At 65.0% G+C, this 56,798-nt stretch carries 51 protein-coding genes (2 of these 51 running past the window's edge); 33 read left to right on the forward strand and 18 right to left on the reverse strand.

Going from position 1 to position 56,798, the window contains the following annotated elements:
- From AC24YW_RS27215 to AC24YW_RS27250, 8 genes are all read left to right on the forward strand, one after another.
- Positions 1-351, forward strand: the 3' end of a protein-coding gene (locus AC24YW_RS27215; protein ID WP_487485608.1) for a TetR family transcriptional regulator. 357 nt of this gene lie to the left of the window's left edge; 351 of the gene's 708 nt are visible here — the last part of the coding sequence; its start codon lies off the left edge, out of view; the stop codon is at positions 349-351.
- 400 nt (positions 352-751) lie between these two features.
- The gene (locus AC24YW_RS27220; protein WP_487485609.1) at positions 752-1,561 is read left to right on the forward strand and encodes an ABC transporter permease; all 810 of its coding nucleotides are present in this window, start codon (positions 752-754) and stop codon (positions 1,559-1,561) included.
- Positions 1,562-1,618: 57 nt separating this feature from the next.
- A complete protein-coding gene (locus AC24YW_RS27225; protein WP_487485610.1) occupies positions 1,619-2,611 on the forward strand; it encodes an ABC transporter substrate-binding protein in 993 nt (330 codons plus the stop codon).
- Between the two features lie 127 nt (positions 2,612-2,738).
- Positions 2,739-3,581 carry an ABC transporter ATP-binding protein gene (locus AC24YW_RS27230; RefSeq protein ID WP_487485611.1) on the forward strand — a complete coding sequence of 281 codons (843 nt, stop codon included), beginning with the start codon at positions 2,739-2,741 and terminating at the stop codon, positions 3,579-3,581.
- Positions 3,582-3,800: 219 nt separating this feature from the next.
- Positions 3,801-5,198, forward strand: a complete 1,398-nt coding sequence (locus AC24YW_RS27235; protein WP_487485612.1) for an enolase-like domain-containing protein — start codon at positions 3,801-3,803, stop codon at positions 5,196-5,198.
- Entirely contained in the window at positions 5,195-6,346 is a 1,152-nt protein-coding gene (locus AC24YW_RS27240) for a Gfo/Idh/MocA family protein (RefSeq protein WP_487485613.1), read from the forward strand. Before AC24YW_RS27235 ends, AC24YW_RS27240 begins: the two co-directional genes overlap by 4 nt.
- A gap of 132 nt (positions 6,347-6,478) precedes the next feature.
- Positions 6,479-7,669, forward strand: coding sequence for a dihydrodipicolinate synthase family protein (locus AC24YW_RS27245; protein ID WP_487485614.1), 1,191 nt, complete (start codon positions 6,479-6,481; stop codon positions 7,667-7,669).
- Positions 7,669-8,532 carry a sugar phosphate isomerase/epimerase family protein gene (locus AC24YW_RS27250; protein WP_487485615.1) on the forward strand — a complete coding sequence of 288 codons (864 nt, stop codon included), beginning with the start codon at positions 7,669-7,671 and terminating at the stop codon, positions 8,530-8,532. Before AC24YW_RS27245 ends, AC24YW_RS27250 begins: the two co-directional genes overlap by 1 nt.
- A 17-nt stretch (positions 8,533-8,549) precedes the next feature.
- Here the strand turns inward: AC24YW_RS27250 and AC24YW_RS27255 are convergent, their stop codons facing one another.
- From AC24YW_RS27255 to AC24YW_RS27270, 4 genes are all read right to left on the reverse strand, one after another.
- Positions 8,550-9,026 carry a Spy/CpxP family protein refolding chaperone gene (locus tag AC24YW_RS27255; protein WP_487485616.1) on the reverse strand — a complete coding sequence of 159 codons (477 nt, stop codon included), beginning with the start codon at positions 9,024-9,026 and terminating at the stop codon, positions 8,550-8,552.
- Positions 9,001-10,122, reverse strand: coding sequence for a hypothetical protein (locus AC24YW_RS27260; protein ID WP_487485617.1), 1,122 nt, complete (start codon positions 10,120-10,122; stop codon positions 9,001-9,003). The genes AC24YW_RS27255 and AC24YW_RS27260 overlap by 26 nt, the downstream gene beginning before the upstream one ends.
- A gap of 493 nt (positions 10,123-10,615) precedes the next feature.
- A complete protein-coding gene (gene rocD, locus AC24YW_RS27265) occupies positions 10,616-11,830 on the reverse strand; it encodes an ornithine--oxo-acid transaminase (RefSeq protein WP_487485618.1) in 1,215 nt (404 codons plus the stop codon).
- A 228-nt stretch (positions 11,831-12,058) separates the two neighbouring features.
- Positions 12,059-13,279 (reverse strand): cytochrome P450, encoded by a 1,221-nt coding sequence (locus AC24YW_RS27270; protein WP_487485619.1) that lies wholly within the window; start codon positions 13,277-13,279, stop codon positions 12,059-12,061.
- A gap of 105 nt (positions 13,280-13,384) precedes the next feature.
- Between AC24YW_RS27270 and AC24YW_RS27275 the strand changes: the two genes are divergently transcribed.
- From AC24YW_RS27275 to cnbZ, 9 genes are all read left to right on the forward strand, one after another.
- The gene (locus AC24YW_RS27275; RefSeq protein WP_487485620.1) at positions 13,385-13,924 is read left to right on the forward strand and encodes a phosphonopyruvate decarboxylase; all 540 of its coding nucleotides are present in this window, start codon (positions 13,385-13,387) and stop codon (positions 13,922-13,924) included.
- On the forward strand, positions 13,921-14,511 hold the full coding sequence (locus tag AC24YW_RS27280) for a thiamine pyrophosphate-dependent enzyme (RefSeq protein ID WP_487485621.1): 591 nt from the start codon (positions 13,921-13,923) through the stop codon (positions 14,509-14,511). Before AC24YW_RS27275 ends, AC24YW_RS27280 begins: the two co-directional genes overlap by 4 nt.
- Before the next feature lie 139 nt (positions 14,512-14,650).
- Positions 14,651-15,352 (forward strand): TetR/AcrR family transcriptional regulator, encoded by a 702-nt coding sequence (locus AC24YW_RS27285; RefSeq protein ID WP_487485693.1) that lies wholly within the window; start codon positions 14,651-14,653, stop codon positions 15,350-15,352.
- Position 15,353: 1 nt separating this feature from the next.
- Positions 15,354-16,547, forward strand: a complete 1,194-nt coding sequence (locus AC24YW_RS27290; RefSeq protein ID WP_275515024.1) for an efflux RND transporter periplasmic adaptor subunit — start codon at positions 15,354-15,356, stop codon at positions 16,545-16,547.
- Between the two features lie 72 nt (positions 16,548-16,619).
- Positions 16,620-19,715, forward strand: coding sequence for a MexW/MexI family multidrug efflux RND transporter permease subunit (locus AC24YW_RS27295; protein WP_487485622.1), 3,096 nt, complete (start codon positions 16,620-16,622; stop codon positions 19,713-19,715).
- A gap of 130 nt (positions 19,716-19,845) precedes the next feature.
- Positions 19,846-22,428 carry a sensor histidine kinase gene (locus AC24YW_RS27300; protein ID WP_487485623.1) on the forward strand — a complete coding sequence of 861 codons (2,583 nt, stop codon included), beginning with the start codon at positions 19,846-19,848 and terminating at the stop codon, positions 22,426-22,428.
- Positions 22,425-22,814 carry a response regulator gene (locus AC24YW_RS27305; protein WP_487485624.1) on the forward strand — a complete coding sequence of 130 codons (390 nt, stop codon included), beginning with the start codon at positions 22,425-22,427 and terminating at the stop codon, positions 22,812-22,814. Before AC24YW_RS27300 ends, AC24YW_RS27305 begins: the two co-directional genes overlap by 4 nt.
- Positions 22,811-24,061 carry an adenylate/guanylate cyclase domain-containing protein gene (locus tag AC24YW_RS27310; RefSeq protein ID WP_487485625.1) on the forward strand — a complete coding sequence of 417 codons (1,251 nt, stop codon included), beginning with the start codon at positions 22,811-22,813 and terminating at the stop codon, positions 24,059-24,061. Before AC24YW_RS27305 ends, AC24YW_RS27310 begins: the two co-directional genes overlap by 4 nt.
- A gap of 9 nt (positions 24,062-24,070) precedes the next feature.
- Positions 24,071-24,817: a 2-amino-5-chloromuconate deaminase CnbZ gene (gene cnbZ / locus AC24YW_RS27315; protein WP_487485626.1), complete on the forward strand. Its 747-nt coding sequence runs from the start codon at positions 24,071-24,073 to the stop codon at positions 24,815-24,817.
- A 78-nt stretch (positions 24,818-24,895) separates the two neighbouring features.
- Here the strand turns inward: cnbZ and AC24YW_RS27320 are convergent, their stop codons facing one another.
- From AC24YW_RS27320 to AC24YW_RS27375, 12 genes are all read right to left on the reverse strand, one after another.
- Complete coding sequence (locus tag AC24YW_RS27320) at positions 24,896-25,780, reverse strand: ABC transporter permease (RefSeq protein ID WP_487485627.1); 885 nt, start codon at positions 25,778-25,780, stop codon at positions 24,896-24,898.
- A gap of 3 nt (positions 25,781-25,783) precedes the next feature.
- Complete coding sequence (locus tag AC24YW_RS27325) at positions 25,784-26,725, reverse strand: ABC transporter permease (protein WP_487485628.1); 942 nt, start codon at positions 26,723-26,725, stop codon at positions 25,784-25,786.
- 10 nt (positions 26,726-26,735) lie between these two features.
- Positions 26,736-28,244: an ABC transporter substrate-binding protein gene (locus tag AC24YW_RS27330; protein ID WP_487485629.1), complete on the reverse strand. Its 1,509-nt coding sequence runs from the start codon at positions 28,242-28,244 to the stop codon at positions 26,736-26,738.
- A 22-nt stretch (positions 28,245-28,266) separates the two neighbouring features.
- Complete coding sequence (locus AC24YW_RS27335) at positions 28,267-29,373, reverse strand: ABC transporter ATP-binding protein (protein WP_487485630.1); 1,107 nt, start codon at positions 29,371-29,373, stop codon at positions 28,267-28,269.
- Positions 29,373-30,362, reverse strand: a complete 990-nt coding sequence (locus AC24YW_RS27340; protein WP_487485631.1) for an ABC transporter ATP-binding protein — start codon at positions 30,360-30,362, stop codon at positions 29,373-29,375. Before AC24YW_RS27340 ends, AC24YW_RS27335 begins: the two co-directional genes overlap by 1 nt.
- On the reverse strand, positions 30,359-31,069 hold the full coding sequence (locus AC24YW_RS27345) for a DUF1028 domain-containing protein (protein WP_487485632.1): 711 nt from the start codon (positions 31,067-31,069) through the stop codon (positions 30,359-30,361). Before AC24YW_RS27345 ends, AC24YW_RS27340 begins: the two co-directional genes overlap by 4 nt.
- Before the next feature lie 9 nt (positions 31,070-31,078).
- On the reverse strand, positions 31,079-32,884 hold the full coding sequence (locus AC24YW_RS27350) for a gamma-glutamyltransferase family protein (RefSeq protein ID WP_487485633.1): 1,806 nt from the start codon (positions 32,882-32,884) through the stop codon (positions 31,079-31,081).
- A gap of 87 nt (positions 32,885-32,971) precedes the next feature.
- Positions 32,972-33,961, reverse strand: a complete 990-nt coding sequence (locus AC24YW_RS27355; protein WP_487485634.1) for an ABC transporter ATP-binding protein — start codon at positions 33,959-33,961, stop codon at positions 32,972-32,974.
- Positions 33,958-34,944, reverse strand: coding sequence for an ABC transporter ATP-binding protein (locus AC24YW_RS27360; RefSeq protein ID WP_487485635.1), 987 nt, complete (start codon positions 34,942-34,944; stop codon positions 33,958-33,960). The genes AC24YW_RS27355 and AC24YW_RS27360 overlap by 4 nt, the downstream gene beginning before the upstream one ends.
- 13 nt (positions 34,945-34,957) lie before the next feature.
- The gene (locus AC24YW_RS27365; protein ID WP_487485636.1) at positions 34,958-35,929 is read right to left on the reverse strand and encodes an ABC transporter permease; all 972 of its coding nucleotides are present in this window, start codon (positions 35,927-35,929) and stop codon (positions 34,958-34,960) included.
- 10 nt (positions 35,930-35,939) lie between these two features.
- Entirely contained in the window at positions 35,940-36,920 is a 981-nt protein-coding gene (locus AC24YW_RS27370; RefSeq protein ID WP_487485637.1) for an ABC transporter permease, read from the reverse strand.
- Positions 36,921-37,024: 104 nt separating this feature from the next.
- Positions 37,025-38,620 (reverse strand): ABC transporter substrate-binding protein, encoded by a 1,596-nt coding sequence (locus AC24YW_RS27375; protein WP_487485638.1) that lies wholly within the window; start codon positions 38,618-38,620, stop codon positions 37,025-37,027.
- 322 nt (positions 38,621-38,942) lie between these two features.
- Between AC24YW_RS27375 and AC24YW_RS27380 the strand changes: the two genes are divergently transcribed.
- The 6 genes from AC24YW_RS27380 to AC24YW_RS27405 all read left to right on the forward strand — a co-directional run bounded on the left by AC24YW_RS27380 (position 38,943) and on the right by AC24YW_RS27405 (position 46,675).
- A complete protein-coding gene (locus AC24YW_RS27380) occupies positions 38,943-39,200 on the forward strand; it encodes a DUF6489 family protein (protein WP_172784021.1) in 258 nt (85 codons plus the stop codon).
- Positions 39,200-40,000: an esterase/lipase family protein gene (locus tag AC24YW_RS27385; RefSeq protein ID WP_487485639.1), complete on the forward strand. Its 801-nt coding sequence runs from the start codon at positions 39,200-39,202 to the stop codon at positions 39,998-40,000. The genes AC24YW_RS27380 and AC24YW_RS27385 overlap by 1 nt, the downstream gene beginning before the upstream one ends.
- Positions 40,001-40,045: 45 nt before the next feature.
- Positions 40,046-41,596, forward strand: coding sequence for a WS/DGAT/MGAT family O-acyltransferase (locus AC24YW_RS27390; protein WP_487485640.1), 1,551 nt, complete (start codon positions 40,046-40,048; stop codon positions 41,594-41,596).
- Between the two features lie 10 nt (positions 41,597-41,606).
- Positions 41,607-42,602 (forward strand): alpha/beta fold hydrolase, encoded by a 996-nt coding sequence (locus tag AC24YW_RS27395; protein WP_487485641.1) that lies wholly within the window; start codon positions 41,607-41,609, stop codon positions 42,600-42,602.
- 131 nt (positions 42,603-42,733) lie between these two features.
- Positions 42,734-45,970: a bifunctional cytochrome P450/NADPH--P450 reductase gene (locus AC24YW_RS27400; RefSeq protein WP_487485642.1), complete on the forward strand. Its 3,237-nt coding sequence runs from the start codon at positions 42,734-42,736 to the stop codon at positions 45,968-45,970.
- 30 nt (positions 45,971-46,000) lie between these two features.
- Positions 46,001-46,675, forward strand: coding sequence for a spermine/spermidine synthase domain-containing protein (locus AC24YW_RS27405; RefSeq protein WP_487485643.1), 675 nt, complete (start codon positions 46,001-46,003; stop codon positions 46,673-46,675).
- Between the two features lie 105 nt (positions 46,676-46,780).
- Here AC24YW_RS27405 and AC24YW_RS27410 read toward each other — a convergent pair whose 3' ends face one another.
- Positions 46,781-47,242: a nuclear transport factor 2 family protein gene (locus tag AC24YW_RS27410; RefSeq protein ID WP_487485644.1), complete on the reverse strand. Its 462-nt coding sequence runs from the start codon at positions 47,240-47,242 to the stop codon at positions 46,781-46,783.
- A gap of 122 nt (positions 47,243-47,364) precedes the next feature.
- Positions 47,365-48,279 (reverse strand): alpha/beta fold hydrolase, encoded by a 915-nt coding sequence (locus AC24YW_RS27415; protein WP_487485645.1) that lies wholly within the window; start codon positions 48,277-48,279, stop codon positions 47,365-47,367.
- A 162-nt stretch (positions 48,280-48,441) separates the two neighbouring features.
- Between AC24YW_RS27415 and AC24YW_RS27420 the strand changes: the two genes are divergently transcribed.
- From AC24YW_RS27420 to paaC, 10 genes are all read left to right on the forward strand, one after another.
- The gene (locus AC24YW_RS27420) at positions 48,442-48,822 is read left to right on the forward strand and encodes a hypothetical protein (RefSeq protein ID WP_487485646.1); all 381 of its coding nucleotides are present in this window, start codon (positions 48,442-48,444) and stop codon (positions 48,820-48,822) included.
- Positions 48,819-49,901: an alpha/beta fold hydrolase gene (locus AC24YW_RS27425; RefSeq protein WP_487485647.1), complete on the forward strand. Its 1,083-nt coding sequence runs from the start codon at positions 48,819-48,821 to the stop codon at positions 49,899-49,901. Before AC24YW_RS27420 ends, AC24YW_RS27425 begins: the two co-directional genes overlap by 4 nt.
- Positions 49,898-50,491 (forward strand): N-acetyltransferase family protein, encoded by a 594-nt coding sequence (locus tag AC24YW_RS27430; RefSeq protein ID WP_487485648.1) that lies wholly within the window; start codon positions 49,898-49,900, stop codon positions 50,489-50,491. Before AC24YW_RS27425 ends, AC24YW_RS27430 begins: the two co-directional genes overlap by 4 nt.
- A gap of 267 nt (positions 50,492-50,758) precedes the next feature.
- Positions 50,759-51,214: a phasin gene (locus AC24YW_RS27435; RefSeq protein ID WP_036004804.1), complete on the forward strand. Its 456-nt coding sequence runs from the start codon at positions 50,759-50,761 to the stop codon at positions 51,212-51,214.
- A 160-nt stretch (positions 51,215-51,374) separates the two neighbouring features.
- Entirely contained in the window at positions 51,375-52,661 is a 1,287-nt protein-coding gene (locus AC24YW_RS27440) for a DUF445 domain-containing protein (protein ID WP_487485649.1), read from the forward strand.
- Positions 52,662-52,850: 189 nt separating this feature from the next.
- Positions 52,851-53,621, forward strand: coding sequence for an esterase/lipase family protein (locus AC24YW_RS27445; protein WP_487485650.1), 771 nt, complete (start codon positions 52,851-52,853; stop codon positions 53,619-53,621).
- Between the two features lie 212 nt (positions 53,622-53,833).
- Positions 53,834-54,700: a phenylacetic acid degradation operon negative regulatory protein PaaX gene (paaX, locus tag AC24YW_RS27450; RefSeq protein WP_487485651.1), complete on the forward strand. Its 867-nt coding sequence runs from the start codon at positions 53,834-53,836 to the stop codon at positions 54,698-54,700.
- 75 nt (positions 54,701-54,775) lie between these two features.
- Positions 54,776-55,768, forward strand: coding sequence for a 1,2-phenylacetyl-CoA epoxidase subunit PaaA (gene paaA, locus AC24YW_RS27455; protein ID WP_487485652.1), 993 nt, complete (start codon positions 54,776-54,778; stop codon positions 55,766-55,768).
- A 9-nt stretch (positions 55,769-55,777) separates the two neighbouring features.
- Positions 55,778-56,065 carry a 1,2-phenylacetyl-CoA epoxidase subunit PaaB gene (gene paaB / locus AC24YW_RS27460; protein ID WP_015687593.1) on the forward strand — a complete coding sequence of 96 codons (288 nt, stop codon included), beginning with the start codon at positions 55,778-55,780 and terminating at the stop codon, positions 56,063-56,065.
- On the forward strand, positions 56,065-56,798 hold the 5' portion of the coding sequence (gene paaC, locus AC24YW_RS27465) for a 1,2-phenylacetyl-CoA epoxidase subunit PaaC (RefSeq protein ID WP_487485653.1). 43 nt of this gene lie beyond the right edge of the window; the window shows 734 of its 777 coding nt (coding positions 1-734); the start codon lies at positions 56,065-56,067; its stop codon lies off the right edge, out of view. The genes paaB and paaC overlap by 1 nt, the downstream gene beginning before the upstream one ends.

Raw genomic sequence — 56,798 nt, forward strand, 5'->3', positions numbered from 1 at the left:
GCGCGCGCCAAGCACCTGAAGAAATCGACCAAGGTCAAGTCGATGCACTCGCCCTTCGTCGAGATGATCCGCACCGTGGTGCGCCGCGGCGTCGACAGCGGCGATTTCCAGGTCGCGGTCGATCCGGTGCAGCTCTACATCTCGATCGCGGCGCTGAGCTTCTTCTATCTCTCCAACTCGGCAACGCTCAGCGTGATCTTCGGCCGTGATCTCCTGGACAAGAAGGCCAAGGACGAGCGGCTCGCGCACATGTCCGGGCTCGTTCTGGCGGCATTGACGGGCAAGTCCGCCGCACTGTTCGAGGTCGCGAAGCCGCCGAAGTCACGCGCCGCGGTCGTGCAGACGGTGTAGCCCGTAGCCATGATGGGGCGCCTTGCTCCGTCATTGCGAGCGCAGCGAAGCAATCCAGACTGTCTCCGCGGAAAGATTCTGGATTGCTTCGCTGCGCTCGCAATGACGACGTGGAGTCGGGCGTGCACCTCACTCCGCTCTCGTGCCCCGGACGCAGCGCAGCGCGTCTTCGCGGTGCGCTGCAGAGCCGGGGCCCATGCGACCGCCGGCCACGACGAGCTTGGGTCCCGGCTCTGCGCAGCAACGCTTCGCGCTGCAGCGCGTCCGGGACACGAGGCGACAGTCCCGTCCCCAAATCTCCCGGAACCCCGGCACAAAACGTCACAGGGAAAGCGCTGGACAGTATTTATCCAACGGGTTAATTTCTCCGCATAACGAAGAAGACTGCCGGGAGTGAAAATTGGCCGAGCCCAAGCCGCAAAACGCTGTTTCCAAGCTGCTGAATGCGGCCTGGGTTCGGCCGTTCTTGTTCCTGGTCTTCATCGTCGTCGCCTGGGATCTTGCGATCCGGCTGTTCAGGATTCCCGCCTACCAGATCCCGTCGCCGCTGGATGTCGTCGCCGTGCTGCGCACCGAATGGCCGGAGCTGCTGCGCCAGTCCTGGCCGACCACCTATGCCACCGTCTGCGGCTTCCTGCTGTCGGCGCTGTTCGGCATTCCCGTCGCGATGCTGATCGCGGGCTCGAAGACGGTGGAGAGCTACGTCTATCCGCTGCTGGTGTTCTCGCAATCGGTGCCGAAGATCGCGATCGCGCCGCTGTTCGTGGTCTGGTTCGGCTTCGGCATCATTCCGAAGGTGATCTCGGCGTTCCTGCTCGGCTTCTTCCCGGTCGTGGTCTCCGCGGTGCAGGGCTTCAAGTCGGTGGACCCCGACATGGTCGATCTCGCCCGCGCCATGCAGGGCAGCCGCCTGCAGGTGTTCCGCGCGGTGAACCTGCCGCATGCGTTGCCGGCGATCTTCTCCGGCCTCAAAGTGTCGGTGACGCTCGCCGTTGTCGGCGCGGTGGTCGGAGAATTCGTCGGCTCCAATTCCGGCATCGGCTACGTGATGCAGCGCTCGATCGGCACCTTCGACCTGCCGACGATGTTCGCGGCGCTGGTGATCCTGGCGCTGCTCGGCGTGGTCCTGTTCTGGATCGTCGACCGGATCGAGAAGCTGGTCATTCCCTGGCATGTCAGCCAGCGCGAGGACGTGATCTTTGCATCCTGACTCAAGCAACGAGCGGCCGCCAACGGCCGACGCAACCAACGGCAAGGGAGAGTGACGATGAGGAAGTGGATTGGAGCTGCATCCGTGGCACTGATGGCGTTCGCAGCCGTGCCGGCGCAGGCAGCCGACAAGGTCGTGCTGATGCTGAACTGGTACGTCTATGGCGAGCACGCGCCGTTCTATTACGGCAAGGCCAAGGGCATCTACGCAGCCGAAGGCATCGAGCTCGAGATCCAGGAAGGCCGCGGCTCGGCAGCAACCACGCAAGCGGTTGCCGCCAAGACCGCCGATTTCGGCTACGTCGACGTCCCCACCATGATGCGCGCCGCGATCAAGGGCGCGCCCGTGGTTGCGACCGGCGTGCTGCTTCAGACCTCGCCGATGTCCGCCATGGGCTTCGCCGACAAGAACATCAGGAAGCCCGAGGAGATCAAGGGCAAGACGGTGGCGATCACGCCGGCCGACTCGATGACGCAGATCTGGCCGTTGTTCCTGAAGAAGACCGGCCTGAAGGAGAGCGACTTCAAGACCGTCGCGGGCGACGGCCAGACCAAGCTCAACGCCGTCATCAACGGCCAGGCCGATCTGTTGCTCGGCTACGTCATGGACCAGTCGATGAAGATCAAGGACGCGACCGGCAAGGAGGTCTACCCGATCAAGTTCGCGGACTACGGCATCAACATGGTGTCGTCGGGCATCATCGCCAACACCGACTATGTGAAGGCCAATGCCGATCTCGTTCGCCGCTTCATGTCGGCGACGACGAAAGCAGTCGAGGCCGCCGAGAAGGAGCCCAAGGCGGCGGCGCAATCGATCCTCGATGCCAACCCCAAGGGCGGCAAGATCGACACGCTGACGCAGGGTTTTGAGCTGACCATCCCGCTCTACCGGACCGCAGAGACCAAGGGCAAGCGTCCCTTCCAGGTCACCGACCAGAACATGACCGAGACCGTCAACCTGCTGGTCGAATATGGCGGCCTCGATGCCAAGGCCAAGGAGAACCCGAAGGCTTTCTACACCAGCGATTACCTGCCGAAGAGCGGCTCGTGACCGCCTTCGTCATTGCGAGCGAAGCGAAGCAATCCAGACTGTCTCTGCGAAGGACTCTGGATTGCTTCGTCGCTTCGCTCCTCGCAATGACGGGGCTGACCAGCGGCGTTCGATGGGATATGACTGAATGATACCGAAAAAGGCCAATCAAGCGGACCAGCCTTCCGCTCACCTCCGCCTGGTGTCAGACCGGGCGGGCGACGGGTCGGGCATCAAATTGTCGGGCGTGTCGAAGACCTACCGGACGCGCGACGGCGACGTGCCGTCGTTGCGGCCGCTCGACTTCCACATCAACGACGGCGAGTTCTTCGTCGTGGTCGGACCAAGCGGCTGCGGCAAGTCCACGCTGCTCAAATTGATCTCGGGCCTGCTGGCGCCGACCACGGGCGAGATCCTGGTCGAGGGCCAGAAGGTGACGACGCCGCACGGTAATGTCGGCATCGTCTTCCAGAACGCGCTGCTGCTGCCCTGGCGCAACATTCTGGGCAACGTGATGCTGCCGATCGACATGAAGCGCCTGCCGCGGCAGGAATATCTCGACCGCGCCAAACAGCTGCTGAAGCTGGTCGGCCTCGAGGGTTTCGAGAAGAAGCTGCCTTGGCAGCTCTCCGGCGGCATGCAGCAGCGCGCCTCGATCTGCCGCGCGCTGGTGCACGACCCCAGGATCATGCTGATGGACGAGCCGTTCGGCGCGCTCGATGCGCTGACGCGCGAGCGCATGAACGTCGAACTGATGCGGATCCAGCGCGAGACCAGGAAGACGGTGCTCTTGATCACGCATTCGATACCCGAGGCCGTGTTCCTCGCCGATCGCGTGCTGGTCATGACCGAGCGCCCCGGCGCGATCGCCGCGATCTACGACGTGCCGCTGCCGCGCCCGCGCTCGCTCGACGCGATGGCCGACCCGGTGTTCACCGAGCTCGTGCAGCGCATCCGCAGGCATTTCTTCTCGCAGGGGGCCTTGGATTAGCGCGATGGAAGTCCCCATGACAGCGACACGAACGGTGCGCTCCCTCCCCCGCCTGCGGGGGAGGGTTGGGGAGAGGGTGTCTCTGCTGGAAAGACTCCCCAAGAGGATAGAACCCTCACCCGCCACGCGTCGCGCGTCGGCCTCTCCCGCAAGCGGGAGAGGCGAGTCGCCCGCGGCCATGCCGGTCGCATCAAATCCAATTTGCGTCGTTGCAACACCATGTCCCCCCGCCTGAAGCTGCGAGACATCGCCTTCTTCGAACGTCCCGTGCATTTCGCGCGGCCGTTCCGCTTCGGCGCTGTTACGATCAACGCGACGCCGCAGCTGTTCGTGCGGGCCGAGATCGAGGTGGAGGGCAGGGGGGCCGCCGTCGGCGCCAGTGCCGAGCTGCTGGTGCCAAAGTGGTTCGACAAGCGGCCGGAGCTGTCGCCGGCGCAGACAGTGGACGGTCTGCGACGCTCGCTGGAGATCGCACGTGGGCTCTATCTGTCGCGGAGCGGCTTCCAGACGGCGTTCGATCTGCATGCAGCTTGTATTGGCGACCAAGTCGCTGCTTGTGCAAAAGAGAACATTCCGCCGCTCGCCGCCGCTTATGGCGCCGCGGAAATCGACAAGGCGATCCTCGATGCGCTGCTGCGCGCCGTCGAGACCAGTTTCTCTGACGGAATGGCCGCGAACATCGCCGGTATCGACGCGCGGCGTTCTCCTGATTTGAGCGAGAAAGACATCAGGACGTTTCTCGCCGGCCGGGTGCCGCTGCAGCGTGTTGCGATCAGGCATACGGTTGGCCTTGATGATGTCGTCGAAGGTGAGGGTGGCGTTGCCGATCCGCGCCAGAATGCCGGCTCGTGGTACTTCAAGCTCAAGCTGTCCGGCGATCCGGCGAGCGATGCGGCGCGACTGGCGCGGATTGGCAAGGAGCTCGACACGCTCGGACGCGACACCAAGGTGACGCTCGATGCCAACGAGCAATATGCGGACCTCGCCGCGTTGCAGGCGCTGATGGACAGGCTCGATCGTGACGCCGCGCTGCGCCCGATCGCCGCGCGCCTGCTGTATGTCGAGCAGCCAATGCCGCGCGACATCACACGGCAATCGCCGCTCGGCGCGCTGGCCGCGCGCGGCTTCATCATCGACGAAGCCGACGATTCCTACGACGCGTTCCCGGCCGCGCGGGCGCTCGGCTATCGCGGCATCTCCTCGAAATCCTGTAAAGGCCTCTACAAGTCCATCGTCAATGCCACGCGCGCGGCGAAATGGAGCGCGGAAGGCGAGACCTTCTTCGTCACCGGCGAGGACCTGACCTGCCAAGCCGGCCTTGCTGTGCAGCAGGATCTCGCGCTCGGTGCCTTCATCGGCGTCACCCACGCCGAGCGTAATGGCCACCACTATGTCGACGGTTTTGGCGACACGCCTCTCGCAGAAGCGCAGGCCTTCGCGGCCGCGCATCCCGATCTCTATGTCGATGCCGGGCAGGGCATCCGCCTCAACATTCACAACGGCGATCTCCTGACGGGGTCGCTCAACACAGCGGGCTTTGCGACGTCGGTCCATCCGGACTGGTCGTCGCTTCGTCCGCTCGAACGGCCGAAATCACTTCAGGAGTATCCGGCATGACCACCCAACGCCTCGGCCTCATCATGAACGGCGTCACCGGCCGCATGGGGCTCAACCAGCATCTGATCCGCTCGATCGTCGCCATCCGCGACCAGGGCGGCGTGCGCCTGAAGAACGGCGACCGCGTCATGCCGGATCCGATCCTGGTCGGCCGAAATGCCGAAAAGGTCGAGGCGCTGGCCAAGCGCTACAACATCACGCGCTGGACCACCGATCTCGATGCCGCGCTCGCCGACAAGACCGACACCATGTTCTTCGACGCCGCAACCACGCAGGCGCGCCCTGGCCTGCTGACTCAGGCCATCAACGCCGGCAAGCACGTCTATTGCGAGAAGCCGATCGCGACCAATTTCGAGGAAGCCATCGAGGTCGTGAAGCTTGCCAATGCCAAGGGCGTCAAGCACGGCACGGTGCAGGACAAGCTGTTCCTGCCGGGATTGAAGAAGATCGCCTTCCTGCGCGATTCCGGCTTTTTCGGCCGCATTCTCTCGGTGCGCGGCGAGTTCGGCTATTGGGTGTTCGAAGGCGGCTGGCAGGAGGCGCAGCGGCCGTCCTGGAACTACCGCAGCGAGGATGGCGGCGGCATCATCCTCGACATGGTCTGCCACTGGCGCTACGTGCTCGACAACCTCTTCGGCAACGTCCAGAGCGTCAGCTGCATCGGCAACACCGACATTGCCGAGCGCTATGACGAGCAGGGCAAGAAATACAAGGCGACGGCAGACGATTCCGCCTATGCGACGTTCCAGCTCGAAGGCGGCGTCATCGCCCACATCAACATGTCCTGGGTGACGCGCGTCTATCGCGACGACCTCGTCACCTTCCAGGTCGACGGCACGCTCGGCTCGGCGGTCGCGGGGCTCTCCGACTGCATGATCCAGGCGCGGCAGGCGACGCCTCGGCCGGTGTGGAATCCCGACGAGAAGCGGCTGCACGATTTCTACGGCGACTGGCAGAAGCTGCCCGACAACGTCACCTACGACAACGGCTTTAAGGAGCAGTGGGAGATGTTCATCCGCCACGTCTACGAGGATGCTCCCTACAAGTTTACCCTGCTTGAAGGCGCCAAGGGCGTGCAGCTCGCCGAATGCGCGCTGAAGAGCTGGAAGGAGCGGCGCTGGATCGACGTCGCCCCGATCAAGGTCTGAGATCGAGAGAGTCCAAATGTCAGTTGAGCCGTCATTGCGAGGAGCGAAGCGACGAAGCAATCCAGACTGTTGCCGCGGAGGTAGTCGGGATTGCTTCGCCTCGCTCGCAATGACGGGGAAAGGTCTGAAATCATGAACAAGCCTGTCCTGCCGATGTCGTCGCTATCGCTCAAGCTGCCGAAGGCCGATCGCTCGATCGAGACCTACCGGTTAGCTGCCTCGCGCACGTTCCCCGCAAAGCTCGAAGGTCCCTTGAACCGCATCGCGTTCTCGGCCGTGCACACGGTCGCCGATCCCTTCGCCGACAACGATCCCTGGCTGTCGGCCGCCGTCGACTGGGACAAGACCATCGCCTTCCGCGAGCACGTCTGGGATCTTGGCCTCGGCGTTGCCGAAGCCATGGACACCGCGCAGCGCGGCATGGGGCTGGACTGGCCGACCTCGCTGGAGCTGATCACGCGCTCGGTCGCCGCCGCCAAGCGCCGTAACGCGCTGGTGTTCTCCGGTGCAGGCACCGATCATCTCGCGGTCGAGGACGCCAGAAGCCTCGAAGACGTGATCCGTGCCTATGAGGAGCAGGTCTCGGCGGTCGAGAAGGTCGGCGGTCGCATCATCCTGATGGCCTCGCGCGCCCTGGCAAAACTCGGCCGCAACGCCGACGATTACGCCAAGGTCTACAATCGTGTGCTGTCGCAGGTCCGTGAACCCGTCATCATCCACTGGCTCGGCGACATGTTCGACCCGGCGCTGACAGGCTATTGGGGCACGAGGGATCTCGACAAGGCGATGGATACGGCCGTCGCCATCATCAATGGCAATGCCGGCAAGGTCGACGGCGTCAAGGTATCGCTGCTGGACAAGCAGCGCGAGATCGACATGCGCCGCCGCCTCGACAAGCGCATCAAGATGTATACCGGCGACGATTTCAACTACGCGGAGCTGATCGCCGGCGACAGCGAAGGCTTTTCGCACGCGCTGCTCGGCATCTTCGATGCCATCGCGCCGGCGGCGTCCTACGCGCTGTCGCGGCTCGCGGCAGGCGACGAGGCGGGCTTCCACGACGTGCTGGGCCCGACGGTGCCGCTGTCGCGCCACATCTTCAAGGCGCCGACGCGGTTCTACAAGACCGGCGTCGTGTTCATGGCCTATCTCAACGGCCACCAGGATCACTTCACCATGGTCGGGGGTCAGGAGAGCGCGCGCTCGATGCTGCATCTCGCCGAGCTGTTCCGTCTCGCCGACCAGGCCGGCCTGCTCGCAAACCCCGAACTCGCGACGCAGCGGATGAAAACCGTGCTGGCCTCGCATGGACTTGAATCCTGATGCGCGATTTTTCGTCCGACCACCGCTGGCTGTCGCTGAACACGGCGACCGTCCGCAAGCAGGGTGACCTCGTCGAGATCGTCGAGGCCTGCGCGAAGCACGGCATCCGCGCCATCGATCCCTGGCGCGACCAGGTCGCCGCCGTTGGGCTCGACCGCGCCGCACGCGCGGTGCGCCAGGTCGGCCTCGAGCTCTCAGGCTATTGCCGCGGCGGCATGTTCACCTCGGATGCCCCGCGCCGGGGCGAGGTGCGCGACGACAACCGCCGCTGCGTCGATGAAGCCAAGGCGCTGGGCGCGCCCTGCATCGTGCTCGTCGTCGGCGGCCTGCCGCAATATTCGCGGCCGGGCAGCGAGGCGTCGAAGGATCTTGTGGCAGCGCGCGGGCAGGTCGAGGAAGCGCTCGCCGACATGCTCGACTACGCGAGGCAAGCCAAGCTGCCGCTGGCGATCGAGCCATTGCATCCGGCCTATGCGGCCGACCGCGCCTGCGTGAACACGACCAAGCAGGCGCTCGACATTTGCGACCGGCTCGATCCCGGCCGCACCGGCATGCTCGGCGTCGCGCTCGACGTCTATCACATCTGGTGGGACCCGGAGCTGATGGGCCAGATCGCCCGTGCCGGCCGGGACCGCCTGCTCGCCTTCCACGTCTGCGACTGGCTGGTGCCGACCAGGGACATCCTCAACGACCGCGGCATGATGGGCGACGGTGTCATCGACATCAAATCAGCGCGTGCGGCCGTCGAAGCGCAGGGCTTTGCCGGCTATTCCGAGATCGAGATCTTCTCCAACGATTGGTGGAGCAAGCCGATGGACGAGGTGCTGCGCACCTGCATCGCGCGGCATAGGACCGTGGTGTAGACTCCCGCCTCACGTCCTCACGGGCCTGCGACCTGTTGCAGCCTGTTGAAGCGCGCCTTCTGCTCGCTGCTCAGCGTGGCATAAAATTCGTCTAGCGCGGGTTCGACCAGCTTGGCGGCCGTCAACATGGCTTCGAGCCGGTGCTGCATCGTCTCAAGCCGTCCAATAGGCGTCAGCGGCTCATCGTTCGGACAGGCTGCCTGGAGGCCGTCAACGCCCTTCGCCGTCGCTTCACTGAGGCGGTCGAGCGCCTCCTTCTGCTTGCCGGCCGGGTGGAGCACGGCTTCGATCCTCTGGATCGGCAACTGCGTCAGCCCAGACTTCGGATCGCCACAGCCCTCGCTACTTGCCTGCTGCTGCGGCGAGCGCTCGCCGACATTGGGGCCAAGCGCGTTGAAGCGGGCCTGCTGCTCGTCACTGAGCGAGTTGTAGAAATTCTCCAGTGCCGGACGAACGATCTTGACGGCTTCAAGCGTCGCGCTGATGCGGTTCATCATCGCGCGCAAGCGGCCGGGGGGAGTCAGTGCATAAGTCTCCGTGCAGGCCGGCGGCGTTGGCCGCCGCCGCCTTCAGCTCATCCAACAATGCGCGTTGCTCCGGCGTCGGCCGCACCGCCCGTGCGATATCGGCAAGCGGCCAGGCGGTCACGCCCTTGTCCGGCGTGGCACACAATTGCTGAAGCGTCTGCGGGCTCACGCTGGCACGCTGGCGCGCGCGGTAGTTGCCGCCGGCTTGCGGGGTGTCATACGGGCTGGTGCTGGCATAAGCGGAGTAAGGGCCGTCACCGCCCCAGAACACGGTGTCGACGAAGTCATCATAGGCGTAGGCCCAATATCCGGGCTCGTAGGCATAGGACCAGAACGTGTAGTTGAAGATGTCGGAATAGGCGTAAGGCCAGAACACGGGCCCAAGCCAAGCCACGAACACCGCGGGATGACGGTGACGCCAGGCCTGTCGGGGAGCCCAGCCGCTCTGGCGCGTGAGGATAGCAGCTTGGGTCTGCGCAGCGGACTGCTCGCGGAAGCGCGCCGCAAACCGTCCGCGCTCGGCGGCCTGCGCGGCGGCTGCAAGTGCCGGAGCACGCTCCGACGGAGCCTGCAATCCAAGCCGCTGCTGGCGCGCCAGGTCAATTTGCTGCGCGCGCTGCTCGCGGCCAAGCAAGCGGTTCTGCGCCTGGAGCATCCGCTCCTGCGCGCGTTGCGCTTGCACGCCTTCCGGCTTTTGCGACTGCAATTGCTGCACCCGCTGCTGCAGGCGTTCGATGCGGGCCTGGCGCTCCGCCGTCTGGCGCGACAGCATCTCGCGCTGCCGCTGCTCGACGTGCTGCGAGCGCTGTTGGACTCGTTGCTCGCGCTCAAGAAGACGGCTCTGTGACTGCAGCAGCCGTTGCTGCTGTTGCTGTGCCCTTGCGTCTTCCGGCTTCTGCGATTGCAATTGCTGCACGCGCTGCTGCAAGCGGTCGATGCGGTCTTGGCGTTCCGCGGATTGGCGCGAAAGCATCTGGCGCGGCGATGCCGATCGCTCGCTCACGGCCGGGTGCGCACTTGGGCGCGATGGGGCGGCGATCTGCGGCGTCGGCCGCGGCGCCATGGCTGGACGTTGCGGCGCTTCCGGCGGGCGATGGAATTCGCGCCGTGGCGCCGCCACCTGCGGGGCGGCTCGCGGGGCACTGAATTGTGGGGTCGGGCGCGGTGGCGGTGATGCGATGTGCGGCGCCGGGCGTGGCGCCATCGCCGGTCGCTGCGGCATCGCTGGCGGCGCGGCGGGACGCGCCATGGCTGGCGGAGCCGCCGGACGCGCCATGGCTGGCGGTGCTGCTGGGCGGGCCACGGCCGGTGGTGCTGATGGCGGCGCTGCGCCTGGTCCTGGTGGTCCTCCACCCCGTCCGTGTCCGAGGGGTCCCTGGGCCGGCGCGCTCGTCGTCAGCATCGAGACGCCAACCAAAACAGCCGTCAGGCAAACGCCACGCGGAAGCATGATCTTCGCTCCCAACTCGTAACTGCCCACGACTTTCAACGCAGAGACCGTGGAATCGTTCGTCCTTGGCCGCGGCCGGCATTGCGATCTTCCGACGCAGGCAGTCTCAAGAGAAATCCTGCGTCAGGATCGCGGCGAACCGCTCCAGCGCCCAGTCGACCTGGTCGCTTGTGATCACGAGCGGCGGGGCGATGCGGATGGTATGCTCATGGGTATCCTTGGCGAGGATGCCCTTGCCCTGGAGCGCCTCGCAATAGCGGCGTGCCCGCCCAGCCGCGGGATGCAGCTCGACCGCCAGCATCAGGCCGCGCCCGCGCACCTCGCGGATCGTATTGGCGCGAATGTCCTTCAAGCCGCTCAGAAAGCGTTCGCCTTGCCTCGCCGCGTTCTCGATCATGCCTTCCTCGACCAGCACGCGCATCGCCGCGCGGGCCACGGCGCAGGCAAGCGGGTTGCCGCCGAAGGTCGAGCCATGCTGCCCCGGCCTCAAGGTCCCGAGCACGTCGTTGTTCGAGAGCACGGCCGAGACCGGATAGAAGCCGCCGGACAAGGCTTTGCCGAGCAGCGTCACGTCCGCCTCAATTCCCTCGTGCTGTTCGGCGAGCAGCTTACCGGTGCGGCCGAGCCCGGTCTGGATCTCGTCGAGCACCAGCATCACGTTGTTGGCGGTGCAGAGCTCGCGGATTTCAGTGAAATAGCCGGCCGGAGGAATGACGACACCGGCTTCGCCCTGGATCGGCTCGACCAGAAAGGCGACCGTATTTGGGGTGATTGCTTCCTCAAGCGCCGGGGCGTCGCCGAACGGGATGACCTTGAAGCCTGGCGCGAACGGCCCAAAGTGTCCGCGGGTCTCGGGATCGGTTGAAAAACCGACGACGCCCAGCGTGCGTCCGTGGAAATTGTTGGCACAGACGATGATCTCGGCCGCACCGTCCGGCACGCCTTTCACCTCGTAGCCCCATTTGCGCACCGACTTGATCGCGCTTTCGACCGCCTCGGCGCCGCTGTTCATCGGCAGCACCTTGTGGGAACCGGTGAGCGCGGCGATCTCCTCGTAGAACAAGGCGAGCTGGTCGTTGTGGAAGGCGCGCGAGGTGAGCGTCAGCCTGTGCGCCTGTTCGACCATCGCCGCCAGGATCTTGGGGTGGCAGTGGCCCTGGCTGACCGCCGAATAGGCGGACAGGCAATCGAGGTACCGGTTGCCTTCGGTATCCCAGACCCAGACACCTTCGCCGCGCGAGAGGACGACGCCGATCGGCTCGTAATTACGGGCGCCAAAGCGTGCCTCTGTTGCGATGAAATCAATGACCGACGCGCTCATCTGCCGTCACTCCATTGCTGCGCGCGGCGCCAACCGACGGCATCGGCGGTCGCGCTCAAAAGAATGTGGGTACCGGTCTGCCAGCTCGGAAGCCTCGATGCGCCCGATTGCGCGGCGCGGCCTGATAGGCCTGAAATGTCAGGTGGTTCTGCCGGGCCACAGGGCACCGTTCCGCGACCCAGGCTCTACTGTGCATGGGGTTGTTTTCGCAGTTTTGTTATCGAGCCCTCAGCCAAGCGCGCAGGGCACGCTCAAGAACCCTCGGAACCGGACCCGTCCGCCGCGCACCGGCGTCCCGCTCACGGCATAGTTCGGAAAGCGCGCCAGGAAGCGCGAGATCGCAATCGCCCCTTCCAGCCGCGCCAGGGCCATGCCTGCGCATTGATGCGCGCCGGTGGCGAAGGCGAGGTGCCGGTTCGGCGTGCGCGTGATATCGAAACGTTCGGGGTCGGGAAACTGCGCGGGGTCGCGATTGGCAGCCCCGATGCACAGCGTCACCGACGTGCCCGCCTCGAGCATGACGCCGCCGAGCTCGACCTTCTCGGTAGTCATGCGGTTGCCGAGCTGGTTCGAGCTCTCGTAGCGCAGCACCTCCTCGACCGCGGTCTTGATCAGGTCCGGGTTCTCGATCAGGCGCTGTTTCTGATCGGGATGCCGGTCGAGCGCCACGAGGCCGTTGCCGATCAGGTTGGTGGTGGTCTCGTGGCCGGCATTGAGCAGGAAGATGCAATTGTGCAGCAGTTCCTTCTCCGTCAGCCGCTCGCCGTTCTCTTCCCCCTGGATCAAACGCGTCAGCACGTCGCGCTCGGGATTGCCCGGCTTTGCGCGCCGGCGCGCGACCAGAGTCTCCAGATAGACCAGGAAGTCCGTCACCGCCTTGTTGCCGCGCGCAGCAGCCTCCGTCGATACCACCGGTTCGAGAGCACCCAGGATCGCCAGCGACCAGTCGCGCAGCGGCCCGCGCTCCTCGTGAGGCACGTCGAGCAGATTGCCGATCACCTCGATGGGAATCGAAGCGGCAAAATCCTCGATCAGTTCGCAAGCGCCCTTGGTTTCGATGGCATCGAGCAGGCCGTCGACCAGCTTGATGAGGTCCCCCTCCATGCTCGCGATCGCGCGCGGCGACAGCGCACCCATGATCAGGCGGCGCACGCGGGTGTGCGACGGCGGGTCGTTGAAGACGAGGCTGGTGGTGTGATGCTCGTAGAGCGGGGTGTCGCCGTATTTCGGCGCGAACTCGCGCTTCTTGTCTGAGCTGAACGACTTCGTGTTCTTGTAGGTGGTGACGAGATCGTCGTAGCGGGTCAGGAACGCGGTGCCGCTGCGTAGGCGCTTGACCGGCTCGTTCTCCCGCAGTGCACGGTAGGTCGGATAGGGGTCGTCGTAGAACTCCGGCGTCAGCTTCTCGAGGTCGAAGCTTGCCGCCAGCGCCTTCGCATCTGCGTTCATCCCGTTATACTCGCCGGTTAAAGCCGATATGCCGTTTTTGTTGTTCTGGTCGGCGTATGCATGCGTCTACAGTCTTTTTACCTTGCTAGCCGACCGGACAGGAAAATGCACGCACGCGCTGACGCCGACACGGCGCCGAACTGGCCCGACGATATCTTTACGACCTTGCAGCGCTTCGACGTCCGGCAGGTGCCTTACGTGCCGGACGCCGGTCATTCCAAGCTGATCCAGCGCGTGCTGGCCTCCTCCACCATGCGCGGCATTGCGCTGACGACGGAGGAGGAGGGCGTGGCGCTGCTCGCCGGCGCCTGGGCGGGCGGACAGCGCGGCGTGCTGCTGATGCAGTCGAGCGGCGTCGGCAATTGCATCAACATGCTGTCGCTGATCCCGATCCTGCGCTTTCCGTTCCTCACGCTCGTGACCATGCGCGGCGAGTGGGGCGAGTTCAATCCGTGGCAGGTGCCGATGGGCTCGACCACGCAAGGCGTGTTCGAGCTCTCCGGCGTGAAGGTGCTGCGCGCCTCGCACGCAGCCGAGGTGCCGGCGGTGCTGGAGGCCGCCGCAGCCCAGGCCTACAACGCGCTGACGCCGACCGCCGTTCTTCTCTCCCAGCGCCTGATCGGCGCGAAGGTTTTCACCAAATGAGCAAGGCCAATCTCCTCGACCGCCGTCAGGTGGTCTCCACGCTGCTTGCGAACCGCAAGGACGTCGTCGCGATCGGCGGCCTTGGCGCGTCCACCAACGACATGTGCGCCGCCGGCGACCACGCCCGCAACTTCTACCTCTGGGGCGGCATGGGCGGCGCCGCGATGATCGGGCTGGGTCTGGCGCTGGCGCAGCCGAAGCTGCCGGTATTGGTCATCACCGGCGACGGCGAGATGCTGATGGGCATAGGCAGCCTCGCCACCATCGGCCTGCAGAAGCCGGCCAACCTCTCGATCGCCGTGCTCGACAACGAGGCCTATGGCGAGACCGGCGGCCAGATCAGCCACACCTCCACCGCCGCCGACCTCGTCGGCATCGCCAAGGCTTGCGGCATTAACGACAGCCGGGCTGCCACGACGATGGCCGAGGTCGAGGCCTTCGCCCAAGCCGTCCATAACGTCTCCGCCGGGCCGCGCTTTGCCAACGTGAAGATCGACAGCGCCAGCCTGGAGCGGATTCTGCCGACGCGGGACGGGACCTACATCGTCAACCGGATCCGAGCTGACCTCGGCTTCCAGCCGATCTAGGCGGTCCGTCGGTCCCTTGCCGAACGCCTGCACGCGGGCCGTGCAGGCTCAATCAATTTCCATTGATTCTACGTCGCATGCAGGTTGCGATGCAACATAGTGCTTGACTCCTGCGTGGGTGAGTGCTTACTCACCCAGCATGAGCTCATTGCGTATGACGAGCGACCTGAGGCGTCAATTGATCCTCGGTGCCGCAAAGCGCTGCTTTGCCCGACACGGCTATAACGGCACCACGACCAAGAGCGTGGCGGCCGCAGCTGCCATTTCCGAGGCGCTGCTGTTCAAGCATTTCCCGTCCAAGGCGGCCCTCTACGCCGAGATCCTCAGCGACGAATGCGAGGCGGACCCGGCGTTCATGGAGCTCATGGAGCGGCAGCCTTCGACAGCCACCCTGGTCGAGCTGATCCGCGGCATGGTCGAACATTTCCTTCAGATCGCCGACGGTCCCGATCAGGAAGAGGCCCAGCGCCTGCGGCTGATGGCTACGAGCCATTTGGATGACGGCGAATTCGCCCGCTTGCTCTATGCCAAGATCGAGACGCTGATCGGCGCTGTCTTCGTCGCCTCGCTCGAGCGCGCGGTTGAGAGCGGTGACGCGCAGCCCTGCACTGGCGATCCGCTCAACCTGTTCTGGTTCGCGCATCATGCGGTGATGACCGCGGCGCTGACCAGGCTGCCGGCCACGCCCTGTCTTGCCTACGGCGGGGCGACCGACCTGGAGCGGCAGCTCTGTGAGTTTCTCCTGAGGGGTATCGGACTTAACGACGCCGCAATTGATTCGCATCTGGGCCGCAATCAGGCCGCGGAAACGAACCAGGCGGCGATTGCAGAAAGTGCATGACATGAACATCGTGGCCGAAAACAAGATTTCGGGGCAACCGATCGACAACAAGGCTCCCAAGCGTCCGGTCCGGCCGGTGCGCTGGTTCATCATCGTCGGCACGCTCCTGGCCGTGCTCGTCGGCGGGCTGGTCTGGTTCAATTCTTTCCGCGGCCAGATGATCAAGCAGTTCTTCGCCAACAACAAGCCGCCGCCGACCCCGGTCAGCGCAGCCGAGGCGAAGTCCGAGGTGGTGCCGAACCTGCTCACCGCGGTCGGCAGCCTCGTTGCCGTGCACCAGGTCGACGTCAGCGCCGACGTCAATGGCCGCGTCACCGCGATCAAGTTCGAGCCGGGCACGCGCGTCGAGGCCGGCACGCCGCTGGTGCAGCTGTTCGACGCGCCCGAGCAGGGCGACCTCGCCAATTACAAGGCGCAGGCGACCGTCGCGCAGCTGTCGCTTGAACGCGCCAAGCAGCTGGCCTCGCGCCAGTTCGGTCCGCAGGCGACCGTCGATACCGCGCAGGCTGCCTACGACCAGGCGCAGGCGGGCATCGCCAAGACGGAAGCGTTGATCTCGCAGAAGCTGGTGCGTGCGCCGTTCGCCGGAGATCTCGGCATGCGCAAGGTCGAGGTCGGTCAGTATCTTACGGCCGGCACCGCGATCGTGTCGCTGACCGATCTGTCGGAGCTGTGGGCCAACTTCACGGTGACGGAAAAGGATTCCGGCAGCCTCAAGGTCGGCCAGACCGTCCGGCTGAAGGTCGATGCCTATCCCGGCCGCACCTTCGAGGGCAAGATCACCACGATCGAGCCGCAGATCGCCACCGACACCCGCAACATCCGCGTGCAGGCGACGATCGCCAATCCGGAGAAGATCCTCAAGCCCGGCATGTTCGTGACCACGACGGTGGTGCTGCCGGAAAAGCCGGCCGTGATCACGGTGCCTGAAACGGCGGTCGATTACACGCTGTACGGCGACTCCGTGTTCGTGATCACCGAAAAGAAGGAAGAGGACGGCAAGACCAGCCTGTCGGCGGTGCGCACCTTCGTGCAGACCGGCACTCGCGTCGAGGGGCGTGTCGAAATCGTCAAGGGCTTGAAGCCAGGCGACAAGGTCGTCGCTGTCGGCCAGCTCAAGCTGCAATCGGGTGCGCCGGTATCGATCTCGACCGACCCGGCCCCGCAGATCCCGGCGCAGCCGCCGCGCTACTGACAACATCCTCGCGTGACCCGGCTCTTGGCCGGATCACGCATCTTGAGACAAAAGAAATCGAGATCGCCCGCGATGGCCTTTACCGACATTTTCATCAAACGACCGGTCCTGTCGGTCGTCGTCAGCCTGCTGATCCTGCTGATCGGCCTGCGCGCGGCGATGGTGCTGCCGATCCGGCAATATCCGAAGCTGTCGAACACGGTCATCAACATCACGACCGTCTATCCCGGCGCGTCCGCAGATCTGATCCAGGGCTTCATCACCACGCCGATCGAGCAGGCGGTCGCCTCCGCCGAGGGCGTCGACTACATCACCTCGTCCTCGGTGCTCGGCACCTCGACGATCCAGGTCTACATCAAGCTGAATTTCGATCCGAACCAGGCGCTCACCGAGGTGCTGGCGAAGACCAACTCGGTGAAGTACCTGATCCCGAAGGAATCCAACGACCCGATCGTCACCAAGACCACGGGCCAGACCACGGCCGTGATGTATCTCGGCTTCTCCTCGGAGGAGCTGTCGGGCTCGGCCATCTCCGACTATCTGACGCGCGTGGTGCAGCCGGTGCTGTCGACCGTCGATGGCGTGGCCTCGGCCGACATTCTGGGCGGCCAGACCTTTGCGATGCGGCTGTGGCTCGATCCTGTGAAGATGGCGGGCCGCAACGTATCGCCGGCGGACGTTGCGGCGGCGATCCAGGCCAACAACTTCCAGTCCGCCGCGGGCCAGACCAAGGGTTATCTGATCGTCTCGAACGTCTCGACCAACACGGGTCTGACCAACGTCGATCAGTTCAAGAAGATGATCGTCAAGGCCAAGGACGGCGGCTTCGTGCGGATGGAGGACATCGCCACGGTCGAGCTTGCGGCCCAGAGCACGAACGCCAGCGTCGCCTTCAACGGCGAGCACGCGATCTTCATCGGCGTGAACGCGACGCCGCAAGGCAACCCGCTGACGCTGGTCAAGGGCGTGCGCGCGCTATTCCCCGAACTCGAGCGCAGCCTTCCGCCGTCGATGAAGATGAAGGTCGCCTACGACTCGACCAAGTTCATCGAATCCTCGATCGAGGAGGTGGAGAAGACGCTGGGCGAAGCCGTGATCATCGTGATCGTGGTGATCTTCCTGTTCCTGGCCTCGCTGCGGTCGGTCATCATTCCCGTCGTCACCATTCCACTGTCGATGATCGGCGTCTGCACCTTGATGCTGGCGCTGGGGTTCAGCTTCAATCTCCTGACCCTGCTCGCGATGGTGCTGGCGATCGGCCTCGTCGTCGACGATGCCATCGTCGTGGTGGAGAACATCCACCGCCACCTGGAGGAGGGCAAGACGCCGGTCCAGGCCTCGCTGCAGGGTGCGCGCGAAATCGTCGGCCCGGTCGTCTCAATGACCATCACGTTGGCTGCGGTGTATGCGCCGATCGGCTTCCTCGGCGGCCTCACCGGCTCGCTTTTCCGCGAATTCGCCTTCACGCTTGCAGGCTCGGTGATCGTGTCGGGCGTGATCGCGCTGACGCTGTCGCCGATGATGTGCTCGGTACTGCTGAAGAACGCCGAAGAAGGCCGCTTCGCCAAGCTCGTGAACCGGGTGTTCGGCGCGATGACGCGCTGGTACGGGCGCAGGCTCGATCGCTCGCTGGACTACAAGGCCATCACCGGCCTGTTCGCGATCACGATCCTCGGCCTCGTCGGCTTCCTCTACATGCATACTTCGAAGGAGCTTGCGCCCGAGGAAGATCAGGGCATCGTGTTCGCGGTGACCAAGGCACCGAAATACGCCAACATCGACTATCTCGATTTCTATGGCGAGAAGCTCGACAAGGAATTCGCGAAGTTCCCCGAGACCGATCTGCGCTTTGTGCTGAATGGCATCAACGGGCCGCAAGGCGGTATCGCCGGCATGCTGCTCAAGCCGTGGGACGAGCGCAAGCGCTCGGCGATCCAGCTGAAGCCGCTGGTGCAGGCCGAGCTCTCCAAGATCGAGGGCGTGCAGGCCTTCGCGTTCAACCTGCCGCCGCTGCCGGGCGGACCGGGTGGCCTGCCGATCCAGATGGTGATCAACTCCACCGCCGGCTTCCAGACCGTCTATGAGCAGATGGAGAAGCTGAAGGACGCCGCGCGCAAGAGCGGCATGTTCATCGTCTCCGACAGCGACCTGGCCTATAACCAGCCGAACGTCGAGGTCACGATCGACCGCACCAAGGCGCAGGACCTCGGCGTCAACATGCAGAACCTCGGCTCTACGCTCGCAGTCCTGCTCGGCGGCAACTACATCAACCGCTTCAATCTCGAGGGTCGCTCATATCAGGTCATTCCGCAGGTGCCGCGCGTCGATCGGCTGTCGCCGGAATCCCTCGGCGGCTATTACGTGACCACGAATTCCGGCCAGCAGCTGCCGCTGTCGACGGTGGTCTCGATCACGACCAAGACCGACCCGAACGCGCTGACCCACTTCAACCAGCTCAATTCGGCGACGTTCTCGGCCGTGCCGATGCCGGGCGTGACGGTCGGCGCTGCGGTGGACTTCCTCGAAGGCGAGGCCAAGAAGCTGCCGCAGGGCTTCAGCCACGACTATCTGGCTGACAGCCGGCAATACGTGCAGGAAGGCAACCAGCTTGCCATCACCTTCGGCTTCGCGCTGATCATCATCTTCCTGGTGCTGGCGGCGCAGTTCGAGAGCTTGCGCGACCCGCTGGTCATCATGATCTCGGTGCCGATGGCGATCGTCGGTGCGCTGATCCCGCTGTTCTTCGGCGTGGCGACGATGAATATCTACACCCAGGTCGGTCTGCTCACCCTGGTCGGCCTGATCACCAAGCACGGCATCCTGATGGTGGAGTTCGCCAACGAGCTCCAGGTGAAGGAACGGCTCGACCGCCGCTCGGCCATCGAGATGTCGGCCCGCATCCGCCTGCGGCCGATCCTGATGACCACGGCCGCGATGGTGACCGGCCTGATCCCGCTCCTGACCGCGACCGGCGCGGGCGCGGCCAGCCGCTTCTCGATCGGCCTCGTGGTCGTCGCCGGCATGTCGATCGGCACGCTGTTCACGCTGTTCGTGCTGCCGGCAGTCTATGTGGTGTTGGCGACCGACCATCGTGCGGCGGCCGATTCCGAGCGGAACAAGCAGATCGACGAACTGGACCTCGATTCCAAGGTGCTGCGGCCGACCTGAGGCCGCCGGCAGGCTAGTCCCGCGAGGGCGGCAGCGGAGATCCGCTGCCGCCCTTTTTGTTGGGCCTCGGGCGAGCCCCTTGCCGCGCTTGCGAGAGACAAGGTCCGGTCTTCTTGCTAGGTTCCTTGGGATGAGCCTGTCCCTCCACCCCGATACACCTCGAGCCGGGACACTGCCGAGCGCGGCCCCGGGTGAGGCCGCCTCCGGCGACACGGCGGGGCGCGGAATCCGGACGCGGCTCTTCGCCAAATACGTCGCGCTGTTCGTGGCCGTCGTCGCCATTGCGCTGCTCGCCAATGGCCTGTTCGAGGTCTTCTTCTATTATCGCGAGCACAAGGCTTCGCTGATCAGAGTCCAGCACGAGCAGGCCGAGGCGGCCGCGGCCAAGATCGGCCAGTTCGTCAAGGAGATCGAGAGCCAGCTCGGCTGGACCACGCAACTGCCCTGGTCCGGTGGTTCGATCGAGCAGCGCCGGTTCGACGCGCTGCGCCTGTTGCGCCAGGTCCCGGCGATCACCGAGCTGGCCCAGGTGGATTCGACCGGCAAGGAGCGGCTGCGGGTCTCGCGGCTGGCGATGGACGCGCTCGACAGCGGGATCGACCTGTCGAGCGATCCGAAGTTCACCGAGGCGGTCGCCCGCAAGGTCTATTACGGGCCGGTCTATTTCCGCCGGGAGTCCGAGCCCTATATGACGCTGGCGCTTGCGGGCGCACGCAAGGATGCCGGCGTCAGCATCGCCGAGGTCAATCTCAAGCTGATCTGGGACGTCGTGTCCCAGATCAAGGTCGGCGAGCACGGCAACGCCTACGTGGTCGGCCCGGAGGGCCGCTTGATCGCGCACCCCGACATCAGTCTCGTGCTGCGCAACACCGACATGTCCGGCCTCGCGCAGGTCCGGGGTGCCCGGGCTGGTGGCGGCACCATGCCGGACTCGTTGCAACAGGCGACCAACATCCAGGGGCAGACGGTTCTGACAGCCTCGGCCCCGATCCCGCCGCTGGGCTGGACCATGTTCGTGGAGCTTCCCGTCGAAGAGGCCTATGCTTCGCTCTACGCCTCGTTGCAGCGGCTCGCGATCGTGCTGCTCGTGGCGTCGATTTTCGCGGTTCTCGCCGGCGTTTTCCTGGCGCGCCGCATGGTCGGGCCGATCCAGGCACTGCGCAGCGGCGCGGAGCGGATGGGCGGCGGCGACTTCTCCCAGCGCATCTCGATCAAGACCGGCGACGAGCTCGAAGGCCTCGCCGATCAGTTCAACGAGATGGGCGCGCGCTTGCAGGAATCCTACGCTGACCTCGAGAACAAGGTCGAACGGCGCACGGCGGAATTGAGCGAGGCCTTGCAGCAGCAGACTGCGACCGCCGACGTGCTGAAGGTCATCAGCCGCTCGGCGTTCGACCTGCAAGCCGTGCTCAACACGCTCGTCGGGTCAGCGGCTCGCCTGTGTGACGCGGATGAAGGGACGATCTTTCGCCCTCGTGGTGGAGTCTTCTATTTGGCCGCAAGCTGCGGGCTTGACCCGGAACAGGAGAACAAGCTGCGGACTTTCGCCTCCGTGCCCGAGCGGGGAAGCGTGGTTGGACGCACGCTGCTCGATCGAAAGACAGTCCATGTCCCGGATGTGCGGGTCGATCCGGAATTTGCACCCTCGTCCGCTCGCAGGCGATCCAACGTGCGTACAATGCTTGGTGTGCCTTTGCTTCGGGAGGGGGTCCCGATCGGGGTATTCGTCTTGACGCGACACGTGGTGCGTCCATTTAGCGAGAAGCAAATCGAACTCGCCACCACCTTTGCCGATCAGGCCCTGATCGCGATCGAGAATGTCCGATTGTTTGAGGAGGTCCAGGAGCGCACAAGAGAGCTGTCGCAGTCGCTCGATGAGCTGCGCACCGCGCAGGGCCGCCTGGTTCAGACCGAGAAGCTCGCTTCCCTCGGACAGCTCACCGCCGGCATCGCCCATGAGATCAAGAACCCGCTCAACTTCGTCAACAATTTTTCCGCGGTCTCGACCGAGCTGATCGACGAGCTCAACGAGATCCTGCAATCGGCCGCGCTCGACGGCAAGACGAAGGAGGAGGTCGACGAGCTGACCGGTATGCTCAGGGCCAATCTCGACAAGGTGGTGCAGCACGGCAAGCGCGCCGATTCCATCGTCAGGAACATGCTGCTGCATTCGCGTCAGGGTTCCGGCGAGCATCGCGCCGTCGACATCAATGCGGTGGTCGAGGAGAGCCTCAATCTCGCCTATCACGGCGCGCGCGCCGAAAGGCCTGCCTTCAACGTCACGCTTCAGCGCGATTTCGACCCGGATGCCGGTATGATCGAGGTCTATCCACAGGAGATCACGCGCGTCTTTCTGAACATGATCTCGAACGGTTTTTATGCCGCGGCCAAGCGCAAGGAGAACGAGGGCGACGCGTTCGAGCCCACTTTGCGCGCGGCAACGGAGAATCTCGGAGACAGGGTCCAGATCCGGATCCGCGACAACGGCACCGGGATTCCAGCCGGGGTGAAGGAAAAGATGTTCAATCCCTTCTTCACCACCAAGCCGGCCGGCGAGGGCACGGGTTTAGGTCTTTCCATGAGCCACGACATCGTGGTGAAACAGCACGGCGGCACGATCGACGTGAACACCACACAAGGTGTATTCACCGAATTCATCATCACGCTGCCGCGGACGATGGCAGTGGGCGACACTTCCGGAGGAAAGTCTTGAACGTTTACATCCTGGTCGTCGATGACGAGCCCGACGTCGAGGCACTGTTTCGGCAGCAGTTCCGGCGCGACCTGCGCGCCGGCCGGTTTCAGATGGAGTTTGCACTTTCGGCGCCCGAGGCGCTCGAGCGCGCCGCCGAGGTACGTGATCCCTCGCTGATCCTGATCCTGTCCGACATCAACATGCCCGGGATGAGCGGTCTCGACATGCTGCCGAAGGTGCGTGCGGCCCATCCGGACGTTCCCGTCATCATGATCACGGCCTATGGCGATGCCGAGACGCGCCGCAAGGCGATCGAACGGGGCGCCGTCGGGCTCCTCACCAAGCCGATCGACTTTGCGCTGCTGCGCCGGGAGATCGACACGAGGCTCGAGCAAGCCGCATGACTGCGACCATCCTCTTCGTCGACGACGAGCCGGATCTCGAGGCGCTGATCCTGCAGAAATTCCGCAGGCGGATCCGCGATGGGCAGCTTGCGCTGATCTTCGCGCGCGACGGCCTGGAGGCGCTGGAAGCACTGGAGCAAAATCCGCATGTCGACATGGTGGTCTCCGACATCAACATGCCGCGTATGGACGGCCTGTCGCTGCTCGCAAAGCTCCAGGAAGCCGAGGAGAAGAAGTCGACCATCATCGTCTCGGCCTACGGCGACATGAGCAACATCCGCACCGCCATGAACCGTGGTGCGTTCGACTTCCTGACCAAGCCGATCGACTTCGCCGACCTGGAAACCACGATCGAGAAGACCGTCCGCCACGTGGAGATGCTGCGCGAAGTGCGGCGACGCCAGATGGAGGCCGAGCGCGCCCACGCCTCGCTGTCGCGCTTCTTCTCGCCTGAGATCGCAAGGCGGCTGGCCGGGGACGTCGATGGCGACGGCATGGAGGTGCAGTGGCGTGATGTCGCCACCCTTTTCACCGATATCACCGGCTTCACCTCGCTGGTCGAGACCGCGCCTCCGCAGACGCTGGGCGAGCTCCTCAACGAATATGTCGGCGGCATGACCGAGATCGTCTTCGCCCATGAGGGGACGGTGGCCAAGATCATCGGCGATGCGATCCAGGTGCTGTTCAACGCCCCCGGCGACCAGCCGGACTATGCAACGCGTGCGGTCGCCTGTGCCCATGCTCTCGACGCCTGGGCAGAGGACTTCTCGGCGCGCTGGAAGGCAAGAGGCGTGAATTTCGGAGCCACCCGCATCGGTGCCCATGCCGGTCCGGCGCTGGTCGGCAATTTCGGCGGCAACCGCTTCTTCGACTACACCGCCTATGGCGACACCATCAATATTGCGGCCCGGCTGGAGGCGGCGAACAAGCACCTGGGAACGCGCATTTGCGTCAGCGCCAGCGTTGCGAAGGGAGCCGAAAACTTTTGCGGCCGCCCCGTGGGCGACCTGATGCTGCGCGGACGCAGCGAGCCGCTGCGCGCGTTCGAGCCGCTGCCGCAGGCGAGGTTCGAAGCGCCGGCGACGGCGCAATATGCCGAAGCCTTTGCCAAGATGGAGGCCGGCGATGCCGCCGCCATGCCGGCCTTCGCCGCGCTGGTCGGCATGCACGCCGACGATCCGCTGGCCGGATTTCACCTGAAGCGCCTGCTCAACGGCGCCAAAGGCACTCGCATGCAACTGGAATAGGAGTCCGTCATGACGCGCGAATTCTCGGCCGGCAACTATCGTTTCATTCCGTCCGTATTCCAATATTCCGCCGGTGCCGCCGCGGATGAGGGCTACGAGATCGAGCGGGTCCGGTTCGACCGCCTGGTGCCGCTCGCGGAAGGGTTTGCGCTGGCGGCAAAGTTCATCCAGGAGGCGGGGCGCCCGCTGACGGCGTTCTGCGCCTGCGAGCTGCGCTCGCCCGCGGCCTTCAGCGAGGAAGGCTTTCGCGCGTTCAACCTGCACTATGTGAAGACGCTGTCCGAATGGGGTATCTTCGACGGCACCACCAATCCGGTGGCGCGCAGCAATGTCTGTCCGGAGATCGATCCGCCGTCCGAACCGTCGTTCTATGCGTTTTCCTTCACGCGTCCGACGCGGTCGAGTTTGCCGAGCTTCGTCATCGCCGGCGGCGCCGAGGCGCGCGAGGGCAGCGGCACCTATGTCGAGCGCACGGTGCGCTACCGCGACCTCAGCCCGGAGGGGCTGCGCGAGAAGGTGCGCTTCACCACCACGTCGCAGATGGAAAACCGGATGGCGGCCTTCGGCTTCGGCTGGAAGGATACGACCGGCGTGCAGGCCTATTCCGTGCACGACTTTCACCACGCGCTGGTGGACGAGCTGGTGCGCCGCGGCGCGCTCCGCTCCGGGCTGACCTGGCATTTCGCCCGTCCGCCGGTGGTCGATCTGGAATTCGAGATGGATTGCCGCCGCGTGCTGCGGGAAGTGGTGATCTGAGCCGGTGACGGAGCTCGCTCTTCACCTCTCCCTACGGGAGAGGTGAACGAACAGCACCATCGGCTAGCGTTGTTGCTTCTACCTCTGCCTCGGGTCGAGCGCATCGCGCAGGCCGTCGCCGAGCAGGTTCAGCGACAGCACGACGAGGAAGATCGCAAGGCCCGGCCAGATTGCCATCCAGGGCGCCTGGGTCAGGAAGCGCTGTGCCGCGTTGAGCATGCTGCCCCAGGACGGCGCCGGAGGCTGCTGGCCGAGACCGAGGAAGGAGAGGGCGGCCTCGGCGATGATCGCCGCAGCGATCGAGAGCGTCGCCTGCACCAGCAGCGCCGGCAGGATGTTCGGCAGGATGTGCGAGAGCGCGATCCGCCACGGCGGATTGCCGAGCGCGCGCGCGGCCTCGACATAGTCTTCGGCCTTGACGACGAGCACCTGGCCGCGGGTCAGGCGGATGAAGATCGGCGCTGCCGAGATGCCGATCGCAATCATGGCATTGCCGAGGCTCGGGCCGAGGAATGCGGCGAGCGCGATTGCCAGGATCAGGAACGGGCAGGCCAGCATCGCATCGGTGATGCGGCTGATCAGCGCGTCGGTGAAGCCGCCGCGGTAGCCGGCAAGGAGACCGAGCGGCACACCGATGCCGAGCGCGATCGCAACCGAGATCAGGCCTGCGAGCAGCGAGGCGCGCGCGCCGTAGACGACGCGGCTGAGGATGTCGCGGCCGAGTTCGTCGGTGCCGAACCAGTGGGACGGGCTCGGCGGCTTGCGCACCAGGCTCCAGCTCGTCGCGATGGGATCATAGGGCAGGATGAGCGGGGCGAGCAGGGCAAGGACGATGAATGTCGTGAGCACGACGAGCCCGAACACCGCCGCCTTGCGCTTGAACAGCCGCCGAAGCGCGCGGCGGGCCGGGCTATCCAGCTGGTCGGCTTTCATGAGGGGGCGCGGGAGCGCGGCGTCGGTCATGGATCAGCCCCGAAGCCGCGGATTGACCAGGATATAGGCGATGTCGGCCACCAGATTCAGCGTGATGTAGACCGTGGCGGTCACCAGGACGACGCCCTGCACCACGGCATAATCGCGGTTGAATACGGCATCCACGATCAGCTTGCCGAAGCCGGGAATGGAGAAGATCTGCTCGGTCAGAACCGCGCCGGAGAGCAGCGTGCCGAGCTCGAGCGCGCCGAGTGTGATGACGGGCGTCAGCGCATTGCGCATGGCGTGCTTGAGGATGACGGAGCGCTCCAACAGTCCTTTGGCGCGCGCGGTGCGCACGTAGTCGCTTTCGAGGACCTGAAGCATGGCGCTGCGCGTATGCCGCATGAGGATCGCGGCGATCGCATTGCCGAGAACGAAGGCCGGCATGATGGTGACGGCCAAGCTCGCGCGCCAGTTCTCGGTGAGCGGCACGTAGCCGGAAGCCGGGAGCCATCCAAGCTCGATCGAGAACAGGAAGATCAGCATGATCCCGAGCCAAAAGTTCGGCGTCGAGATGCCCCACAGCGCAAACAGGTTCGCGCCGTAGTCCCAGGCCGAACCTTTCTTCACGGCCGCGACGATGCCTGCGGGAATGCCGATCAGCAGCGCGATCACGATCGCCATCGAGCCGAGCTGCAGCGTCACCGGCAGCTTCTGCGCGATCAACTCGCGCACCGGCATCTTGTTGCGCAGCGACTCGCCGAAATCGCCCGAGAGCACGCCCTTGATCCAGTAGGCGTACTGCACCGGGACGGGCTGATCGAGCCGGTACTGGCGGCGGATCTGCTCGATCACGGCGGGATCGCGCTCTTCGCCCGCCATCACCAGCGCGGGGTCACCCGGCAGCAATTGCTGCAGCGAGAAGATCAGCACCGAGACGAAGAACAGCGTCGGCACGATCTGCGCAAGGCGGCGGGCGAGGAAGTTCAGCATCCTCGCAGCGTCACTTCAGCTTGAGGCCGACAACGCGAACGAGGCCGTCGGGCATCTGCCTGTAGCCTTCGAGCTTGGTCGTGTGCGCGATGATGATGCGGCGGTGATAGAGGTAGAGGATGGCGTGATCTTCCAGCTCCAGCTTCGCAAGTCTCTCGTAGGCGGCCTTGCGCTGAGCCATGTCCGACGTACGGCGGGCATCGTCGAGCGCCTTGTCCGCGTCGGCATTAGCCCAGGCGCTGTAGTTCTGCGGCGCATCCTTGCGCAGGAACACGTAGGAATTGCCATCGGGATCGATGCGTCCGCTCCATGCCAGCATGAAGGCCTGGTATTCGCCGGACTCGGCCTGCTTCAGCGACGTCGCAAACTCGGTGACGCGGATCTTCATATCGAAGCCCGCCTCACTCGCCATGGATTGCACCACTTGAGCCACCGCTTCGGTTTCGGCACCCTTTGGTACCAGGAAGTCAACGCTGACTGGCCCAGTGACGCCGGCTTCCTTCAGGAGGGCCTTGGCTTTGACGATGTCGCGGCCGTGGATCGGAAATGCGCCCTGATAATAGGGGTGATCGGGATTGACCCATTGGTTGCCCGGCTTGAATTCGCCGTTGAACACCACCTGGTTGATTGCCTCGCGATCGATCGACCAGTCGAGTGCCTGCCGCACCTTGGCGGATTGGCTGAGCGGGCCCTTGGCCTTGTCCTTGCCGATGTTGAGCGTGATGCCCTGATAGCCGAGCTCGATGGCGGTCGCGACCTTCAGCCGCGAATCGGCGCGCACCTCCTTGAGATCGGTGGCGAGCACGCGCTCGATCAGATCGAGGCCACCGGATTTCAGGTTTGCGAGCCGCACGGTGGCATCCACGATCGGCTGGAACACGATCTTGTCGATGAAGACGTTCTCCTTGTTCCAGTAGTCGGTGAATTTCTCGAACACAATGCGGTCCTGCTGCACGCGCTCGACGAACTTGTAGGGGCCGGCGCAGACCGGGCGCAGGCCGAACTTGTCGCCGGCCTCCTTGGCCGCCTTCGGCGACATCATCATTCCGGCGCGGTCGGTGAGCTGAGCGAGCAGGGGCGAGAACGGCGACTTCAACACCAGCTTGATCGTGAGGGGATCGACGATTTCGACGTGATCGACCGAGGCGAGCTCCGGCTTGCGGAACGAGCCGGTGAACGTCAGATGCCGCTCCAGCGAGAATTTTGCGGCCTCGGCATCGAACGGCTCACCGTCGTGGAATTTCACGCCGGGCCGCAGCTTGATGACCAGCGCCTTGCCGTCGTCGGCGGTTTCGCTCGAGAGCGCGAGCTGCGGCACGATGTTGAGCTTGTCGTCGATGTCGAACAGCTTGTCGCAGAAGGAGGAGAACACGATGCGGCCGACATAGGTACGCGCCATCGTGGGGTCGAGGATATCGGGGTCCTCGGCGAGGCCGATGCGCAGCGTGGTCTGGGCCTGTGCGGCCCCGATCGACATCAGCACAGCGGCGGCTGTTGCGGCCAAGCGAAACATCTTCATCGGTCAATCCCCATTGCTTCGGCTATTTCGTTGCGGGCGCGGCGCACTGTATACCAACCCCGGCGGAGCTGCTGCCTTCCGTCTTTTCGCTGAAGGCGGCGACCAGTTTTGCAAGCGCCGGCGAAAACCCGCCGGCGGTGGGCAGAATGGCGTCGGCAGACGGCAGTTCCGCGGTGCGGTGACAGGCAGTGGCGTGGCCCGTGCGATCGGCCAGGAGCGCAGGCGCCTCATTGCGGCAGCGCTCGATCACGAACGGGCAGCGGGTGTGAAAGCGGCAGCCGCTGGGCGGATTGAGCGCGCTCGGGATTTCACCCTCCAGCAGCACCGTCGTTCGTTTCGCCTTCGGCTGCGGCAGCGGGATCGCAGACAGCAGCGCCCGGCTATAGGGATGGCGCGGCGCGGCGAACAGCGCGTCGGCTTCCGCGGTCTCGACGATCTGGCCGAGATTCATCACCGCGACGTGGTCGGCGATGTGCTTGACCACGGCGAGGTCGTGCGAGACGAAAATGTAGGCGAGCCCGAGCCGGTCCTGCAGCTCGCGCAGGAGATTGAGGATCTGCGAGCGGATCGAGACGTCGAGCGCCGAGACCGGCTCATCGCAGATGATGAGCTTCGGCTCGACCGCGAGCGCGCGGGCGATGGCGATGCGCTGGCGCTGGCCGCCGGAGAATTCATGCGGATAGCGGCGGGCGAGGCGCGCCTCCAGCCCGACCAGCCGCAGCAGTTCGGCGACGCGCTCGGCCCGCCGCGCCGGCGGCACTAGATCGTGCAGCGCCAGCGGCTCGGTCAGGATCTGGCCGACCGTCATGCGTGGATTGAGCGAGGCGTAGGGATCCTGGAAGATGATCTGCGCCTCGCGGCGGAAGGCGCGCAGGGCCCCGGCGTCGAGCGCGAGCAGGTCGCGGCCGTCGAAGCGGATCGTGCCGGCATCCGGCTCGATCAGCCGCAGCACCAGGCGGCTGACGGTGGACTTGCCGCAACCGGATTCGCCGACCAGCGCCAGCGTCTTGCCGGCCGCAAGCGAGAAGGACACGCCATCGACCGCCTTGACGTGCGCCAGCGCGCGGCCGAGCAGCGAACGCTGCGCGACGAAATGCTTGACCAGGCCGTTGACCTCGAGCAGCGCCATCACGACACCAGGAGTTCTAGCGGCGCGCGGATGCACCGCGAGAGATGGCCGACACTGACTTCGACCAGCGGCGGCGGCGCCCTGGTGCAGGCGTCGAGCACGAAGGGACAACGCGGGGCGAAGCGGCAACCGGCGGGCGGCTGTGCCATGTTCGGCACCATGCCTTCGATCGTCGCAAGCTGCTCGGCGCGGTGGTCGAGCCGCGGGATCGAGCCGAGCAGGCCGACCGTGTAGGGATGCTGCGGCGCGGAGAACAATTCATCGACCGGCGCGCGCTCGACGATCTCGCCGGCATACATCACCGCGACCTCGTCGCAGACCTCGGCGACGACGCCGAGATCGTGGGTGATCAGGATGATCGCGGCGCCGCTCGCGGCCTTCAGCTCGCGCATCAGCTCAAGGATCTGGGCCTGCAGGGTCACGTCGAGTGCGGTGGTCGGCTCGTCCGCGATCAGCAGCCGCGGGTCGCAGGCGAGTGCCATCGCGATCATCACGCGCTGGCGCATGCCGCCGGAGAGCTTGTGCGGGTAGTCGTCGATGCGACGCTCGGGCGAAGGGATATGGACCCGGCGCAACAGCTCGATCGCGCGCTCGCGCGCGCCCTTCCGCGAGCCGCCGCGGTGACGCAGGATCGTCTCGACGATCTGGTCGCCGATCGTGAAGCTCGGATTGAGCGAGGTCATCGGCTCCTGGAAGATCATCGCCAGCCGGTTGCCGCGCAGATCGCGCAGCGTCTGGTCCGGCGTGGTCAGCAGGTCGAAACCGTCGAAGCGGATCGCGCCAGTGATTTCCGCGCTCTGCTTCGGCAGCAGGCCCATGATCGCCAGCGACGTCACGCTCTTGCCGCAGCCGGATTCGCCGACGAGGCCAAGCGTCGCGCCATTGGCGACGCTGAGATCGACGCTGTCGACCGCGTGGGTGATGCGGCCGTCGTCGCCATGAAAGCGGATACGCAGGTCCTTGATCTCGATGAGAGGGCTGGCGCTCATGATCGTCTCGCGCGCGCCGCTTCGATGCTGGCGTCGATGACGCTGCGATCGGTGTTGCCGGCCGGGTTCTGCCGCGTCGGCATGGAGGCGCGGAAGTGCACCCAGAGCTCGTGGCTGACGCGCTCGAGCCGTTCGAGCTCACCGAGCGGATCGGGATGATCGTCGGCGCGAATGTCGAGGGCCGGCCATTCCTCCTCGCCGTGGATCACGAGCGCGGCCGATTGCTTGCCGCGCTTGTCGCCGCCGGCGGCTTCGCCGGCGCGCATCGCCGCGAGCAGACGGCGCGGGAAGGGCAGGCTGTCGCTCGCGATAAAGGTCTTTGCTGTCTCGTCGAGGACGTCGGCCCCGGCGAGCATGTTGCCGGCGATCGAGAAGCCGCTGCCGGCAACGTGACCGCACCAATCGACGCAGTCGCGCCCGGTATGCGCGGCGATTGCGCCGCTGGCATCCATGATATGGACCTGTCGGCTCTCGCGGCCGTCATCGGCCGCCAGCAGCGTGGCGAGCACGTCGTGGGCGTTGAGGCCCTCACGCAACAGCTTGACGCCGTCGATGCCGTAATAGGGATTGACGAAGGCCTGCGTCGCGATGGCGCCGAGGCCGGCGGCGATGTAGGGCACGCGCGCGCCGACCGCGAAGAAGCGGGTCGCAACCGCAATGCCGAGCTGGCCGGTGGCAGGATCGCGCGCGATGATCGACCAGGTCATATGCTGCCTTCAGCGTCCCGCCGCGTAGCCCTGCATGCCGCGCGGATTGGCGGCGGCGCGCCGGCGCGGACCCACGCGTGAGGCCGCCGTGAGGCGGCCTTCGGACCAGTCGGGGCCGACCTCGACGATATGTCCGCGCTCGCGCAGGTTCTCGATGGTCGCTTTCGGCACGCGGTTCTCGACCACGAGGACCCCGGGACGCGCGGTGCGAGGCCAGAACGAGATCGGGAAATGCTCGGAATGCCAGGCCGGCGCGTCGATCGCTTCCTGGAGATTGAGGTTGCAATGGACGTGGCGCAGGAAGAATTGCGTGATCCACTGGTCCTGCTGATCGCCGCCGGGCGAGCCCCAGGCGAGGTAGGGCTCGCCATCGCGCAGCGCCATGGTCGGAGAGAGGGTGGTGCGCGGCCGCTTGCCCGGGGCGAGCGCGGCGGGATGACCTTCCTCCAGCCAGAACATCTGAGCGCGGCTGCCGAGGCAAAAGCCGAGCTCGGGAATGATCGGTGAGGATTGCAGCCAGCCGCCCGACGGCGTCGACGACACCATGTTGCCGTCCCTGTCGATGATGTCGAAATGCACGGTGTCGCCACGCACCTCGCCGAAGCGTCCCACGGTCGGTTCGCCAGCGCCGAGCGCGCCGACCGCCTCGCGCTGGCCCTCGGCGCGACGCAGCTTGACGACGCCGCCGAAGCCTTCGACCGAGCCAGGAACGAAATCGAGCGAAGCCTTGTCGGTGACGAGCTTGCGGCGCTCGTCGTTGTAGGTATCCGACAGCAGCGTTTCGATCGGGATCTCGTTGAACTTGGGATCGCCGTAGAATTTTTCGCGGTCGGCGAAGGCGAGCTTGGCGCATTCGATCTGGAGATGGATGAACTCGGGCCCGGTCGGGTCGAGCCCGTCGAGCGCAAAGCCCTTCAGCAGCGCGAGCTGTTGCAGGGTGACCGGACCCTGGCTCCAGACGCCGGCCTTGCAGACGGTGTAGCGACCGTAATCATAGGTGAGCGGAGCCTCGACGGTCGGCTGCCAGCGCGCCATGTCGTCGGCCGAGAGCACGCCGCGATGCGGCGAGCCGCTGACGTCCATCACCTCCTCCGTCCGGCAGAACTTGTCGATGGCTTCCGCGACGAAGCCTTGCGACCACGCTTTGCGTGCGCGCTCGATCTCGGCATCGCGGCCACCGCCGCCGCTTTCCGCCTCGCTCAGGATCCGGGCGTAGGTCGCAGCCAGCATCTTGTTGGTGAACAGCGTGCCCGGTCTGGGCACCTCGCCGTTCGGCAGGTACACCGCGGCCGAGGTCGGCCAGTGCTTGCGGAATAGCTGTTCGACGGTCTGGATCGTGGCGCAGGCGCGCTCGACCAGGGGATAACCGTCGCGGGCGTAGGAGATCGCCGGCTCCAGCACGTCGCGCACGCGCATCGTGCCGTAGTCGCGCAGCAGCATCATCCAGGATTCGAAAGTGCCGGGAACGCAGGCGGCGAGCAGGCCCGTGCCCGGCACCATGTCGAGGCCTTCGCTTCTATAATGCGCGATGGTGGCCCGCGCCGGCGCCGGGCCCTGGCCGCAGATCACCTCGGTGCGGCCGCGCTTGACGTCATGAACGATGATCGGGACATCGCCGCCGGGACCGTTCAGATGCGGCTCGACCACCTGGAGCGTGAAGGCGGTGGCGACGCCGGCATCGAAGGCATTGCCGCCCTTTTCCAGGACGGCCATGCCGACGGCGGTCGCGATCCAGTGCGTCGTGGCGACCACCCCGAACGTGCCCTCGATCTCGGGCCTCGTCGTGAACGGATCGGGATTGATATTACTGCCCATCGGACTTCACCACCTTATTTCCGGCGCGCGCAATTGATCACAGCGTCACGCCGCCGCCAAATGCGCAGGCTGCATGGCACGCGCGCGTCACGCCGGGACCGGCGCGGTGTTGACCGCATGGCAGGCGACGCCGTCGACCAATTCCGGCGTCTCCTTGCGGCAGAGATCGAACGCCAGCGGGCAGCGCGGATTGAAGGCGCAGCCGGAGGGCGGGTTGATCGGGTTCGGGATCTCGCCCTTGACCGGAATGCGCTGGCGGCCGCTCATGGCAAGGTCAGGCACGGCGCCCAGCAGCATCTTGGTGTAGGGCATGCGCGGATTGGCGAACAGCTCGCGTCCGTCCGCGATCTCGACGATACGGCCGAGATACATCACGCCGACGCGGCTCGCCATGTGGCGCACCACGGCGAGGTTGTGGCTGATGAACATGTAGGTCAGGCCGAACTTGTCCTGGAGGTCGCGCATCAGGTTCAGGATCTGCGCCTGCACGGAGACGTCGAGCGCCGAGGTCGGCTCGTCGCAGACGATGAATTCGGCATCGGAGGCGAGCGCGCGCGCGATCGCGATGCGCTGGCGTTGGCCGCCGGAGAATTCGTGCGGATATTTCAGCCGGTCGTCCGGATGCAGGCCGACGAGGCTGAGCAGCTCGCCGACGCGAGCCTGGATGTCGCGCTCGCCCTGGATCAGGTCGAAGGCACGGATCGGCTCGGAGATGATGGCATCGACGCGGAAGCGAGGGTTCAGGCTCGCATAGGGATCCTGGAAGATCATCTGGATGCGCCGGCGCAGTTTCCGCCGCGCTGGCGCCTGCCGCGGGTCGGTCATGGATACGCCGTCGATCAGCACGTCGCCTGCGCTTGGCGGCAGCAGGCCGACGACCATGCGTGCCACCGTGGTCTTGCCGGAGCCGGACTCGCCGACCAGGGCAAACGTCTCGCCCTTCCTGATGTCGAAGGTGACGTGATCGACCGCCTTGAGATATTCGAGATGTCCGCCTTCGAGCACGCGGTTGAGCCAGGGTTTCGAGACGTCGAAGACGCGGCGCAGGTTTGTGGCCTGGACGAAGGGGGCGCTCATGCCACGCTCTCCGCCGGCACGTCGTCATAGAGGTGGCAAGCGACGGATTGCGCGCCGCGCGGCAGCGGCTCCGGCCGCTCGACCCGGCAACGATCGAAGGCGAAGGCGCAGCGCGGATTGAACGAGCAGCCGCGCGGGATCGCAGACAGGCGCGGCATCGAGCCCGGGATCTGCACCAGGCGCTTGTCCTCGCCCGCAAGCGTCGGGATCGCGCCCATCAGGCCCTTGGCATAAGGATGCAGCGGATTCTTCACGACGTCCTGCACCGGGCCGATCTCGGCGACACGGCCGGCATACATCACGGCGACGCGGTCCGAGGTTTCGGCGATCACGCCCATGTCGTGGGTCACCAGCATCACGGCGGTGCCGTGATCGCGGCCGAGGCGCTTGATCAACGAGATGATCTGGGCCTGCACGGAGACGTCGAGCGCGGTGGTCGGCTCGTCCGCGATGATCAGCTCCGGCTCGGCGCAGATCGCGAGCGCAATCACCACGCGCTGGCGCATGCCACCGGAAAACTCGTGGGGATAGCCGTCGATGCGCTTTTCCGGCGCGGGAATGCCGACCTCGGCGAGCAGATCGATGGCGCGGCGGCGGGCGGCGGACTCCGACAGATTGAGGTGGGTGCGGATCGTCTCCACGATCTGGTCGCCGACCTTGTACAGCGGATTGAGCGATGTCAGCGGATCCTGGAAGATCATGCCGATGCGCTTGCCCCGGATACGGCGCAACTCCTCCGGCGGCAGATTGTCGATGCGCAGGCCCGCGAGATGAATCTCACCGCCGGCAATGCGGCCGGGCGGATCGATCAGGCCGATCACCGCGAGGCCGGTGACGGACTTGCCGGCTCCGGACTCGCCGACGACGCCGAGCACCTCGCCCTTGGCGATGTCGAAGGAGACGCCGTCGATGGCGCGCAGCGTGCCGCGGCGGGAGGCGAACTCCACGTGAAGATCGCGCACGGAAAGGACGGGTTCGGTCATGGACGAGGCGTATTCATCGAAGCTTCGGATTGAGCGCGTCGCGCAGCCAGTCGCCGAGCAGATTGATCGACAGGATCAGCGCCGCGAGCGCGAGCCCCGGGAAGGCGACGATCCACCATTCGCCGGCGAACAGGTAATTGTTTCCGATGCGGATCAGCGTGCCGAGCGAGGGCATGGTGTCGGGCAGGCCGACGCCGAGGAAGGACAGCGTCGCTTCCGTGATGATGGCGAGCGCGAGGTTGATGGTGGCGATGACCAGGATCGGGCCCATCGTGTTCGGCAGCACGTGCCTCAGCATGATCGTAGGCGCGGGCAGGCCGATCAGTTGCGCGGCGGCCACGTAGTCCTTGTTCTTCTCGACCATCACCGAGCTGCGCACGGTCCGGGCATAGCCCACCCAGAAGCTCAGGCCGATCGAGATCACCAGCACCACCAGCATGCTGGTGGCGTCCAGTCGGTTGCCGAGGATCGATTTCGCGATGCCGTTGACCAGGAGCGCGATCAGGATGGCCGGGAAGGTGAGTTGCACGTCGGCGATCCGCATGATCACCCCGTCGACGGCGCCGCCGAAATAGCCGGCGATCAGGCCGAGCGCGATGCCGAGCGCGCCGGCGAAGATCACGCCGGCGACGCCCACGGCGAGCGAGATGCGCATGCCGTAGAGAATCGCGGAGAACACGTCGCGGCCCTGCTCGTCGGTGCCGAGCAGGAACGGGCTCTGACCGTCCGCGGTCCACAGCGGTGAAATCCGCGAATTCATCAATTGCAGCTGTGCCGGATCGAACGGGTTCTGCACCGCGAGCACGGATGCAAAGATCGCAAGCAGGAAGAACAGGACCGTGATGGCCGCAGCCACCATGGTGAGCTTGGAGCGGCGGAACGAGTAGAACAGGTCGCTGTCGAGCGTGCGGCTGAACCAGCCATGGGCGGCCTGCACCGGCTGCGCGCTTTGCTTGTCGGAATTGGAGACGACTGCGTCGGACATGCTGGCTGCCCTATGCGGCGCGACCGACGGTCGAGCGCAGGCGCGGATCGACCACCGTGTAGAGGATGTCGACCACCAGATTGATGGTGACGAAGATCAGCGAAACCATCAGCAGGTAGGCGGCCATGATCGGAATGTCGACGTTTTGCACGGCCTGGACGAACAGAAGCCCCATGCCCGGCCATTGGAACACGGTTTCGGTGATGATCGAAAATGCAATAACCGAGCCAAACTGGAGCCCTGCTACGGTGATCACCGGAATCAGCGTGTTCTTCAGCGCGTGGCCGAAATGGATCGCACGCGTGGTCAGCCCCCTGGCGCGGGCGAAGCGGATATAATCGGTCCGCAGCACTTCCAGCATCTCCGCGCGGACCAGCCGCATGATCAGCGTCATCTGGAACAGGCCGAGCGTGATCGACGGCATGATCAGCGCCTTCAGTCCCGACATGGTGAGCAGGCCCGTCGTCCACCAGCCGAGCTTGACCACCTCGCCGCGGCCGAACGAGGGCAACCAGCCCAAAGTCACTGCGAACAGATAGATCAGGAGAATGCCGATCAGGAAGGTCGGCAGCGAGATGCCGATCAGCGAGACCGCCTGGAATAATTTGGCCAGCACGGTATCGCGCTTGAGCGCCGAATAGACGCCCATCAGGATGCCGAAGACCATTGCAAACACGGTCGCACAGATCGCAAGTTCCAGCGTCGCGGGCATGCGCTCCATCAACAGCGTCGCGACCGGCTGGCGAAACTGGTAGGAGACGCCGAACTTGAACTGCGCCGCATCGGCGAAATAGCGCACGAACTGCACCGGCACGGGATCGTCGAGGCCGAGCGACTTGCGCACGATCGCGCGTTCGGCGGCCGAGGTGTCGATCGAGACGATCTGGTTGACGGGGTCGCCGGCGAAGCGGAACATCGAGAACGCGATGATGCCGACGGCGAACATGACGCCGATGGCCTGAACGGCGCGGCGAAGCGTGAAAGCGAGCATGCCTTCCACTGTCCTTGGATGAGCGTGCGGCCGACGTTCTTGTCGGCCGGAAAAGAATAGGTCCCGGAAGGCGGATGCCGCCGGGACCTCGTGTTCAACCGACGCTATTCCTTCTTGGTTGCCCAGTGGAACATGACGAGATTGTCGGCGCGCTGCGGCAGGTTCACCTTCTTCGATACGCCCCAGGCCAGCGCCTGCTGGTGCAGCGGGATGTAGGCCCAGTCCTTCATGCCGATTTCGTAGGCTTGCTTGATCAGCTGATTGCGCTTGGCGGTGTCGGTTTCGACCAGCACCTTGTCGGTGATGGCGTCGAACTCCTTGTTGCAGTAACCGCCGAGATTGGCCTCGCCGCGCGAGGATTTCGCATCGTCGCGGCAGCCCATGATGTCGTAGAGCACGTTGTGGGAGTCCATCGTGCTCGGGGTCCAGCCCAGCAGGTAGAACGAGGTCTGGTAGCCGCCCTGCTTCAGCACCTTGGCGAAGTACTGCGCCTTCGGCTGCGCCAGCAGATTGATCTTGACGCCGATGCGGGCGAGCATGCCGACCACGGCCTGGCAGATCGCGGCATCGTTGACGTAGCGATCGTTCGGGCAGTCCATGGTGACCTCGAAGCCGTCGGGGTAACCGGCTTCGGTCAGGAGCTTCTTGGCGCCGTCAGGGTCGAATTTCGGCCGCGTGAACTCCTTGGACAGCACGAACAGTTCCGGCGCGATCATCAGCGCCGACGGCGTCGACAGCCCGCGCATCACGCGCGTCTTGATCAGCTCGATGTCGATTGCCTTGTAGAAGGCCTCGCGGACGCGAGCGTCCTTGAAGGGGTTCTTGCCCTTGATGTTGGAGTAGAGCAGCTCATCGCGCATCTGGTCGAAGCCGAGGAAGATGGTGCGCAGCTCCGGTCCCTTCAGCACCTGGGCGTTCGGGCTGGAATCGACGCGGGAGATGTCCTGGATCGGAACCGGCTCGATGACGTCGACTTCGCCCGAGAGCAGCGCGGCGACGCGGGTGGCGTCGGAGGCGATCGGGGTGAAGACGATCTCCTTCAGATTGCCTTCGACCTTGCCCCAGTAATTGGGATTGGCCTTGAACACCGTCTTCACGCCGGGCTGGTGGCTTTCGATGATGAAGGGACCGGTGCCGTTCTCGTTGAGCGAGGCATAGCTCGGCGTGGTCGCCGCCACCGGCGTCGGATCGACGACGTTGTTCTCCTCGGCCCATTTCTTGTTCATGATGTACCAGACATCCCACGCGTTATGCAGGATGGGATTGGGCGAGGGCAGGACGAAATCGACAGTGTAGTCGTCGACCTTGACCACCTTCACGTCCGGCGCAAGGCGGGTCTGCATGTTCGACCCCTTCTTGCGGACGCGATCGGCCGAGAACACCACGTCGTCGGCGGTGAAGGGGTTGCCGTTGTGGAATTTCACGCCCTTGCGCAAATGGAAGCGCCAGCGCGTCGGCTCCGGGGTTTCCCAGCTTTCCGCCAGCGCCGGAATGATCTTGAGGTCCTTGTCGCGCGCGGTGAGGCCCTGATAGACGTGGCCGAGGTGAGCGTGGGTGGTGCTCTCGTTCAGGGTATAGGGATCGAGCGACTTCAGGTCACCCTGGTTGGCATAGCGTAGCGTCTGGCTCGACGCCGGCGAGACCGCCAACGCAAGCGTACCGGCGAGCGTCGCCGCAAACAGACTTTGACCGACTGACATTCTTGACCCTCTCCACACTGCCGCGCCGGTGATTTTTGATTGTTCGGCGGGGCTGACTGATCCATGTTGCCCAGAGTTCTCGACCCGTGCAAGCGTCATTCCAGCAAGGAACGCGCCAAGTTGCGCCGCTGTGCAGCAATGCTGCCCGGCGACCGGGGCCGGCCGGCGAGCCTCTGCGCCGGGTCGCGGGCCAGACAATTTGATTGACCATACCCGTCGATTGGGGAAGCCGTTCCTGACGGCTTCCCCTCAGGTCGCTTGCGTTGCAGACCTTCTCGCGGCGATACTCCGACAGGCCGCTCGAATCTCATCCGGAGGGGACATGAAGGTTAACATCGAAATCGACTGCACCCCCCTCGAAGCCCGCCAGTTCTTCGGTCTGCCTGACGTGGGGCCGATGCAGACGGCCGTGATGGACAAGCTGCAGCAGCAGGTTCTCAGCAACATCGAGAAGGTCTCGCCGGAATCGCTGATCCAGAGCTGGTTCACCTTCGATCCCAAGATCGCCGAGCGGTTTCAGGACATGTTCGTCGCGATGGCCGGTCTCGGCGGCCCGCGCAGCGGCGACAAGAAAAAATAGTGTCGCCCCAGCCGGACGGGAGGCTGCAAGAAGGCCGGCTTCGTCCGCCGGGTCTCGGCCTGCTGCTCGCCGAAGCCCGCGGGCTGTTCGAGTTGAATGCGAGCCTGTTGCTGTCGCCGCTGCTGATGCGGGCGCCGCGGGGCGACGGCCATCCGGTGCTGGCGCTGCCGGGCTTTCTCGCCAGCGACCTCTCGATGGTGCCGATACGGCGCTATCTCAGCGAGCTCGGTTATGCGGCGCATGCCTGGCGGATGGGCCGCAATCTCGGCGGGCTCGGGCGCATGCGGGATTCGCTGCGCAGTCGCTTGGCCGAAATCCATGCCGCCACGGGACGCAAGGTCAGCCTGGTCGGGTGGAGTCTCGGCGGCGTCTATGCCCGCGATCTCGCGCTTTGGGCACCGGACAAGGTCCGCTACGTCGTCACGCTCGGCAGCCCTTTCGCCAACGATGTGCGGGCGACCAACGCGACGCGGCTTTACGAGACGCTGTCTGGCGAGCGGGTTGAGGATTTTGCGGAGGCGCGCGAGGCGATTGCTGGCGATCTGCCGATGCCGGCAACGTCGATCTATTCGCGCGCCGACGGCATCGTGAACTGGCGGACCTGTCTGCTGCGCCCCTCCGACCGTGCCGAGAACATCGAGGTGCATCTGGCGAGCCATATCGGTCTCGGCGTGAACCCGGCGGTGCTGTGGGCCGTGGCGGACCGCCTGGCGCAACCGGAGGGAGACTTCCGGCCATTTGACCGGGCGGGGCCGTTTGCCATTGCATATGCCCCGCCGGACCGGGCAGTATCGGCCTGACGAGAAGCGCCGCCAAGGCGCCCGTCGAATATTCGGGAGGGAACCATGGCTGACGGTAAGAAGCTGTCGTCGCTTGACGCGTCGTTTCTCTATCTGGAAACACCGGAAATGCCGATGCATGTCGGCAGCATGGCGATCTTCCGCCTGCCTGACGACTACAAGGGCGATTTCTTCGAAGACTTCAAGGCGATGATCGTCTCGCGTCTGCACATCGCGCCGATTCTCAAGGCGCGGCTGGAGAAGGCGCCGCTCGACATCGATCATCCCTCCTGGGTCGAGGACGACCAGTTCGACATCGACCGCCACATCTTCCGCGCCAGCCTGCCGCAGCCGCGCGACCGCGCCACGCTCGAGCGCATCGTCGGCTGGATGCATGCCAAGCTGCTCAACCGTGCCCGCCCGCTCTGGGAGTTCTACGTGTTCGAGGGCATGAAGGACAACGAGGTCGGGCTCTATTCCAAGATGCACCATGCCGCGATCGATGGCGGCGCCGGGGCGGCGCTGACCAACATGATCTACGACATCTCGCCGATCCCGCGGAAGGTCGAGCCGCCGACGGCGGGCAGCAAACCCGGACAGGAGCCGCGCGACATCGCCGCCAACCTGCTCGATTCCTATCAGCAGCTGTTCAGCCAGCCGCTGGAGGCTTCGCAAGCGGCGAAGAACCTGCAGCTGCCCCGCACCGGCAAGAGCGACATCGGCTCGATCCTGTTCGACAACGCGATGTACCAGATCGAGAGCGCGGTGCGCTTCGCCGGCAACATCCCGACCGTGCTCAAGAGCGTCTCCGACGTGCTCGGCAAGATTGCCGATCCCAAGTCGCGCGAAAGCCTTGCCAGCATGGTGTCGCCGCCGACCATGCTCAACAAGACGATCTCCTCGGAGCGGAGCTTTGCCGGCGTGTCGATCCCGCTGTCGCGGGCCAAGGCGCTGGCCAAGCAGGCCGGCGGCAAGCTCAACGACGTGGTGCTGGCGCTCGCCTCCGGCGTCGTCCGCCGCTATCTGCTGCAATATGGCACGCTGCCTACGAAATCCCTGACCGCAGCGGTGCCGATCTCGCTGCGCGAGGAGGGCAACACCGAGGCCAACAACCAGGTGTTCGGCATGATCTGCTCGATCGCCACCAACATCGAGGATCCCAAAGCGCGGCTGGAAGCGATCATCGCGCAATCGACCAAGTCCAAGGAGATGTCGCATCCCTTGCGGGCCTTGATGCCGCAGGTCTCCAACATCTCGATGCTGGGCGCGCCGATCATGGTGCAGATCCTGGCGCTGCTCTACAGCCGCTCGAACCTGTCCGACGTGCTGCCGCCCGCGGCCAACATCACCGTGTCCAACGTGCCGGGGCCGCGGCAGACGCTCTATGCCGCCGGTGCCGAGCTGTTGCACATCTTCCCGGTGTCGATCTCGACCCACGGGCAGGCGCTCAACATCACCGTGCAGAGCTATCGCGACCAGCTCGATTTCGGCTTCATCGTCGGCGCCAACATCATCCCGCATGTGCAGGTGATGTGCGACATGCTGCCGGCGGAGTTCGCTGCGCTGGAGGCGGCCTACACGCCGCCGGCCGCTGACATCAAGGGCGCGGCAGAGTAAGGAATTTGCAATGATCGAAATGCCGCCGCTCAAGTTCGCGACGACGAACGGAATCCGCATGGGCTTCTACGAGGCGGGCCCGGCCGATGACAAGCCGCCGGTGGTGCTGTGCCACGGCTGGCCCGAGCTCGCTTTCTCCTGGCGTCACCAGATCAAGGCGCTGAGCGAGGCCGGCATCCGCGTGATCGCGCCCGACCAGCGCGGCTATGGCGCGACCGACCGGCCCGAGCCGGTCGACGCCTATGACATGGAGCACTTGACCGGCGATCTCGTCGGTCTGCTCGACCATCTCGGGATCGACAAGGCAATCTTCGTCGGCCACGACTGGGGCGGCTTCGTCGTCTGGCAGATGCCGCTGCGGCACCCCACGCGCGTCGCCGGCGTCGTCGGCGTCAACACGCCGCATTGGGACCGCATGCCGGTCGATCCGATCGCGCTGTTTCGCCAGCGCTACGGCGACCAGATGTACATCGTCCAGTTCCAGGACCCCGCGCGAGGACCGGACAAGATCTTCGGCAGCCGTGTCGAGCAGACCTTCGATGCCTTCATGCGCAAGCCGCTGGCAAAGCCGGCAGCGAAACCGGACGAGCCGCCGATCGCGGGCGTCGGCGCCTCGTCGAAGACCAATCTGGCCTTCCCGCAGATGATCGCGGCGTACGATGCCAAGGTCGATCCGCGCACGCCGATCCTGTCGGCTGACGAGAAGAAGGTGTTCGTCGACACCTTCACGAAGACAGGCTTCACCGGCGGCATCAACTGGTACCGCAACTTCACCCGCAACTGGGAGCGGTCGAAGGGGCTGGACCACCACATCCACGTGCCCTCCTTGATGATCATGGCCGAGAACGATGCCGTGCTGCCGCCCTCGGCGGCCGACGGCATGGAGAAGCTGATCGATGATTTGGAAAAGCATCTGGTGAAGGACAGCGGCCATTGGACGCAGCAGGAGAAGCCGGAGGAGGTCAGCGCCAAGCTGATCGAATGGCGCAGAAGGCGGTTTGGCTAGCGCTCGTCATTGTGGACGCGTCATGCGAGGAGCGAGGCGACGAAGCAATCCAGACTGCCTCCGCGGATATATTTCTGGATTGCTTCGCTTCGCTCGCAATGACGACATTGAGGCAGGGGGACTACATTTCGATGTCATCCAAGAACCGTCTGGACCCGATTCCGCAGCCGCCGACCAAGCCGGTGGTCGGCAACATGCTGTCGCTGGATGCGGCCGCTCCCGTGCAGCACCTGACGCGGCTTGCCAAGGAGCTCGGTCCGATCTTCTGGCTCGACATGATGGGCTCGCCGATCGTCGTCGTCTCCGGCCACGGTCTCGTCGACGAGCTCTCGGACGAGAAGCGGTTCGACAAGACGGTACGCGGCGCGCTGCGGCGCGTGCGTGCGGTCGGCGGTGACGGCCTGTTCACTGCCGACACCCGCGAGCCGAACTGGAGCAAGGCGCACAACATCCTGCTGCAGCCCTTCGGCAACCGCGCCATGCAGTCCTATCACCCAAGCATGGTCGACATCGCCGAGCAGCTCGTGCAGAAATGGGAGCGTCTCAACGCCGACGACGAGATCGACGTCGTTCACGACATGACCGCGCTGACGCTGGATACGATCGGCCTGTGCGGCTTCGACTACCGCTTCAACTCGTTCTACCGGCGCGACTACCATCCCTTCGTCGAGTCGCTGGTGCGCTCGCTCGAAACCATCATGATGACGCGCGGCCTGCCGTTCGAGCAGCTCTGGATGCAGAAGCGCCGCAAGACGCTGGCCGAAGACGTCGCTTTCATGAACAAGATGGTCGACGAGATCATCGCCGAACGGCGCAAGAGCGGGGAAGGCAGCGACGACAAGAAGGACATGCTCGCCGCGATGATGACCGGCATCGACCGTTCCACCGGCGAGCAGCTCGACGACGTCAATATCCGCTACCAGATCAACACCTTCCTGATCGCGGGGCACGAGACCACCAGCGGCCTCTTGTCCTACACGCTCTATGCGCTGCTCAAGCACCCGGAGATTCTCAAGAAGGCCTATGACGAGGTCGACCGCGTCTTCGGCCCCGACGTCAAAGCGAAGCCGACCTATCAGCAGGTGACGCAGCTCACCTACATCACGCAGATCCTGAAAGAGTCGCTGCGGCTGTGGCCGCCGGCGCCGGCCTACGGCATCTCGCCGCTGAACGACGAGACCATCGGCGGCGGCAAGTACAAGCTCAGGAAGGGAACGTTCGTGACCATCCTGGTGACGGCGCTGCATCGCGATCCCAGCGTGTGGGGCCCCAACCCTGATGCATTCGATCCCGAAAATTTCAGCCGCGAGGCGGAGGCAAAGCGGCCGATCAATGCCTGGAAGCCGTTCGGCAACGGCCAGCGCGCCTGCATCGGCCGCGGCTTCGCCATGCACGAGGCAGCGCTTGCGCTCGGCATGATCCTGCAGCGCTTCAAGCTGATCGACCACCAGCGCTACCAGATGCATCTGAAGGAGACGCTGACGATCAAACCGGAGGGCTTCAAGATCAAGGTGCGGCCGCGCGCCGACCGCGAGCGCGGCGCCTATGGCGGGCCCGTTGCGGCTGCGTCCTCGGCGCCCAAAGCGCAGCGTCAGCCCACCACGCGGCCCGGGCACAACACGCCGATGCTGGTGCTCTACGGCTCCAATCTCGGTACCGCCGAGGAGCTCGCAACGCGCATGGCCGATCTTGCCGAGATCAACGGCTTTGCCGTGCATCTCGGCCCGCTCGACGATTACGTCGGCAAGCTGCCGCAGCAGGGCGGGGTGCTGATCATCTGCGCCTCCTATAACGGCGCGCCGCCGGACAATGCGACGCAGTTCGTCAAATGGCTCGGTGAGGATCTGCCGAAGGATGCTTTCGCCGGTGTGCGCTACGCCGTGTTCGGTTGCGGCAACAGCGACTGGGCCGCGACCTATCAATCGGTGCCGCGCTTCATCGACGAGCAATTGTCGAAGCATGGCGCGCGCGCGGTCTATCCGCGCGGCGAGGGCGATGCGCGCAGCGATCTCGACGGCCAGTTCCAGAAATGGTTCCCCGCCGCCGCGCAAGTTGCGACCAAGGAGTTCGGCATCGACTGGAATTTCACCCGCACCGCCGAGGACGATCCGCTCTATGCGATCGAGCCGGTCGCAGTGACCGCCGTCAACACCATCGTCGCCCAGGGCGGTGCAGTGGCGATGAAGGTGCTGGTCAATGACGAGCTCCAGAACAAGTCCGGCGCGAATCCTTCCGAGCGCTCGACGCGCCACATCGAGGTGCAGCTGCCGGCCAACCTCGGCTACCGCGTCGGCGATCACCTCAGCGTCGTTCCGCGCAACGATCCTACGCTGGTTGATTCGGTTGCCCGCCGCTTCGGCTTCCTGCCCGCCGATCAGATCAGGCTTCAGGTGGCCGAAGGCCGGCGCGCGCAATTGCCTGTCGGCGCGGCCGTGTCGGTCGGCCGTCTGCTCAGCGAGTTCGTCGAGCTGCAGCAGGTCGCGACCCGCAAGCAGATCCAGATCATGGCCGAGCACACCCGCTGCCCCGTCACCAAGCCGAAGCTGCTGGCCTTCGTCGGCGAGGAGACGGAACCGCTCGAGCGGTACCGCACCGAGATCCTGGCCAAGCGCAAATCGGTGTTCGACCTCCTGCTCGAATATCCGGCTTGCGAACTACCGTTCCACGTCTATCTCGAGATGCTCTCGCTGCTGGCGCCGCGCTATTACTCGATCTCGTCCTCGCCGTCGGTTGACCCGGCGCGTTGCAGCATCACGGTCGGCGTGGTCGAAGGTCCGGCGGCCTCCGGCCGCGGCACCTACAAGGGCATCTGCTCGAACTATCTCGCCAACCGGCGGGCGGGCGATACGATCTATGCCACCGTGCGCGAGACCAAGGCGGGCTTCCGCCTGCCCGATGATCCGTCCGTTCCGATCATCATGATCGGTCCGGGTACGGGACTTGCGCCGTTCCGCGGCTTCCTCCAGGAGCGCGCCGCGCGCAAGGCGAAAGGGGCCACCCTCGGTCCATCCATGCTGTTCTTCGGCTGCCGTCATCCCGACCAGGATTTTCTCTACGCGGAGGAGCTGAAGGCGCTGGCGTCGAGCGGCATCACCGAGCTGTTCACGGCGTTCTCGCGGAGCGACGGGCCGAAGACCTATGTGCAGCACATGCTTGCGGCGCAGAAGGACAAAGTCTGGCCGTTGATCGAGCAGGGCGCGATCGTCTATGTGTGCGGCGATGGCGCGAAGATGGAGCCGGACGTGAAGGCTGCGCTCGTCGCGATCCATCGCGAGAAGAGCGGCAGCGATGCCGCGGCAGGCGCACGCTGGATCGAGGAGATGGGCGCGAGCAACCGCTATGTGCTGGACGTCTGGGCGGGCGGGTGATTGCCCGTCGGTTCGTGCTAAAGCACTGCCATGATTCCCTGGGAAAAGATCGACACCGCCAAGATCCCCGGTTCCGACGAGGAGCTCCGCCTGATGCGGCGGGGCAAGGAGTTCTCGATCAAGCTCGGCAGCAACGAGCTGATGAACAGCCGCCTGTCGGGGTCCGAGGCCGCCCTTGCCACGCTTGCGGCGAAGCAGATCGAGAAAGTCGCAAAGCCCGTCGTTCTCATCGGCGGACTCGGCATGGGTTTTACGCTCCGCGCGGCGCTGGCGGTGCTCGGTGCCCAGGCGAAGATCGTGGTCGCCGAATTGGTCCCGTCGGTCGTCGCCTGGGCGCGCGGCCCGATGGCCGAGGTCTTCGGCAACAGCCTCGATGATGCCAGGGTGAGCATTCGCGAGATCGATGTCGGCGAGATCATCCGGGCGAAGCGTTCGGCCTTCGACGCCATTCTGCTCGATGTAGACAATGGGCCGGAGGGACTGACCCGCAAGGGCAATGACGCGCTCTACGATGCGAGCGGGCTCTCGTCGGCGAAGACGGCGCTGCGGCCGGGAGGCGTGCTGGCCGTCTGGTCGTCGGGACCCAATCCGCCGTTCACAGGGCGTCTCAAGCGCGCGGGCTTCGACGTCAACGAAGTCAACATTCGCGCCACCGGAAGAGGCGGCGGCGCGCGCCACGTGATCTGGATCGCGCGGAAGCCGTAGGGTGGGCAAAGCGAAGCGTGCCCACGATTCCTATCGTCGATGTGGAGACATGGTGGGCACGGCGCGCGAAGAGCGCGCCTTTGCCCACCCGACGCAGCAGCGATGTCAGAACATCGTATTCCCGTTCGCGGGGTTTTCAGGAATCTCCTGAATGACGTCCCAATGCTCGACGATCTTGCCGTTCTCCAGCTTGAAGATGTCCACGATCGCGCGGCCCCTGGTGCCGGGCTCGCGAACCGAATGAACGTGCAGGATGACGAAGTCGCCCTCCGCGAAGCTGCGCTTGATCTCGCTGCGCGAGTTCGGAAACTTCTCGCGCAGGAAGCCGACGAACTTCCGGAAACCGTCGGGGCCATCGGGAGCGGTTGGATTGTGCTGGACGTAACGGTTGCCGACATAGGCGAGGGCGGCGTCGGCGTCCTTCTGGTTGAGGCCCTTCTCATAGAACGCCAGCACGGTTTGGCGGTTGGCTTCTTCCTGCGCGCTGGCAGCCATCGCGGCGCCGCCACCGAGAGACAACATGAGGATGGAAGCGGCCATTACCGCGGATCGGATGATGAAATGCATGTGAGCTCCGAGAGGCCGCAGCCTCTGTTTGGCGTCTGAGACGGCTTGTATAGCCTTCATCGGAGCCCCCGTTAAGACAGGCACCGGCAGCTCACATGGTCACCGAGAGGAGACCTGCCGGCCTAGGCCGCCTGCGCCGCCGCGCCATGCGCGTGCTTCTCGATCGCGTCGATGATCTCCGGCCAGAAGCGCATCGGCAGCGCGTGGCCCATGCCCTCGATCATCAGCAGCTTTGCGTTCGGGATCGACGTGGCCGTATCCTTGCCGCCTTCGGGGCGGACCAGCGGATCCACGGTACCGTGGATCACGAGTGTCGGAACCTTCACGGCGTGCAGCCGCTCCTTGCGGCTGCCGGAGGCAAGCACGGCGCGGAGCTGGCGGCCAACGCCGGCTGGATTGAGCCCGCGCGCGAACACCCGCTCGGCGCGGCCGGGGTCGAGCGCTTCCTCTTCCGGGAAGTGCCCGGCGCGCAGCACCTTCCAGGTCTGGCCGTAGCGGACGATGAACTCCTCCTTGCTGCGCGGCGGCGGCGCCATCAGCACCGCGGCGGCCTCGCGCGTCGGGGGCGGTATGCGCGGATTGCCCGTCGTCGACATGATCGAGGTCAGCGAGCGCACGCGGTGCGGAAACGACAACGTCACCTCCTGCGCGATCATGCCGCCCATGGACGCCCCGACGAGATGCGCCGACTTGATTCCGAGCGCATCCATCAGCCCGACCGTATCCTTGGCCATGTCGATCAACTTGTAGGTGGCGGCCACGGGGATCCGCAAGAAGCGCAGCTTCAGCAGCTCGAACGGCGTCAGCCGCTTGCCGCCGGTGAGATGGCTGGACTTGCCGATGTCGCGATTGTCGAAGCGGATCACCCGGAAGCCGCGTGCGGCGAGCTGCTCGCAGAACGCATCGTCCCAATGGATCATCTGTGCGCCGAGGCCCATGATCAGCAGAAGCGGCTCGGCATTGTCGTTGCCGAAGATCTCGTAGCAGATGTCGATGCCGTTGGCGCGGACGGTCTGGGGCGGCTGATGGGCGGTCACGGGTCCCTCCTGCTGACCGATGCTGTATCGCACGGTTTCGTTCCGCGAAGAAGCGGCGTGTCCGACGCTGCGCCGGCTGCTTGCCGGTTGACCGGCACCGCGCAACGGTGTGGTATGGCGGGACAAGAAGGGTGCAAAGCCCTCCGCATTGGGAGGACGCTGATGACCGACAAGATCACCGATCCGGTCGCCTTGTGGCAGAAGATGGTCGGCGAAATGGAGAAGGGTTTCAACTCCTTCGCGACCAAGGCGATGGAGACGCCCGAATTCTCGCAGGCCATGAACCGCGCAGGCGGCGTTGCTGCAGGTGCTCAGAAGCAATTCGGCGATCTCATGGAGAGATACCTGCTCTCAATGAACCTGCCGAGCCGCGAGCAGATCACCGGCATCGCGGAACGGCTCCAGTCGATCGAAGGCCAGCTCGGCGAGATCAAGTCGATGCTGAGCCAGATGTCGGCCAATTCGGGCGCACAGCAACCCGGCGCCGCGCCGCGGCCGCCGCGTACCAAACGTCCGCCGTCCGAAGGCGGAGACCCAAAATGAACGCGCCGGCGGGACTTGATCTTGCGTCGATCCCGGAGCGCATCCAGTCCGAGGTGCAGCGCGCGATTCAGCGCAGCATCAAGGGCGTCGAATATTTCTCGACCTCGGGCCCCTCGCTCGGCTCGACGCCAAAGGACGTGCTGCACGCGCGCGGCACCATGAGCCTCTATCACTACCGGCCGATGTCGGACGAGATCTACCGCGTGCCGGTGCTGATCGTGATGGCGACCACCAACCGCGGCTACATCCTCGATCTCGTGTCCGGCCAGAGCTTCATCGAGTTCCTGCTGAAACGCGGCTACGACGTCTACATGCTGGACTGGAGCGCGCCGCGCCCGGAGGAGAAGGGCCTGCGCATGGAGGACTACGTCCTCGACTTCATCCCGGATTGCGTCCGCCGCGTGCAGGCCGATTCCGGCGAGCAGGACGTCTCCGTCATCGGCTATTGCTTTGGCGGCGTGCTATCGCTGCTGTACGGCTCGATCCACAAGGACGGGCCGATGAAGAACCTGATCTGCTTCACGACGCCGATCGATTTCCGCGAGATGAAACTGTTCTCGAACTTCTCCGACCGCCGCTATTTCGACGTCGACCACCTCGTCGACAGCGTCGGCAACGTGCCGCCGGAGATGATCCTGTCCTCATTCGAGATGCTGCGCCCGGCCTCGCGCACGGTGAGCCAGATCCAGCTCTGGGAGAATATCTGGAACGACGAGTTCGTGAAGTCGTACCGCATGTTCGACCGCTGGGCGACCGACACGCTGCCGCTCGCTGGCGAATATTTCCGCACCATCACCAAGGACCTGATGTGGGACAACAAGCTGTTCAACGACACCATGTCGGTCGGCGGCCGTGCGGCCAAGCTCGAGAACATCACGGTGCCGATCCTGCATGCCGTCGCCGAGCACGATCACATCGTGCCCTATGAGGCCGCCAGGCACCTGATCGCCAAGGTCGGCTCGACCGACAAGGAAGAGGTGATCCTGAAGGGCGGTCACGTCTCGCTGGTCGCCGGCGCCAACGCGGTGAAGCGGCTGTGGCCGAAACTGGATTCCTGGCTGGGAAAGAGATCGATATGAGCGAGCAGCGTTCCTACCCGCGCCACGTCACAACCGACGCCGGCGCTATCGAGATCCGCCTGATGTCGCCCGCCGACGAGGCCGCCGTGCTGGCCTTCGGCAAGGGCCTGCCGACCCACGATTTGTTGTTCCTGCCGCGCAACATCAGCGAGCCCAAGGTCCTGTCGGCCTGGGTCAAGGAGATCGAGCGCGGAGCGATCACCAGCCTGCTTGCGGCCAGAGAGGGCAGGGTCGTTGGTTGCGGCACGCTGGTGCGCGATCCCCATTCCTGGTCGCCCCATGTCGGTGAGATCCGCATGGTGGTTTCGCCGGAGGTCCGCGGCAAGGGTGTGGGCAAGGCGCTGTCGCAGGAGACCTTTGCCCTCGCGCTCGGCGCGGGCCTGGAAAAGCTCTCGGTCCAGATGACGGTGGATCAGCAGGCGGCGATCGCCCTGTTCGAGAGCCTCGGCTTCAAGGCCGAGGCCCTGCTGCGGGACCATGTCCGGGACGTCGACGGCAAGACCCACGACATCGTCGTGCTCGGCCATAACATCGCGCAGGTCCAGGCTCAGATGGAGGCCTACGGCCTGCCAGGCGCCGTCCAGCACTAGAAAGCGCCGTCCAGCACTAAAAAGCGCCGTCCAGCATTAGAGGCGCCCCTTCCATTTCAAAAAAAATGGAATTCAACCCCATGCACAGTAGGCAGGGCCCAAAAGGGCAGCAGTCTGCCTAGCTTTAACCATGCTCACGATTTCGTGATACCGCACCGCAATAAGAATATTGCATCGCACAATTAACTATGCCATATAAGACGTGCCCCGGGCCATCGAGGACGGGGTGAGCCCATAGCTCAAACCATTGAGGATGGAGAGAACCCCATGACCACTGAAACCAACACCGCTTTCGAGGGCTTCAAAGACGCTTTCAAGAACATCCAGAACCTGGAAGTTCCCGAGGCCGCCCGCGAATTCGTCAAGAAGACTGCCAACACTGCCAAGGACCGTGCTGCCGAGGTGTTCGCTGGCTCCGAGCGCGTGACCGCCGCCGTCGAGAACGCGGTGACCGAGTCCATCACCGAGGCCGGCAAGATCAGCCGCAACATCCAGCAGGCGATCTACGAGGATGCCGAGGCGTTCTTCTCGGGCATCGACAAGCTCGCGTCCGCCAAGTCGGTCAGCGAAGCCGTCGAGATCCAGTCGAGCCTGCTCCGCTCCCGCGGCGAAGTGTTCGTCTCGCGCGCCAAGGCGACCGCCGACTATCTCGGCAAGCTCGCCGCCAACGGTGCGAAGTCCGCTCAGGACAATTTCGCCAAGGTCTACAGCAAGACCGCCTGATCTGGCGCCTGAGTACAAACTGAATTTGAGGCCCGCTTCGGCGGGCCTTTGTTTTTGCGCCGCCGTCATTGCGAGCGAAGCGAAGCAATCCAGAGTCTTACCGCGGGGGCAGACTGGATTGCTTCGCTTCGCTCGCAATGACGAGTACTGTGATGAAGTCATGGACTCATCTGTCACCTTCTCCTTCGACACTCCCGGCGATGCCGAACGCGCGGCCGAGCTGCGCCGCGTCAAGGCGCTGGCGACTTTGGTGCTGGCCTCGACGCTGGCGCTGTTCGTGGTCGCGAAATGGCTGCTGCCCGTGCATCCGGTGTTCGGCTTCATTGCCGCCTTCGCCGAGGCCGCGACCATCGGCGGCCTCGCCGACTGGTATGCCGTGGTTGCGCTGTTCAAGCGGCCGCTCGGCCTGCCGATCCCGCATACCGCGATCATCCAGAGCAACCAGGCCCGCATCGCCGACAAGCTCGGCGAGTTCATCCAGGTGCATTTCCTCGAGGCGGGTCCGGTCGAGGCCAAGCTGAAGGAGATCGATTTCGGCTCCTTCGTCGCCGACTGGCTGCGCGACCGCAAGCGTAGCGACGACCTCGCGCGCTTCGCGCTGCGTCTGTTGCCGGAGGCCGTGTCCGCGACCGAAAGCTCCGGCCTGATGACCTTCATCATCCGCCGCATGTCCTCGCAGCTCCAGACGATCGACCTCGCGCCGCTCGCGGCCGGCACGCTGCGCGGCTTCGTCGCGGAGGGACGGCATCAGATCCTGTTCGACGATCTCCTGCGCGTGATGCACGAGACCTTGAACCAGACGGAGACGATGGCGATGATCCGCGAGAAGGTGCGCGCGGAATTGCCGACCCTGCTCAAGCTCTATCGCGCCGACAAGTTTCTGGTGAACAAGATCGTGGCCTCCGCCACCGCCTTCTTCAACGAAGTGCGCAGCGATCCCAAGCATCCGTTCCGCGGCGAGTTCGACCGCATGGTGCTGAGCTTCGTCGACAGGCTCGGCACCGATCAGGCCTATATCGACCGCATCGACGGCCTGAAACGCGACCTCCTGGCGCGGCCGGAGCTTGCCGATCTCGCCCGCACCGTCTGGGCCAATACGCGCTCCTTCATCGAGCGCAGCGCGAGCGGCGAGACGCAGGTGCTGCAGCATCATCTCGCCGGGATGTTCGTCTCGGCCGGCGAGGCGCTCGCCAGCGATGCCGAGCTGCGCGGCGAGATCAACAAGGGTCTCGTGACCGTGCTGCGCAGCTTCGTCGCGGACCAGAAGAGCGGCGTCTCGACCTTCATCTCCGATCAGGTCAAGGCGTGGAATATGACGCAACTGATTTCGCTGATCGAGATCAACATCGGCCGCGACCTGCAATACATCCGCTTCAACGGCTCGTTGATCGGCGGGCTCGCCGGGCTCGCGCTCTACACCGTAGAATCCCTGCTCCGATGGTTGTGACTTTTGCGTCACGGCCGTTAGCATTAACGCGCGGGCCTATTGTCGCCTCGCGTCTCTCCCGCTTGAATGTCGGGAACCGGCCGCCTAGCTGATTCATGTTGCGCTGCGGAACGATCGAGAAGCCGGCGCGTTGGAATTCATCTCCATTTGCCGGCATCCCAGCCGGCGCCGTTTTTCAGGGAAACATTGATGACCGCAACTGCCCAGATGCTGCGCCCGCCGTCCCGCACCTTGATGTTTCTCGAGGGGCGCGCGATCCACGAGTTCGGCGCGTTCCTCGGCGCGCTGCCACTGCTCAGCCTTGCGCCGCGCGGCGATGGGCATCCGGTGCTGGTGCTGCCGGGCCTCGTGGCTTCCGACACCTCCACAGGCGCGCTACGAACGTTTCTGAGCAGCAAGGGCTATGCGGTGGCAGGTTGGCGCCTGGGCCGCAACTATGGCCTGCGTCCCGGCGTGCAGGATGCGATGCTCAATCTGATCCGCGAGCTCAACGACACCCACGGCCGCAAGATCAGCCTGGTCGGTTGGAGCCTCGGCGGCATCTATGCGCGCCAGCTTGCCAAGATGATGCCGGAGCGCGTGCGGCAGGTGATCACGCTCGGCAGTCCCTTCGCGGGCGATCCGCGCTCGACCAATGCCTGGCGTGTCTACGAATGGGCGAGCGGACGCAAGGCCGACGAGGTCGATCCGCGTTTTGGCGGCGAGCTCGCCGTGCCGCCGCCGGTGCCGACCACCGCCATCTTCAGCCGCACCGACGGCGTCTGTGCCTGGCAAGGCTGCATGGAGAAGTCGGGCGCACAGACCGAGAGCATCGAGGTCGAAAGCAGCCATTGCGGCATGGGCCATCATCCGGCCGCCGTCTATGCCGTGGCCGATCGCCTCGCACAGAAGGAAGGCCAATGGCGCCCGTTCGATCGCAGCGGCTGGCGCAGCGTGGTGTATCCCGATCCGCATCGGTGATGTCTTGCCTCTCCCCGCCTGCGGGGAGAGGCCGGAATTTGCGACAGCAAATTCCGGGTGAGGGGATCTCCGCGATTCCGACTGTCATCGAGTTTGCTGAGGCAGCTCCTCACCTCGACCCTTTCCCCGTAAGAACGGGGAGAGGGAGAGTAAGAGTAAGAGCGTCGTCCCCTCCATTGTCGCGCCCGCATCAAACGCGCTAAGCCTGCCGCATGGCGCATCCGCTCTCCCGCATCATCGACCAGCTCAAGCGCGAGCCCTCGCGCACCGGCTCCATCGTCATCACCGTGTTCGGCGATGCCATCGTGCCGCGCGGCGGTGTGGTGTGGCTCGGCACGCTTCTGGAATTCTTCGAAAGCCTCGACATCGACAGCGGCGTGGTGCGCACCGCGATGTCGCGGCTTGCTGCCGACGGCTGGCTGACGCGCGAGAAGGTCGGCCGCAACAGTTTCTATCGCCTGGCCGACAAGGGCCGCCAGACCTTCGAGGCAGCGACGCGCCACATCTACGATCCGCCGCCGTCCGACTGGACCGGACGCTTCGAGCTGCTGCTGATCGGCAATGGCGGGGATCGCGACGCTTCGCGCGAGGCGCTGCGCAACGCCGGCTTCGGTAGCCCGCTGCCGGGCGTGTGGGTCGCGCCATCGGGCGTGCCGGTGCCGCATGAGGCGGCGGGCGCGATCCGCCTCGAAGTCTCGGCGGAAGACGACAGCGGCCGCCGTCTGCTCAGCGCGAGCTGGCCGCTCGATCGGACCGCCGATGCCTATCTGAAATTCATGAAGACGTTCGAGCCGCTGCGCGCTGCGATCGCGCGCGGCACGGATCTGTCCGAGGCCGACGCCTTCACCGCGCGGATCCTCTTGATCCATCATTACCGCCGCGTCGTGCTGCGCGATCCGCTGCTGCCCGAGAGCCTGCTGCCGCCGGATTGGCCGGGCAGGGCCGCCCGCGAACTCTGCGGCGAGATCTATCGCGCGCTGCTTGCTCCGTCCGAACAATGGCTCGACGGCCATGGAACCAATGAAAAAGGGCCGTTGCCGCCCGCGCGAAAGCTGCTGGAGCGAAGGTTCGGCGTCTGACCATTATGTTACAGAAATATCTTGCATGATGTAAATCTTGTTATATATTCCCTCCCAATAAACGGGAGGATGCGCATGTACACCCAGGCGCTGAACACGGCCGAGACCGCTGATCGCGATCTCGAGGACGCAGGCAAAGCTGCGCAATTCCAGGCCCGCATCGATGCCGAAGAGCGCATCGAGCCGAACGACTGGATGCCGGCGGCCTATCGCAAGACGCTCACCCGCCAGATCTCCCAGCACGCCCATTCGGAAATCGTCGGCATGCTGCCCGAAGGCAACTGGATCACGCGCGCGCCGACCTTGCGCCGCAAGGCCGCGCTGCTCGCCAAGGTCCAGGATGAATGCGGCCACGGGCTCTATCTCTACGCCGCCGCCGAGACGCTCGGCTCCTCGCGCGAGGAGCTGGTCGACGCCATGCTCGCCGGCAAGGCCAAGTATTCCTCGATCTTCAACTATCCGACCCTGACCTGGGCCGACATCGGCACGATCGGCTGGCTGGTCGACGGCGCTGCGATCATGAATCAGATCCCGCTGTGCCGCTGCTCCTACGGGCCCTATGCGCGCGCGATGATTCGCGTCTGCAAGGAGGAGTCCTTCCACCAGCGGCAGGGCTACGAGATCATGGTGACGCTGTGCCGCGGCTCGGAGGAGCAGAAGGCGATGGCGCAGGACGCGCTGAACCGCTGGTGGTGGCCGGTGCTGATGATGTTCGGCCCGCCGGACGCGACGAGCCAGCACAGCGACACCTCGACGAAATGGAAGATCAAGCGCTTCTCCAATGACGAGCTGCGCCAGAAATTCGTCGATGCCACCGTGCCGCAGGCGCAATATCTCGGCCTCACCATTCCCGATGCCGGCATGATTCAGGACGCCGACGGGCACTGGCGCTACAGTGAGATCGACTGGACCGAGTTCAAGCAGGTGCTCGCCGGCAACGGCCCCTGCAACCGCGACCGCATGGCCGCGCGCCGCAAGGCGCATGAGGAGGGCGCCTGGGTGCGCGAGGCGGCAGCCGCCTATGCCGCCAAGCGCGCCCGTCGTCAGACCGCCCAGGCTGCCGAATAGGAGATCGATATGGCCACGCCGAACACGCCGCTGTGGGAAGTCTTCATTCGCAGCCGCAACGGGCTCGCGCACAAGCATGTCGGCTCGCTGCATGCGAGCGATGCGACCATGGCGCTGCAGGCCGCCCGTGACATCTACACCCGGCGCGGCGAGGGCCTGTCGATCTGGGTCGTGCCCTCCAGTGCGATCACCGCGAGCGATCCGGCCGAGAAGGGCATGATGTTCGAGCCAGCGGAATCCAAGATCTACCGGCACCCGACCTTTTACGAGGTGCCCGAAGAAGTGGGGCACATGTAATGGCGGTCGCCAACATCCAGGTCTCCGAAACCCCGCTGGTGCTCTACGCGCTGCGCCGCGCCGACGATGCGCTGATCCTCGGTCACAGGCTGTCGGAATGGTGCGGGCATGCGCCGATGCTGGAGGAGGACATGGCGCTCTCCAACATCGCGCTCGACCTGATCGGCCAGGCGCGGGAGCTCTACACCTTTGCCGCCAAGGTCGAAGGCAGGGACAACGACGAGGACAAGCTCGCTTACTTGCGCGACGTGCGGCAGTACCGCAATCTTCTCCTAGTCGAGCAGCCCAACGGCGATTTTGCCCAGACCCTGGCGCGGCAATTCTTCTATTCCGCCTTCGCCGATCTCTATTGGCGTGCGATGATGAATTCGCGCGATGCGACGCTGGCGGCGATTGCTGCGAAATCGGAGAAGGAGAGCGCCTACCATCTGCGCCATGCCTCGGAATGGATTATCCGGCTCGGTGACGGCACTGAGGAGAGCCACGCGCGCGCGCAAGGAGCGATCGATCATCTCTGGGCCTTTACCGGCGAGATGTTTGCCGTCGACGACGGCGAACGCGCGCTGATCCATGCCGGCATTGCCGTCGATCCCGCAAGCTTGCGTGGGCGCTGGCTGGCGACGCTCTCGGATGTCACGAGTGAAGCAACGCTCGCGCTGCCGCAGAACGAGTGGATGCAGCAGGGCGGCCGCTCCGGTCGTCACAGCGAGCATCTCGGCCACCTCCTGTCGGA

The organism is Bradyrhizobium sp. USDA3516 (assembly GCF_057651995.1).

What these genes read in the sequence shown, in the direction of transcription:
- AC24YW_RS27330 (WP_487485629.1), bottom strand. Translation starts at nt 28,244, where the DNA reads ATGAAGATGTTTCGCTTGGCCGCAACAGCCGCCGCTGTGCTGATGTCG.
- AC24YW_RS27280 (WP_487485621.1), top strand. Translation starts at nt 13,921, where the DNA reads ATGAGCAAGGCCAATCTCCTCGACCGCCGTCAGGTGGTCTCCACGCTG.
- AC24YW_RS27360 (WP_487485635.1), bottom strand. Translation starts at nt 34,944, where the DNA reads ATGACCGAACCCGTCCTTTCCGTGCGCGATCTTCACGTGGAGTTCGCC.
- AC24YW_RS27295 (WP_487485622.1), top strand. Translation starts at nt 16,620, where the DNA reads ATGGCCTTTACCGACATTTTCATCAAACGACCGGTCCTGTCGGTCGTC.
- AC24YW_RS27425 (WP_487485647.1), top strand. Translation starts at nt 48,819, where the DNA reads ATGAACGCGCCGGCGGGACTTGATCTTGCGTCGATCCCGGAGCGCATC.
- AC24YW_RS27350 (WP_487485633.1), bottom strand. Translation starts at nt 32,884, where the DNA reads ATGGGCAGTAATATCAATCCCGATCCGTTCACGACGAGGCCCGAGATC.
- AC24YW_RS27435 (WP_036004804.1), top strand. Translation starts at nt 50,759, where the DNA reads ATGACCACTGAAACCAACACCGCTTTCGAGGGCTTCAAAGACGCTTTC.
- AC24YW_RS27355 (WP_487485634.1), bottom strand. Translation starts at nt 33,961, where the DNA reads ATGAGCGCCCCCTTCGTCCAGGCCACAAACCTGCGCCGCGTCTTCGAC.
- paaA (WP_487485652.1), top strand. Translation starts at nt 54,776, where the DNA reads ATGTACACCCAGGCGCTGAACACGGCCGAGACCGCTGATCGCGATCTC.
- AC24YW_RS27270 (WP_487485619.1), bottom strand. Translation starts at nt 13,279, where the DNA reads ATGAACGCAGATGCGAAGGCGCTGGCGGCAAGCTTCGACCTCGAGAAG.
- AC24YW_RS27255 (WP_487485616.1), bottom strand. Translation starts at nt 9,026, where the DNA reads ATGAACCGCATCAGCGCGACGCTTGAAGCCGTCAAGATCGTTCGTCCG.
- AC24YW_RS27290 (WP_275515024.1), top strand. Translation starts at nt 15,354, where the DNA reads ATGAACATCGTGGCCGAAAACAAGATTTCGGGGCAACCGATCGACAAC.
- AC24YW_RS27365 (WP_487485636.1), bottom strand. Translation starts at nt 35,929, where the DNA reads ATGTCCGACGCAGTCGTCTCCAATTCCGACAAGCAAAGCGCGCAGCCG.
- AC24YW_RS27335 (WP_487485630.1), bottom strand. Translation starts at nt 29,373, where the DNA reads ATGGCGCTGCTCGAGGTCAACGGCCTGGTCAAGCATTTCGTCGCGCAG.
- AC24YW_RS27405 (WP_487485643.1), top strand. Translation starts at nt 46,001, where the DNA reads ATGATTCCCTGGGAAAAGATCGACACCGCCAAGATCCCCGGTTCCGAC.
- AC24YW_RS27225 (WP_487485610.1), top strand. Translation starts at nt 1,619, where the DNA reads ATGAGGAAGTGGATTGGAGCTGCATCCGTGGCACTGATGGCGTTCGCA.
- AC24YW_RS27250 (WP_487485615.1), top strand. Translation starts at nt 7,669, where the DNA reads ATGCGCGATTTTTCGTCCGACCACCGCTGGCTGTCGCTGAACACGGCG.
- AC24YW_RS27445 (WP_487485650.1), top strand. Translation starts at nt 52,851, where the DNA reads ATGACCGCAACTGCCCAGATGCTGCGCCCGCCGTCCCGCACCTTGATG.
- paaB (WP_015687593.1), top strand. Translation starts at nt 55,778, where the DNA reads ATGGCCACGCCGAACACGCCGCTGTGGGAAGTCTTCATTCGCAGCCGC.
- AC24YW_RS27300 (WP_487485623.1), top strand. Translation starts at nt 19,846, where the DNA reads ATGAGCCTGTCCCTCCACCCCGATACACCTCGAGCCGGGACACTGCCG.
- AC24YW_RS27230 (WP_487485611.1), top strand. Translation starts at nt 2,739, where the DNA reads ATGATACCGAAAAAGGCCAATCAAGCGGACCAGCCTTCCGCTCACCTC.
- AC24YW_RS27380 (WP_172784021.1), top strand. Translation starts at nt 38,943, where the DNA reads ATGAAGGTTAACATCGAAATCGACTGCACCCCCCTCGAAGCCCGCCAG.
- AC24YW_RS27285 (WP_487485693.1), top strand. Translation starts at nt 14,651, where the DNA reads ATGAGCTCATTGCGTATGACGAGCGACCTGAGGCGTCAATTGATCCTC.
- AC24YW_RS27420 (WP_487485646.1), top strand. Translation starts at nt 48,442, where the DNA reads ATGACCGACAAGATCACCGATCCGGTCGCCTTGTGGCAGAAGATGGTC.
- AC24YW_RS27430 (WP_487485648.1), top strand. Translation starts at nt 49,898, where the DNA reads ATGAGCGAGCAGCGTTCCTACCCGCGCCACGTCACAACCGACGCCGGC.
- AC24YW_RS27260 (WP_487485617.1), bottom strand. Translation starts at nt 10,122, where the DNA reads ATGGCGCCGCGGCCGACGCCGCAGATCGCCGCCCCATCGCGCCCAAGT.
- AC24YW_RS27390 (WP_487485640.1), top strand. Translation starts at nt 40,046, where the DNA reads ATGGCTGACGGTAAGAAGCTGTCGTCGCTTGACGCGTCGTTTCTCTAT.
- AC24YW_RS27345 (WP_487485632.1), bottom strand. Translation starts at nt 31,069, where the DNA reads ATGACCTGGTCGATCATCGCGCGCGATCCTGCCACCGGCCAGCTCGGC.
- AC24YW_RS27370 (WP_487485637.1), bottom strand. Translation starts at nt 36,920, where the DNA reads ATGCTCGCTTTCACGCTTCGCCGCGCCGTTCAGGCCATCGGCGTCATG.
- AC24YW_RS27400 (WP_487485642.1), top strand. Translation starts at nt 42,734, where the DNA reads ATGTCATCCAAGAACCGTCTGGACCCGATTCCGCAGCCGCCGACCAAG.
- cnbZ (WP_487485626.1), top strand. Translation starts at nt 24,071, where the DNA reads ATGACGCGCGAATTCTCGGCCGGCAACTATCGTTTCATTCCGTCCGTA.
- rocD (WP_487485618.1), bottom strand. Translation starts at nt 11,830, where the DNA reads ATGAGCGCGTCGGTCATTGATTTCATCGCAACAGAGGCACGCTTTGGC.
- AC24YW_RS27310 (WP_487485625.1), top strand. Translation starts at nt 22,811, where the DNA reads ATGACTGCGACCATCCTCTTCGTCGACGACGAGCCGGATCTCGAGGCG.
- AC24YW_RS27235 (WP_487485612.1), top strand. Translation starts at nt 3,801, where the DNA reads ATGTCCCCCCGCCTGAAGCTGCGAGACATCGCCTTCTTCGAACGTCCC.
- AC24YW_RS27375 (WP_487485638.1), bottom strand. Translation starts at nt 38,620, where the DNA reads ATGTCAGTCGGTCAAAGTCTGTTTGCGGCGACGCTCGCCGGTACGCTT.
- AC24YW_RS27340 (WP_487485631.1), bottom strand. Translation starts at nt 30,362, where the DNA reads ATGAGCGCCAGCCCTCTCATCGAGATCAAGGACCTGCGTATCCGCTTT.
- AC24YW_RS27440 (WP_487485649.1), top strand. Translation starts at nt 51,375, where the DNA reads ATGGACTCATCTGTCACCTTCTCCTTCGACACTCCCGGCGATGCCGAA.
- AC24YW_RS27240 (WP_487485613.1), top strand. Translation starts at nt 5,195, where the DNA reads ATGACCACCCAACGCCTCGGCCTCATCATGAACGGCGTCACCGGCCGC.
- AC24YW_RS27410 (WP_487485644.1), bottom strand. Translation starts at nt 47,242, where the DNA reads ATGCATTTCATCATCCGATCCGCGGTAATGGCCGCTTCCATCCTCATG.
- paaX (WP_487485651.1), top strand. Translation starts at nt 53,834, where the DNA reads ATGGCGCATCCGCTCTCCCGCATCATCGACCAGCTCAAGCGCGAGCCC.
- AC24YW_RS27320 (WP_487485627.1), bottom strand. Translation starts at nt 25,780, where the DNA reads ATGACCGACGCCGCGCTCCCGCGCCCCCTCATGAAAGCCGACCAGCTG.
- AC24YW_RS27325 (WP_487485628.1), bottom strand. Translation starts at nt 26,725, where the DNA reads ATGCTGAACTTCCTCGCCCGCCGCCTTGCGCAGATCGTGCCGACGCTG.
- AC24YW_RS27245 (WP_487485614.1), top strand. Translation starts at nt 6,479, where the DNA reads ATGAACAAGCCTGTCCTGCCGATGTCGTCGCTATCGCTCAAGCTGCCG.
- AC24YW_RS27275 (WP_487485620.1), top strand. Translation starts at nt 13,385, where the DNA reads ATGCACGCACGCGCTGACGCCGACACGGCGCCGAACTGGCCCGACGAT.
- AC24YW_RS27395 (WP_487485641.1), top strand. Translation starts at nt 41,607, where the DNA reads ATGATCGAAATGCCGCCGCTCAAGTTCGCGACGACGAACGGAATCCGC.